Origin of the sequence: Paenibacillus agaridevorans, from assembly GCF_003112455.1 — a bacterium.
Lineage (GTDB): Bacteria > Bacillota > Bacilli > Paenibacillales > Paenibacillaceae > Pristimantibacillus > Pristimantibacillus agaridevorans.
In genome coordinates, this window is sequence record NZ_BDQX01000099.1 from 1 (window position 1) to 57,671 (window position 57,671).

The window sequence follows — 57,671 nt, forward strand, 5'->3', positions numbered from 1 at the left end:
GGGGCGGCCGGTCGCTCCTCGCCTGCCGCTTCTTGTAGGCCACGATCGACTGCTTCCCGAACGAGCCTAACGGAAGCGTGCCCGCGACTATGGCAACGACGACGGCCGCCAAGCCATACCAACCGGACAAGACGCTCCAGCCGACTGCCGCTTCCTTGCCCGGCTGGAATTGCATAAAGCCGTCCGTCCACACCATGACGCGCGCCATCCCGATCGCCAGCAGCATGCCGACCAGCCAGGCGATCGCTCCCAGCATGGCACTCTCCAGGAGGAAGATTCCATAGATCAGTCGCATCCGGGCGCCCCGGCTCCGGAGAACGGCAATGTCGTTGCGCTGCCGCTCCAGCGCCTGACCGGCGTTCATATAGATGAAATAGAAACACATGGCGAGCATCGGCACGGCCAACGCAACAAGCTGCGCCTGCAGCTTGACGTCTTCGCTCCGAAACTTCTCGATAAGCCCAAGGAAGCTTAGATCGACGCGCAGCTCGCGCAGCATTCGGAACAGATCGCTCTCCAGCCGCTTCATGCTGTTCTCGAGACGCGCCAAGTCGCCGCGATCCAAATTCGCCAATTCGTATAAGCCGTACCAATTGGCTGAGGCCACATTCCCCCCCAGTCCCCCCAGCACTCTCTCCTCCATGGCTTTCGGAGAAATCATCAGCATACCGGAGAACGAGGCCAATCCTTGGTACCAATACGGAGAACCCTCATCCTTCGGACGAAACACCCCGACAATGACGAATTCTGCCGTCTGGTTGCCGGTACGCGTTTGTACCGTGTAGGAATAGATATCTCCGACCTTCAGAAATTGGCGAGCGAGCGCCTCTTCCGTTACGATGGCTTCGATCGGGCCTTCTTTCGAAGCGTCTCCGTACATCCGACCGTCAGTCAGCTCCACCTGCTCCTCCATGCCGGTCTGAGACATTAACGTCATCTGCCTTCTGCGGTTGTCGGCCTTCCCCTCGCCGCCGGGTCGAAGCTGCGATTGCGCCAGCGAATACGCCTCGACGGATTGTTTTCTGGGATATCCGATTTGCGATGGCAGCCGGTTCGCGACATAATCGTTAACCGTCTGCAGCTCCTCTACCTTCGTATGCGTACCCCGCGCGGCCTGATAACGAAGCAGCAGCGACCCCGGCGGCGACGAGCCTGCGTCCTCCGTCAGCGACGAAACCATCAATTTCTTTAACGCATGCTCCGTATAGACCGGTATGCAGGCGGTAAACGCTACGGCAATCAACAACCCCAGCATCGTGCTGGCCGTCAATATCCGGTTATTCCACATTTTTCGCCGGACGAACCGGAGCATCCCCTTCATCGCCCAACCACCTTCTGTCCGGGCTCAAGCCCTTTCAAGATCTCCACCTCGGTCGAGGTCGACAGGCCTACCTCCACATCCACCTCGCGTTTGTTGCCCTCCGCATCGACCACCTGCACGTAATTTCTGCCCGAGCCCGTGCGCAGCGCGGCGGGAGGAATGAGCACGGCATCCTTCTTCCTCTCCGTAACGACGGCTGCGCTTAGCGGGGTGCCGGACTTCGCGTCCTTGGGAAAATCATCGAGTTCGATAAGCACGAACGCGTCGAGCGCTCCTCCCTTCCCGCCCGAAGCGGAAGCAATGGGCATCCGCGACACCTTCCCCTTGAAGCTGCCCAGCGTATTGATCTGCACCTGCGCTTCCATGCCGATGGCTATCTTCTCCTGGTCGGAAGCGGAGAACCCCGCCGCCACGACAAGCTTCGTCCAATCCGCAAGCTCGCCGATTGTCTCGTACGCGTTTGCCATATCGCCGACTTCCTTCGCAAAGGATACGATCGTTCCGTCGAAAGGGGCCGTTAGCTCCGACGCGTCCAGCTTTGCCTGCAGCTCATCCCTCTCGCTTACAAGCAGCTCGAAATTCAGCTCGTCAAGCTCTTTCTGCATTGGCGTGCGGCTGTCGTCCCTGAGCTTCTCGATCATGGCAAGCTCCGCTTGCCGAACCTCGATATTTTTGCGCTTTAACTGCGTCTCCAGCGTACCGGTCGCAAGCTTCGCGATGGTCTGACCCTTTTTCACCGTGTCGCCCGCTTTGACCATGAGCTCCGAAATCTGTCCGCTTTCGCCCCCGAATTTCAGTTCTTCTTGCCGGGCGGACATCAGCTTGCCCGTAGCGCTTACCTTCGTCTCTATGTCCGCCCTGGCCACGGTAAATTCCGGTTTTTTCGAGAGCTTGGGAGGCTCGATCAATTGGATCAGCTCCGCATCCGACGCTTCGGGGGACAGACTGCAGCCCGATGCTGTCATCCATATCGACGTGAGCGCTAACGCCAGCATGAACCTCCATTTCTTACTTCCCCAGCCTGCCATCGGCCATTTCATAAACATTATCCGCTACCTCCAGCATCGTTTGATCATGTGTCGTCATGCAGATCGTCATGCCATCGCCCTGCAGCTGCCGGAAAAGAGCCAATATCCGCTTCGACATTCCCGTATCCAGCTCGGCAGTAGGTTCGTCCGCCAGCAGCAGCTTCGGAGAAGGAGCGACCGCTTTCGCGATCGCCACCCTCTGTTGCTCTCCGCCGGACAGCTCGTATGGGCGGTGCAGCGGCCGCTTGGCCATGCCGACAAGCTCCAGGCAAAGATTAATTCTCTCCTCCCATAAGCCGGACGGCGTGCCTGCCATGCGCAGGCCCAGCTCCACGTTCTCCTTTACAGACAGCAGCGGATGCAACGCGTAGGATTGGAACACGAATCCAATTTGTCTTTGCCGCAGCTTCGTCCGGCCTTTATCGCCAAGAGCCTTAAGCGGTTGTCCATCCACGACTGCCGATCCCTCCGAGGGCAGATCCAGTCCCCCCATAATGTTCAGCAATGTCGTCTTCCCCGAGCCTGACCGTCCTCTAAGCATAACCAGGCTGCCGGCCGTCAGGGTCAAGTCGATTCCCTTCAGCACTTCAACGCGCGCAGCTCCTGCTCCGAATGACTTTTCTACTCCGCTAAGCTGAACGATCGGCGATTCCACTATGCTCCCCGTCTCCATGACTTACCCGCCAATGAAGATGGAAGTGGCCATACCTCCGAATCCGCCGTCGCCGCGTTCCTTCTCGCCGCTCAAATTTGCTTCGGCCAGCGCGTCCACGGCCTTGTCCATCAAATCTTTAAACGCCTCGTCCGGGCTTTTGCTGCCGCTCGCCGCTGCTCCGATCTCCTCTCCCGCTATCTTCGCAAAGCTGTTGCGGAACCCTTTGGGGTACCAATTCGTCGACTCCTTGGGCAACGGCTTCAATTGATAGAAAGGCGACAAATCGGCTCCGCTCGCGCTGGTCTCGTATCCCTTTCTCGACTCCAGTCCCATCGACGTTTTGGCCCGAATCTTTGCCGCTTCTTCGCTGTGCACGTATTGGACAAACGTCCATGCTTGGTCGCTTTGCGCGGAAGCCGCGTTAATCGCGTAAATTTGGGAGATTTCGTATTCGCTGGTCTGATCCGGCGCGCTGGCGTCCACCGGCGCCGTCACGACGCCCATGTTGATCGGCTCGGGAGACTTGACTTCTTGTACGGCTTCGTCCGACCCGGACGCAGCTCGGAACGAAACGGCACCGCCCGCCATGCCTCCTTCGCTCATATTCATCAGCATGGGATTGTCGACTGTCATGGCCGCCCGGCCTTGTTGGAACAACATACCGTCCAGCGAGAAGCCCTGCTCGGAGTTTTGCGGCATGAACACCGTTTTCCCCGCATAACCGCCTACTACGGCTTCGAAGATTTCCTTCCATTCCGGATCCGATAACGTCAGCTCCGTCGCGTCCGCGTTCAAGTAATTCAACCCCTTGGCAGCGGCCATATCCTGAATAAGCTTAAAGGCATTCTGATCGAACATGGAGGGCGCAAATCCGTAGATGCGGCTCTCGTCGTCTCCGTCCGCAGGGAAACGGGCCGCGAGCTGAAGCACCTCTTCCCACGTCATGCCGTCGCTTGGTTCCGGCACCCCGTATTTCGCGAACAGGTCCTTGTTGTAGTAGAGCGCCTTCGTATTAAAGGATGGAGACAGACCGTACAGCTTGCCTCCTCCGGAATCCCGCAGCAATTGAACGACACCTTCCACGATATTCTCGATATCGAAGCCGGATTGCTGAACCATCGCGTCGAGATCGTACAGCTTCCCGTCCGCCGCCAGCGTCTCGTATTGCTCCATCGTCAGAAGCACCACATCCGGCTGCTCGGCGTCAATGAGATCGGACATGGCCTGTACGGGATCCTTTTGCATGGAGACGTCCATCGTCGGAATGATCTCGAACTCTACGTTCGGATATTTGGCGTTAAACACGTTGCCGTAACTTTGATAAAAAGATTGCTCGTTGAAATAAGCTACTTTGAGCGTAACGGGTTCTCCCGGATCCGGCACCTTGTCCTTGCTTTCCCCTCCCGATGAGCAGCCAGCCAGCATCGCCGCAATTAAAGGAACAGCAACTACACTTCCGGCACTCCACTTCCCGTTCCAAATCTTCATACAATCGTTCTCCCCTCTTGGCTTCAAATTAAAGTTGTTCACTCCAGCCATTATGAGGCCCTACTCTTTGAATTGAATTTGATTAGCTTAAATGAAGCTTAAATTAGGTTTGCTCCTCAACCGGTATATCAATATCGTACAAAACGGGCTTGCTCGCTGCCGTCATATTGCCGTTTCCCGGCGAATCCTCTTGCTCAAGAGGCGTATCTATTGCAAAGACTTCCCGCCTCCCCGGATGTACACTTTACTGGAATCAAGGGCATGGATACCAGGTTGAATGGTACCTTTAAGTCGGTGGAGACGCCAAAAAACAACGTTCGTTACACGATTAACGTGAAAATGAACGTTGTTTTTAAGAGGACTGCCATGGTCTATCCTTTGACCCCGCCTAACGTTGCTCCTTCAATAATTTTACGCTGGAATAACATATACACGATAATTGTAGGAATGACCGTAATGACAAGACCGGCAAGAAGAGTAACCCAGTCCGACTTGTATTCCATCATCGCATTCGCCGCATACATATTAACACTGACCGTATACTTGTCCGGATCACTCAGCAGAATGAACGGGCCCAGGAAGTCATTATATAATGCGACAAACTTGAATATACCAATTGTGACGAGCCCAGGCATAGCAAGCGGAACTATAATTTTTCTAACGACCTGGAATATTGTTGCCCCATCGATGAACGCACTCTCCTCTAGTTCCTTAGGCAGGGAACGCATAAAGCTTCCAAGCAACAGCAATTCAAAAGCGCCCAGCGGCAAGCTGGCAAGAAGTACAAGGCCATTCAAGCTGTTTGTCAGATCAAGCGCTCTCATGAGCGTATACTGTGGAACCAGGATGTTGATGCCCGGCAAGAACAGCGACAGCATAATGAGACTCCATACGATGTTGCGAAGCTTCCACTCCATTTTCGTAAAGGCATAGGCGTTCACAACTGCCAATGTTAAACTAATGAACAAGCTTAAGCCGACATAGTACACGGTATTCAGCATCGATTGTCCTACACCGAGGTTCGTCCATGCCTTGCTATAATTGGACCATTGAAACGTGCTTGGCAATGACCAAATATCGGCAAAAAATTGTTGATTTGTTTTAAATGATTGATAGACAATCCAGATGATCGGAAGAATGACACTTAAAGCCCATAGCAACAATATGATACGCCATACGAGAGATCCCATCCTTCTTGTCATGAAAACCCGCCCTTCAAAATTCTACGCTATCTTTCGAGAATACTTTATCGATGACAACCTTGAGCAGCACCAACAGGACGAAAATGAGCATCCCGATCGTAGACGCATATCCGTAAAAGTGCTGACTTAAACTTTCCGTGCCAAAGGCCAGGTTAAACATGTAAAGCGAGATAACTTCCGTTGCGCCGCCAGGGCCGCCTTTCGTCATAATAAACATATATTCAAATCCCTTAATGACATTCAGCATTAAGAAAATCATTCCCACACGAATGATACCTGACATTAAAGGCAAAGTAATCTTCGTAAATCGTTGAAAACTCGTAATGCCATCAAGCGTGGCAGATTCATAGATCGTCTTCGGAATCGCGCTCATTGCATTCATAAAAATAACGACATAGAAACCAACGTAACACCAGACGTATAACGGAATCGTTGATGCCAGCGCAGTCTTTGGACTACCCAGCCAGTTGTGATCCCCTCCTATGCCTAATACCCGCAGCACACTATTTAATAATCCGAATGTACCGTCATAGATAAAGCTCCAGATCAGTGCGATTACGACGAGTGACAAGACGTTCGGGAAGAAGAATAACACCTTATAAAATTTGTTTTCCTTATATTGGCGGTTCACAAGCAGGTCAGCCAGTACCAACGAAATGATTAGTGTAATGGGAATGACAGTGGCGACGAGAATAAGATTATGCTTAAGCGCGTTCAAGACGACTGGATCTTGAAATAATCGGATGTAGTTATCCAGGCCAATATATTTTTTCTCCCCGATTCCGTTCCAGTCCAGGAACGAATAATAGATGGAAAGTACATTTGGATATAGAGTAAACAACACATACGCAGCAAAGGGCGGCAATACCGCCAGCAATAAAAACACTGTTTTTTGAATATGAATATTCGTCCGGGTTAATGTCTTCAAAGCGATCTCTCTCCTGTCCAAGTCGCCGCACAGACCGTTGACTTATTGATCAACGGTCTGCTTGGCTCGATTAGTTGCTGGTTAGCGATACGGAGATTGTATTACTTCCCGGCTTCCTGTACAGCCTTCTGAAGCAAGCGCTCTCCCTCTTCGAGAATCGGCAACGGCTCCTTCTGACCTGTCAAGATAAGCGCGGTATTATCTTGAACGTGCTTATTAGCCGCGACAAAGTCAGGCGAGTTTAGTACGACCTTACGACTTTTCAATTCGAGTACCACATTGTTCTCGCTCATATAGGTAGCGATCGACTTCTGCAACGGCTTCATATTAGCCGCTCGCGCGGAATCATCCATGAAGTCGGATCTCAGAGGGAACGCGCCGCCTTTATCAACCAAGATCTGCTGCACCTCATTCGTCAGCAACGATACCAAAAATTGTTTTGCCCACTGCTTCGTCAGATCAGGTTTGTTCGCCCAAATTTGAAAAGCATAGCTGAGACCATTATTGATGTGGATCGGTGTTTCGGGGTTATTGGAAAACGGAACGGCCATATAACCCCACTCGAAGTCCTCCGGCGCAGATTCCTTCATCTCATTCTCGATCCAATCGCCCGAAGGCACCATGGCCGCTTTGCCTTGCAGTGCAAGCATTTGGGATTGGGTATGATTCATACCAACACTTTGTTTGCTGATATATCCCTTTTGCCCCATATCGTAAAGACGATTGTACACCTCTACACTTTCGGCTGAAGTAAACTCCGGCCCCGAATAGTTCTCGTAGTGATTTCGGAACTCCTTGTTGCCATTATCAATCGCCAACTCGAACACCTTCGTATCAAAGGAGAATATCGAGTAGTTATAAAGCCCGGAGTACACGATCGGATCGATCCCTTTGCTCATGATCGCTTCACATAATGCCAGGAACTCATCGTACGTTTTCGGTGATTTGTTCCAGCCATTGTCTTCGAACAGCTTCTGATCATAGAACATGCCGCCGATGTAGTTGGCGATAGGGAACAGCCAGTTCTCGCCTTTGTAGTATTGCTCGGGCACATTGTAGCCCGGAACGATTAGCTCGTCCAATGTTTTGCCGCCGCCGTCGGAAGGCTTCATCTGAAAGATGTCTGTAAGCGGCTCCAGCTTATTTGCATCTACAAACTCCGTATAAGCTAGTCCGTAGAGAATATCGAACATGTCTTTGTCGTCTCCTGCTGCCGCCTTCGTTGTGATCAGATCTGGAATTTTGGGTGAAGCCGTTATATCGAATGTGACGTTCGGATACCGCTCAGTAAATAAAGCAGTTGCATGATCAAACCATTCTCTTCCGTAACCAGCTTCCAGAAACCCGACCTTCAAGGTAACCTTCTCATCTTTAGGCAAACCATTGTCATACACAGCGGGCGCTTCCGCTGCCGGAGTATTGCCATTTGTCGGATTTGCACTTTCTGTTGCAGGGTTATTGCCGTTATTGCCTGAGCATGCAGCGAGCAGCACAGTCAAGGCTGAAAAAACGAGCAACGATGATTTTTTTACTTTTGATTTCATCTTTGTTGACCCTCCTAATATAATTGATTTACTGCTAACTTGAGTATACCTTGTAGAGCCCGAAACGTATTTGCATCAGATAATGTTCTTTGTTCTCATGCACAACGATAAAGCTTGCCAATGACGCCTTGTTCCGAAACCGTTTGCAAATAATTGAACTTATCGACCGATATCGACTTGAAGTCGCAGGCACAAAGCTCATTTCCTGTGTGGATACAGTTCGGTGCACCTTCATCAATTCTCAACTGTCTGCATTTACAATCCGATTGAGGCATACTACAATAGGTCTACCACAAGTCATATTCCTTAGGAGAATCGTTATGCGTATTCGCACCTTTAAGTATGTCGATCACTATTCCCCATCGGATTACAAGACCGGTGGTATTCACCCTTCTTTCGAGATCTTGTATTTGGCAGAAGGAAGCTATCAAATGCAGTGGTTAGGCGAAACCTATCATATTAAACCAAACTCACTATTTTTTATTACTCCGAACACTCCTCATGACGTCATCATCCTTTCGAGCAAAGCAACATTCTGGTATATCGAGCTGGACGAGGCATTTACCACCTCTTTATTCCCGAGTCTGGAGAATATTCTGGTCTGGAACCGCTTGCAATGTGAATCCGATATATCAAGCCACATGCCCGACGTCATGACTCATACCATCATGGGAATTAATGATCTATTGAGGCATGACATAAAAAACATGACGTGCGGCTCCGATCTTTTAATGCTTGATATTTCGAAGCTGTTCATCATTGTAAACGAACTCCTCCAATCCCATAAACAGGGTGTTGGCTTTCAAGATATTTTAAAGCAACCCCTGAGCCAAACACCCACACAAGACATTATCAAAACATTAATGATCAATATGGAGTCAACATTTAGAGATGACATCACCTTGGGTTATTTGTCCTCATTATCTCATTTCCAAAACTCCTATCTGATCAAAAAGTTTAAAGAATACAGTGGATTTACGCCGATGAGTTACCTCAATGAGCTTCGAATGCGCGCTGCCGCCAACTACTTGACCACAACGACGCTAAAAATCAATCAGATAGCAGAAGAATGTGGTTATCCAAACATTCATCATTTTAGCAGCGCTTTCAAAAAACACACCGGAAAAAGTCCAACCGACTGGCGCAACCAATTCTCCACTGTGAAATCCGAAGCTCATGCATTGACAAGTAAAGAAAAATGAAGGAGCACAAGAAGATAATCCCCTCTATCCCGGGATTATCTCTCTGTGCTCATTTCCTTACGAAAGTAACAGTCTGCTAGATGTTATATGCTATTTTAATGCCCGAAGAATCAATACGACCGCTTCAGCTCTTGTTGTTGAAGCATTAGGAGCAAGAAGATTGCCATTTTTACCGGTCAGGAGACCACTGTTTATTAAAGCATGAATCCCCGTTTTCGCCCATACCGGGATATCTTGATCATCGGCAAATGAGGTCGCACCACTAGCAATGCTTGGAGCTAGTCCCAGCGCCCTTGCCACAATCACGGCCATCTCGGCCCGGCTAATCGTTTGGTTTGGACGGAAGGTGTTGTCCTCATACCCCTGAATCCAGTCCAATTGTACTGCTGCAGCAATCGCCTCCTTCGCCCATGCCCCTATTTGATCTTGATCAGTAAACGTTAACGCTCTATTTCCAGTAGTCTCCAGTTGCAAAGCCCCTGCAAGCAACTTCACAAATTCTGCCCGTGTCACCTTACCATCTGGACGGAACGTACCGTCCGGATACCCGGACACGAAGCCAGATTTGCTCGCTTGCGCGATGGATTGCTCCGCCCAGTGTCCTTGCAGGTCGGTAAATATAGCAGGAATAGTTGAATCAGCTACTGCAAACACCGCAAACTTCGTGAAATGATTCACTGTCGCTTCTACTATATTGCCTTCAACAACGGTACCGCCAACTTCAAGCCATGTCTTGGCAACCTCATCATAGTAGAATATTACTGGCTTATTGTTACCAACAACATTAGGATCATAAACCATACGTACGCTGACAGGTTTTTTAAAGTTGCCGTTTACCGTCTTCAATACCTCGTATATGCGACTAGCCAGGGTATGGGATGAGTCAGCAATCAGGTCGTCTGTATCTGTTACTTCCGTAATCGTAATTGTTGCTGTTGTATCCAAAGCGCCAGCCGGAATATACATCTGAATCAGTTGCTTCAGATGGACTTGACCTGCTTGACCTGCCTGTATGGTAACTGTACCTTCCTTCGTCGGAACGGTATTAGGATTTGTTGGCCATTCGGTTGGCGGAGTCTCCAGCTCCGGTTCAATTGGATTAGCCATCTTCAGAGCCAAGCGCTTCAACTCATCGCCTGTTAGTTTGCGTTCGAATATACGCAAATCATCGATATATCCGTGTAAGTTCAAGCTGGCATCCTCTAGCGAAGCGCCTACGATTAACTCTCCACTCGCTTCAGTTAAAGGCCCTACAGCAATTGATGTCGCAACCTGTTCGCCATCGATATAGAGTTCCATGGCATCCGCTTGGTCGTATACAACTGCAACATGGCGCCAGCCCAATGTGTTAACCTCAGGACCTGCTAACGTATACCATTCTCCGCCGTCCGCCTGCACACTTGCCTGCAGGTGTCCATCTGCTATTTCTACTACTAGTTGCTCGCTCGTCATGATGATCTGATTTCTAAACTCCTGCGGATTCATCCATAATGACCAGGTGAATGTGTCGTTATTCAAGCTAAAATCGTTCTGAGTCTGTATATAATTGACAACACCATCGAAAAAAAGACCGCTTGAACCAAATTTGGCGCCTGAATCAAAGGCTATAGCCCATGGGACAAATTCTGTCATTTCCCCATTAACATATCGGATAATATCACCTGTATGTCCATTGCCTGACCAATCATAGACTTGGGTACCCCTGCTTTCATCGAAGGACCAGTGCAGTGCGAGCCCGTCGCTAACCTGGGCTGCGCCTGTAGCTACAAAGCTTACATCATCAATCCATACGATCCCGGGCACCATTCGCGCATCCAGATACAAGGAAACATTGCTTGACGTAACAACGGATGGGGTTGTAAATTTCACATTTACCCGGGTCCAATCCTTCGTTCCATAGATAGGCTGCGTTATATTGTTATAAGCAGCCGGCCCTGTTACTACCGTACGAAGCAGTGCTCCGGAGCCTCTCACATCATCTGTTTTGATCCATGCGCTTAGTTCATATTCCCTATTAGGCTGTAAGGTCACATCTTGCCGTAGAACGACCTCATCAACTACGCCAGACAACTTCAACGAGGTGCCTCCTGTACGGTATACATTCTGATCCAGGGTCGCCGTAATTTCTGAACCCATATTCCAGCTTGTTGGACTATTACTGTTCCATGCTTCAAAGGATGCATTCCGAATCATATTATCTTGGCCATTGACCATGATTTCAATAGGTGCCGAAGTGGTTTCCAGCCCTTTTGTTGTAGTCGCTACTGCCGTAATCGAATAGCTTCCCGAACGGTTTACGGTCCAATTAGCGATATATGGAACAGCTGTCGATGAACCTACTTCATCTCCATTAGCGTAGTAGGTTACTTTGGAAATCCCTTCCGGCGCAGCAGCCTCTGATCCCAACCCAAGCTGAGCACCTACATTTAAAGTAAGTCCGGAATTCAAAGTCGTAATCTCTACTGTAGGCTCATTGTAGGATTGTGATGGAATCACTTCGAATATTCTCCCGTCTCCAGGACGCACTTCGATCTCCGAGACTCCTATTGTAAATAGCTCATCTGTTTCCAAGTCCTTCAATTGTCCTTTAAATTGCTTGGAATCAATAGTCAACAACTGATCGGACAGCACGTCCGTATTGACGGCAACAACATAATGCTTATCCCCATTCTTCTCTACTAATGTACTGACATAAGGCTTGGCAGAACCTGTAGCAGTCGCCGTAAAACGATCTTTATCCTTTTTTGTACCCAGGAATGTCTCGCGTAGCGGATTCAATCTTCCGGTCAGATCCTCTACCTCGGCAAACAACACTTCATTGTCACTCAAACCAGTCCAACCTGAATCCAGTTGTGTGCCATATACAAACCAGAATATACCTGTAGCCCCTTCTCCAATGGCTAACCACTGCTGCTCGCGAACCTCAGCCGGGAGCGGCTCACGTAAAGAGAAACGACCTGCATTATAGGCATGGGTCTGTAAAATCATCCAAAGCGGTGTATCCTCTGATCTTTCCTTAATAATTTCACGTGTATAGCTGATAAAATCCCAGCCGCCGTATCCATAGGCATTCATCGTAAAGTCGCCCAATGGATTAATCTGGGCTGCCGGATAAACGTCTACAATATAAACATCCTGATCAAGCGCGGCAGCCATCGGACCCGCACGATCAAAACCAATAATAGGTGTAGAAACTTTAATATCAGGGGCAAGTTCATGAATAATATCCGCTGCATTCACATGCTTCTCCAGCGTGTACAGCTCTGGCTCATCCGAAATGTTAATCCCTTTCACGCTAGGATGATCCTTGAGCAAGTCTACGACTGGCGTAACAATTTCTCTTGCGGCATCCAGATCGCCTGACACTGCAGTATCATGCAGCCATGGATAAAAATCAACGTGTGCGCCAAAGTAAACATCAAGTCCATATTTATCGGACACTTCCATCATTTCTGCATCGCGTTCAGCGTTGCCGTTGGATAACATAATCGCATTAAGGCCTCTTGACTGAAGATCATTAACGATATCCTTGAATAGCCCTTTCTTACCGCGTATTAGATTGGCATCTTCAAATACCCCGATCGGGAAGTCGCTTGGATCAGGCTTTACAATGTCTTCCGGATAAAATGGAGGGACATCCTCTGATTCACCCTTGACTGTAAAATTTTTGACCTTCTGCCCGTATGCCGTTGGCGACGTCATCATAAAACCGGCGGTTTGAATATTTAAAGGCTCATCGCCCACATTCAGCGAGTTCACATAGCGCACGTCATCGATCCATAACGATACGGTTTGAGTATTCGCATTATACTCCAACTTTACGTTGGTATAACTATCGACATCAATTTCTGCCGTTCCAGAGGCCAATACCTTGTCTGCGCCCTCTGTGTAAATCACATAATTCCCTGATGCGCCAAGCAATGCCCATACCTGGCCTGTAAACCACAAATAATTCAAATCACTGGCATATCCTAATGCAACCCATCCAGAAGGCATATCGCCTATTTGAATGTCATAGGAAATACTAGTCACCGGATCTATTGGAGTATAGGCTACTTGCGCCAGCGGATAATGATTATTCCCGCCATCCTTACTCGTAATATAGCTATCGGACGGATCTCCTGCAAATACAAATTCAGGAGAAGCTTCCCACCAACGTCCATCTACCAAAGTTTCCAAATAATTTAGTTTTTTTCCTTTCGTGCGGTTAGTGTCGTTCATCGCCAGATCATCAAATACCTCCAGCGCCAACTCTGGCGTCCTTGCTTCTCCACGTACAGCAAAATTAGAGAAGTTTTGTTCGCCATTACTTGCGGTACAAATCATAAAGCCCGCGTACAGAATCTCGCCATCCAAATCACCTATTTCTACATTATCCACGTACTTCACCCCATTAACCCACAGGGATATCGTATCTGCTGCAAGATTGTAAGCTAGCTTCACATGAGTTGGATTACCCTCGGCAGATACAGCAGCATCTCCGCCTGCTATCATTTCCATCCCATTCTTATAGACCCGATAAGTACCATTTTTATTAATATGAGCCCATAGCGCGCCCACGCCAGAAGTCCACAATTCGCCTGTATCAGATGCATAACCAATCGCCGACCAATCCTCTGAACCTAATACGATATCGGCTTCAATACTTGTCGCATCAGCTGCTGGATGATAAGGTACGAATGCCGTAGGATATCCCCCCGCATTACTGGTCACATATTGTTTGCCCTCTGTTTCAGCGAATACAAGCTGGGGACTAGCCGTCCATTTCTCGGCAGCCACTGGAGTAATTTGTCCATTTAAGGAGCTACCCAAAGAACGATTGGGGGCATTAGCGGCCAAATCATCTGCTATAGCAAGTGATTGTTGCTCTTCGCCACGAATGACTACATTTTTAATTCGTTGTTCGGAGGCAGTAGGATAAGCGATCATAAAGCCAGCGTAGTTGATCTCTCCTATGCCGCCTACCTGAAGGCTTGCCACAACCTCTGTTCCGTTAATCCATAAAGACGCCATATCCGTCGCTTTATTATATTGCAGCTTTACATTTGTATAGTCCGTGCCGCTGGATACAGCTGCATGCCCAGTAACGATGGCATTAGAACCATTTTTTAAAATTTGATAGGTACCCGATGGAGAAACGTATGCCCATAGTTGGCCCGTTGTCCACAAATAATTATTATCGTTGCTATAGCCAATCGCTACCCAGCTCGAGTTCTGCAGAACAATATCCGCTTCTATATTGGTCTCAACAGTCGGATTATATGGAACATATGCATAGGGGTGATCTACGCCATCGCTTGTAATGTAGCTATCCAAGCTATTGATTTCATCTTGAGCAAAACTAAACCCGTTAACTGAACGCCACGCTTTATCGCCGGTAGACGTCGTCTTGCTATTTAAAGCGCTCCCTGCTGTTCGATTGCTGTCATTAATCGCGAGCGTATCTGAAACTGCAACAGGAGTGATCTCTACAGGCGCAACAGGCTCAGCTGCTGCATAAAGCGGCAACACGGAAAATACCATTAATAACGCAAGGGATAGCTTTAAAATTTTTTTGGTAAACAAATTGACTCCTCCTTCTTGATGTTCATCCTTATTTTGTTTCCGTTACTGTGTATTGCGCACCTAACAACCAATTATAATGCGCTTACATAAAACGATTTCAAAAATCCGTCCATTCATCCCCCCTCTTTAAGTGCAGTTATTTGACTCCAGTAAAGTGTACATCCGGAGAAGCGGGAAGTCTTTACAATAGATACGCCTCTCGAGCAAGAGGATTCGCCGGGAAACGGCAAAATGACAGCAGTGAGCAAGCCCGTTTTGTACGATATTGTCATTCCTGTAGTTAAGGGGCACATGAAAAGCCACCTTCAAAGATAAAACGAAGGTGGCCTTCCAAAATGTCTAACGACGTTCCAGCTGATCTATGTGGTTACTATGTCGGAAACGTCATCACGATCGTCGTACCCTTATGAAGCACGCTGTCCGCTTCGATCTTGCCGCCATGACGGGTTACGATCCATTGCGCGATCGAAAGTCCGAGCCCCGTGCCGCCTTCCGTCCGGTTTCTCGTCTTGTCTCCACGGTAAAAGCGCTCGAATATAAACGGTAGCTCTTCTCTCGGAATGCCCGGCCCTGTATCCTGGATCTTAAGCACGACGCCTGACGCCGTCTTCTTGCAAGACGCCCGAACCTTGCCTCCGTGAAGCGTATATTTGATCGCGTTATCGAGCAGGATCATGAGCAGTTGCTGCAGCCGCTCTTCATCGCCGGATATCGTCAATTCTTCGGGAAGATACACCGATAACAGGATGTTCTTCATGGCGGCCAGCGGCAGAAATTGCTTGGCGGCTCCCCTTGTCAAATCGTCGAGCCTGACCGGCCGCATCTGAAGCTCAAGTCCTTCGGAATCGCTTTGCGCCAACGTCAGGAGCCCATTTACAAGTTTGTTCATCCGTTTGATCTCCTTCAGCATCGTCGATATCTCCATGCTCTCCTCTTCAATCGTGTGACCCGGATGGCGAAGCAACAGCTCCGTATGCGTCTGAAGAACCGCAAGCGGAGTCCGCAGCTCATGCGAAGCGTCCGCCATGAACTGCTGCTGCTTCTCCCAGGAGGAACGGATAGGCACTAGCGCTCGCTTGGCCAAATACAAGCCGGCGAATATCGATATGCCTCCTCCGAATATGATGCCTACGATGATAAGGGTCATAATCGTGTTAAGCATGCTGATCTCCGAGCTGATGTCGCTCACGTATTGAAAATAATCCACTTCGGGATCGCCGTCGTCAGCCCGTATATTAAGCAGTCTATATTCGGCTCCCTTATGACTAATGGAATAGAGACCTTCCTTTTGCAGCGAGCGCTGCAGCACGTCCATCAGATTGGGCGGATAAGAATAGGCAATATTCATATTGAGCAGTTGTCCCTCATCGTTCCATAATAAAATGTCAACATTGCGCGCGAAAACGCTGCTGGCCGAGCTGATAGTAGCGAGGGAAAGCTTCGTTTCCTGCGCCATGACAAACGACAAGCCCTGCGTCGGCATAGTCGAAATCGTCGTCACGGGTCTCCACATGACAGAACGTTCCTCCAGCGCCTTGTCGATGCCGCCGATAATCGTCGTCCTCATATACAAATACAAGCTCGTCCCCAGTACGGTCAATATGAGGAACAATACGGTGGCATTGAGCAGCGTCAGCCTAATTTTCGTCTTTTGGAACATGCGCTTTCTCCTTCATCATATAGCCAATGCCCCGCACGGTATGAATCAGCTCCGGACAACCTGCTGCAGTCAGCTTCTTGCGCAAATAATGGACATACAGCTCGACGATGCCTATGCCCGTGTCTGATTCGAACCCCCATACGCGATCGAGAATTTGCTCGCGGGTCAGAATCTGATTGCGGTTAATGACTAAAAATTCGAGCAGCTCGAATTCCTTCGCCGAAAGCTTAAGCGGTACCTGGTTATAGTAACCTTCCTGAAGGCGCGGCCGTACCGTTAATGGACCTATGACGATATCGCCGTTCTCGGACAACGTGCCGTGCCTGCGCAATATCGCTCTCGCCCGCGCCAGCAGCTCCTGAAAGGCGACCGGCTTCACGACGTAATCGTCTGCTCCGGCGTCGAGCCCCTCGACCCTACGTTCCACCGCATCGAGCGCCGTAAGCAACAGGATCGGGGTATCGATCCCCCTTGCGCGCAAATAATGGATGATCGCGATGCCCGTCATGCCGGGCAGCATTAAATCCAAAATGATGAGATCGTAAATATTTTGCTCCGCCATGAAAGCCCCGTCATCCCCGCGCAACGCGACATGCACCTGGAAGCCTTCCTCCCGAAGCACGCTGGATATGGCATGACTCAGCGACACGTCATCCTCTACAACCAACACCTGCATCTTCGCCCCAACCTTCCCGTCTATCAACTGGTGGTACTAGTATAAAGGACGAAGCTTAAAAGAAGATTAGACCGTCGTTCGTGCATAGCTGCCACCAGAGGCAACGTTAGACGAGTCCCTATCTCCGTCCGACACTAGACGATTACACTTCCGACGATCGCCGTCCTTTCATATAGTAATCATATCCCCTAATTCATAGAGACGAGAGGTGAGCGTATGCCAGATAACGGATATCTGAACGTGAACGGTCAAAATTTCCTCGTATATGATGATAGAGAGCTGCAAGAGAAAATGAACACGATCTACGATTCCGCTACGGGAAAAATCAGAACATCGGCGTTGCCGAGCGGCTACGGAGCGACTGGAGCTACGGGTCCTACCGGGGCGACGGGCGCAACGGGCCCGGTAGGCCCGACAGGTGCGGTCGGGCCCGCAGGCACTGCCGGGGCTATTGGCCCGCAAGGGCCTGCAGGTCCTGTTGGTGCTGCCGGCGCCAAAGGAGCCACTGGTGCGACGGGGGCTACCGGCAACACTGGTGCTACTGGGGCTGCAGGCCCTCAGGGTCTTGTTGGCGCTGCTGGCGCTGTCGGACCCGCTGGCCCTCAGGGACCTGTTGGTGCTGATGGCGCTAAAGGCGCCACCGGGTCAACCGGAGCTACCGGCGCCACTGGCGCTGCAGGGCCGCAAGGTCTGCAAGGACCGAAGGGGGATGTCGGTCCGCAAGGACCCGTCGGCCCGCAAGGACCGCCGGGAACAAGCTCCGGATCGGGAAGCCCAATAAGCTACACATTGGAGTTGGCCCGCTGGGGCATCATGGCAGGCCTTCCTGCCAAACCTTATACGGATGCCAACTACCTTCAAGCCGACAAAAACGTTCAAGGCTTCAACAATGCCCTGCAATGGGCTTACGAGAACGGTTACAGAATGGTAATCGTACCGACGGGCAGCTATGCGATCTGTTACCCGCGCACCATAATGGTCACGCAGAGCAATATGACGTTCGACTTCGGAGGCTCCACGCTAAAAGTCATCTACGATTCGACGCGCAAGTCTCCCTTCGATACGAGAACCGGCGTAACCGACTTCTACAACTTTCCTGGACGCGATTCCAGTGGCAACGACGGAGTCAGCATCAAGCTTCAAAGCGTTACCGACTCCCATATCCGCAATCTGATCCTGATCGGAGACAAGGCGGATCGGAGTTTCACGAACTCGGCCGAAGCCGCCATTGAATGGACTTACGGGATTCAAATCGTTCGCGGTTCGTCCTATTGCTCCGTCCGCAATTGCACCATAAGCAGCTACATGGGCGACGGCATATCGCTTGACAGTACAGGATTTTTCGATTATGCGGAATTCGCTCTCGGTCTGACGGTAAACGATATCAATCGCGCTACGGGAGCCGTCATCCCCGCCACGGGCAAGACGCTTGTGTCTCAGCTGCTGACCATCCCAACGACAGGCTACAGCAGCTTTCTGGTTGCCGGAGCTGGCTATTCGCGCCAGACGGCCATAACTAACAAGGAAGTCGACGTTGCCTATTACGCTGCGGACAACACCTATCTTGGCTACTACAGCAACAAAAAAATATATACGCCGATCTCCATTCCGCCGGAAGCGCGTAAATTCCGTTTCCTCTTCAACAACGAAACCAACACGGCCAAAAACATGCAAATGACTTTGAAATTCGGCTTGACGCCGCATCACAATACAATTGAATACAACGAAGTATACAATTTGCATCGCGGCGGCATTACGCTCGGAGGCAATTACAATATTGTACAGCACAACAGTATCCATGACGGGACCGGCGTGCTGGACCGCAAGCCGATTTTCCCCGATCCGACCCGCTACGGCATTAATCAAGAGGATTCCTATGGCGATAACTGCGTTGTTCGGAATAACCTGTTCTACAATCTGTTCCATGGCGCTCTGATCGGCTGCTGGACGATCGAAATTCATAATAATCATTTCTATAACTTAAGCAGCATCGGCATCAACTTGTATTCGCTTCATATGGCCAACGTGCGGGAGAACTACCTGTACCGTTGTCAGACCGGCATCGGCTTAATGGACGCCCATCTGCCTCACGCGCATGTCAACATCGAAGACAATACGATCGCGTACGCAAGTAATGCCGGACTCGGGGGCACGGGTTACGATGTGTACTTTTACGGCAACACGTTGATCGACACGAATTCCTTCGCCATGGCGGATGACGATACGATTATTTGCAGAGGCAACCATTTTGTCTGGACCGATCAATTCAGCGGCATCCCTACGGTTACGGCGAACCGTGTGGAGCAATGTTCGTTCGAGGGCTGGAATGCTCAGAGGGAGTTCACCTTAAAGGCATACGAGGCGTCGGATTCCGTTTTCACCAATCTCAATGTACGCATCGAGACGAGAAACGGAGCTAAAACGGCGGAGAATGTTCTTTTCCGATCATCCGCGTTTACGCGTTGCATTCTTAACAACCATCAGTTATCCACGAGACAGCGGCAAGTGCAGATTAACGGCAGCAAGCTGACGGATACCGTGGTAAAGCTCGGCAACATCAATACGCCCGAGGAGTCGCCTCTCACCACGTTGAATGAATGCGACTTGTACGCCAATACGATCACCTATATGTTCCAAGGAGAGTTTAACACAGGGGTTGGTAGAATCGAGGTCAACCGTTGTCGAATCATCATTGCGAACTCGACTTTCGCTTATCTGTTGACGAATGTATTTAACGTCGCCAGCACGATCATTTTTTCCATCAAACGCTCCACTTTGACTTATACGGGAACGGGACGATTAAACCTGCAATATTACAATCCAACCAACAAACGAGCCGTGAGGCTCTTCGCGACCAGCCGGAACATTTTGCGGAATATTAACCCTCCGGCTCCCGAAGCAGGGATTGTCATCGAATATGATCCCGATATCGAAGGTCTCGCTCCGCCGACCGACGGCGTCTGGTTCAAGGGCGATATTTACGGCAACGCCGCTCCATCCGCAGGGGGCAACGTGGGATGGGTATGCGTATCCCCGGGTCCGGCAAGCGACATTCCATGGAGAGCTTCGGCTGCTCGGATTCGGGGAGATCGCGTCTTCGCTTCCGGGCGCGTCTACGAGGCCATGAACTCCGGCACGTCGGGGACATCTTCGCCGGCATGGCCGATTGGCTCCGGCTCGACGGTCTCCGACGGGACGGTAACCTGGCAAGAAGTCGGCCCGCTTGCCTACTTCCGGGCTTACGGTACGATTTTCTAGAGATTGCCTAATGACGCGCTTGCAGGCAGAAGCAAATATGTCATAACCACCGGCTAAGTCGGTGGTTATTCAGTTGAATTTTTCACAGACTCTATATTCCATTTTTCAATACCTTGCAGCGACATGAATTTATTACGAAGTTCAATACTTTTACTCATAACGAGTTCATTAATGAGTCCAGCATCTTTTTAAATAATCAAATTATTATTGTGGAGAAACGAAATCGCTCCAATATCAAACTCTTCGAAAATCTTGTACTCAATGGTAGTTTTATCTGCATTTAATAAATATGTACCATTCTGCAGAGTATCCAAAAATAGTTCCATTCTTTCTGTTACTGTTGTCTCATAAACCATTCAACACAACCTCATTTCTCAATATAATAGAGAGTTGCTCCATCATCCCAAGTTAGTACTTATGTTGCTGAATCTACTACCTTATTCCTTTTACGCTCCAGTAAAAAAATTGGACATCCATGATTCCGTTGGATTTGTTGATGAGAAAATAGTCATAATCGCTGCTGCTCCCGTAATAGTATCCATAAATGAAACCATGTTTTTCATATTTTTCCGAGCCTGTTGCTGACTTGCAAAAAAACTTTCTTAAGCCATTGCTTGCCCCCAAATAAATTGACGAACTAGAGTTACACTTGCCCTCATGTGCCCATTTTCCATCTGCAGAAACACAATAATACCCTGTAGGGTCAACATAAATCAACGGAGTAATCTATTTTTAACGAGGTAACACCTCAAATGTTTACGAAAGTAACCCGACGAATCGGTAATAAATATCAATGCGCTGCACGCGCTTGCCGTTTATCTTCTCGGCATCATACACAACAACCTTGTCAATCAGTTCATTCAATATCGCTTTTGTTAATTCCTTCATATCCGTGTACTCGCGCACCAGTTCCAAAAATCGAGTCGTGTTCTCCTGCTTGCTCTCAGCCTGGTTAAGCTGCTCTTCCAGCAGTTTGAGCCGCTCCTTCAGTTGCGCTTGTTCTTCTGTAAAATCCCGTGACAACGTCACATACTGTTCATCAGTGATTTTCCCTAAAGCATTGTCCTCATAAAGCTTCCGCTGAATCGTTTGCAGCTCGCTTTCCCGGCTGTTCAACCTGACGCACTCTTTCATGGCAGCTCGCCATTGCTTTTTCTGCTGGTTCTGGCTCACCATGGCAAGCTTCTCCACAAAGATACTTTCCTTCTCCCTGGCCGTCTGCGCATGTCGCCGGATGTCAGCCAATATAATCTCGTAGATGTGCACATAACTGATGTAATGGAAACTGCAATATGCTTTGCCGCGCGTTCGCGACTGATTGCAGGCGAAGCTTCCGCGACCGCCCTTGCCGCCGCTCGTTTTGCTGCTTCCGCCGCGAGCGAAGGACAAGCCTTGGCCACAGGTCGAGCATTTCAGCAATCCCGCGAAAATTTGATGCTCGCCCTCTTTGGTCGGGCGCTTCTTCACCCGAATGACCTTCTGTGCCAGAGCAAAGGTCTCTTCGTCAATCAGCGGCTCATGCGTATCCCGAACCTCAATCCATTCGTCCTGAGGTACGGCGACCACCCGCTTTTTCTTGAAGGAGGGCTTGGTTGCCTTGTGGCTCACCATGTGCCCCAGATGCGCCTTGTTTTGGAGAATAGTCTTGACGGTCGTTGCTCCCCAATCATACGGATGCCGGGTATTGACGACTTTCAGGTAACGCTGATGCTGCTCCGCCAGGTAGGCGCGTGGCGTTAAAACCCGATCTCCCCTCAGCAATCTGCCGATTTTATAAGGACTGTAGCCCTCCACCGCCAATCGGAAAATGTGTTGCACAACCGAAGCCGTATTTTCATCGGGAACCAGCTTATGCTTGTTCTGCTCGTCCTTGCGATAGCCGTAGGGGGCAAAGGCTCCCGTGTAATCGCCGTTTAACGCCCGCTGGCGGTAGCCGCTCTTGACCTTGCAGCTTGTATCGCGGACGAACCATTCATTGAACAGATTCCGCAGTTCCATGAAATCATCTTCGCCCTTGGCAGTGTCAATGTTCTCGCTGACGGCAATAAAGCGTACCTGATGCTCCGGGAAAAACACCTGAATGCACAGGCTCGTTTCGATCTGAATGCGACCCAGGCGGCTCAAATCCTTCACCAGCACAATATCAATGCCGCCGTTCTCAATGTCTCGCTTCATTCGCTGAAAGTCGGGGCGATCAAAGTTGGTGCCACTCCAGCCATCGTCCGTGTACACCTCGACCACTTCAAAATCCTGCTCCTTCGCGTAACGCCGGAGCAAAATCCGCTGATTTTCAATGCTCATGCTTTCGCCACTCTGTTCATCGTCCCGACTCAAACGACAGTAAATCGCGGTTCGGGTTTGCTGTTGTTTTTTCATCCTCCGTCCTTTCCCAGCAACAAATCGGCTGATTTCAGTATACCGGATTTCTGAAGCGGCAAGTAGTGTGCCGCGGTCTATTAGAAAAGGGAACCTCGAGGATTCCCTTCCTGATTCATCGGTTCCTGGACGCTTCACCCTCCCACGTTCGCAAAACAAGCCGTTCGATTTTATCGCCTATCGTTTCATTGCCGATATAGTGACATTGCACGATATACAAACTTTTCCCCAACTCCATCTTGCGTATAGGGCTATCTTCTGTTGGGTTAGTGCTGCCATCAAGTTTCTGTTCGATCCCCTCCACTGAAACAAAGGGTTTATCTCTCATATCTGCCCCTCCCCAATCAAGGCAATCCCTAATTTCATGAGTCCCACCAAATTATCGAGAGCGGCCGGCATGAGGCTTAATGCTCGGAGCCAGTTGACGATTATATTCCGGATAGCGCAGCCGTATTGATTCAAAGAAGTAGGGAGCGGCTTCGCAATCAAACAGTTCATACGGTGTTGAAAAGCGTTCCTCTACGGTCTGGCTCCAACCATTCCAGAGATTGAACGCCAATCGACAAATGCGGATGGAACCTCCGGTTTGCCAAGAAGCAGACAGCCCTTCCGGCTTAATGCCGCCATCGGAAAAGTCGAACAATTCCTGAATATGGGTGCGGGTCTCTTTCGACAAGCCCAGTGTGTAAAACAATGCGCGATGATAGCTGTCGGTACAACGACGCTCCGCTAACATTCGGTAGTAGAAGGCTTCATGCTCGGAGTCGTGAAAAACGGGTGGCTTCATGTTATCGCTCTCCTCTCAAAATAAAACGGTTAGTCGAAGGGCATCCTGATTGGAGCCTTCTACTAACCATTTCATTTTTGAACCCAAATCGGGCACCTTTGTAGCAATCACCCTAAAGATTATAACGATCTCCGACTTGAATCCATGTGCGCCCCCGATTCTGCGGATTGATAAGCATTCAGTAGCTGATCCAATTCTCTTGATTTTTCAAGCACCGCATGACTTTGAAGGCCAAAGCGCAGCGCTTGCTCATTCAGTTCTCTGCGGACGCGTTCAATATGTTTTAGAAGTTCGTTTGCTCCTTTCATGATGCTGTGAGTGTCCTCCTTCGGATTACAGGTCATGCCGCATCGTTACGTAGCCTCTTTTTCAGATCATAGCTGGTCGAGCCAACAAGGAGCCGCACTTGGCTATTTACAGGTTTACCTATTATTTTCCTGTTCTTGCGTTAGCTTGCGTCGCAGCTCCTTGTAAAGCTCATCCACAAAAGGCTCTTCTACGCTCGCATGCTGAGCGGCCTCCATAATGTCAAGCAATTGCTGGACCGATAAATGGCCGAGCGCTCTGCGACCGCCCTTGTTCCATAGTGTTGTATTTACTTCCAGAATGACCTCCGCTTCGATTCGCTGAAAATTCGAAATGTACCGCGCAATTTCGTCGGCCAAGGCAAGCGTATTTTCATAGCTCAGCCCTAACCGTTCCCGCTTCAGATAAAGGACAGTCAGGACTGCCATTTTCGTAGAATGCGTTGCAATCATCTCCTTTGTCCTTTTCCGAAAAATCGTCACTTTGGAAGAGCCCTTAAATCCTACTGAACGGAGCAACTGATGCCCTCAAATTCTCGCAAGCGGGCGTTTTTGCTTCAGTTTACTCGTACTCCAAAAGGATTTTCCTGTATAAAAAGGGCGCATACAAGAAATTCTAGTGTATAACACACTGAAAGTAAAGAGTGGATTATCCACTGAACTATACTCATCTTGAGGTGAGTGCCTGTGGTCTATGAACGAATACGGAACATGCGTGAAGACAAGGATTTATCACAAGAGAAACTGTGCGAGCATCTGAACATCAAGCAGCGAACCTACAGCGATTACGAACGAGGGAAGTTAGATATTCCGACGGCGCTCTTAATTGCATTGGCCGATTTCCATCAAACGAGCATTGATTACTTGCTTGGCCGCACGGATCAAAAAACGCCTTATCCTCCCCGCGCCAAAAAACGCTCTTGAACGCAACTATCCGACTTCTTTGAATGGCTCCAATGCTTGATAGTACAGCGCCTGTAAAATCCATTGACAAAAAAATTCAGGAAGGGCAAGACTGGGGTGTCTCGCTCCTTCCATTTGACTCTGCTCGGTAGAGCGAGCGGTCTACTGTTCAATCCTTAGCTCCGGCTCTGTTACGGCCTTCTGAATCTGCAAAACAACGCGGCGTAATTGATCCACCTCTTGTTGAAAGACTTCTCTGTCCAGATGCCCGGTTGCATGAGCCTTCACCGCCAACTGGTTCAGGTTATTTCCAATGGCATGAAGCTCACGGATCAGCGCGTGATAGTCGAGGGGAGGTAGTGGTTTTGGAATATAGCCGATAATAAGGGATCGGACTAAAGCTTCCTGAGAAAGGCCGGACTGTTTCACCTGCCGAACCAAGTGATTTCGTTCCTTTTCATTCAAGCGAACCATGATTTTAATATTTCGTGTGCGCATAGAAACGCTCCTTTCGATGAAGCAAGACTATTTCTCGGAAATCGATTTTTTAATCGCTGTCGCTGCCATCAAGCTAATTGATGCGAGAAAACTAGGGTCTTAGGGGCGCAGCCCCTAACAAGCGAATTTGGTGGCCAGCCAAATTCAGTGCTTGCTGCAATTTCGGACAGCGTCCTACATTGCCATCCAGGCACCTGCCGGGAAAAAGAGGGGTCGTCCATATGCGGTATCTGCATCAGCGCCGAATCCCCGTTAATGGGAATCATGCGATCATGTGTCAATGGCTTCATTTATGAGAAAACGGAAGGCCGCAGCCTTCCGTTTTCCATCCATTCTTATTTAGCTGTAGACCAGTTCACGCAACGCTAATTCCTCCGCTTGTTGCTTCAGGCCGTTCATATGGCTTATCCAGTCCGAGGGATGAGCGGCTTTATCCGGGGCTGGATACCGTTCCAACAACCGCTCCATTGTCCATTCCACTTGTTCCCTCGCCGCCCGGTCAATTTCCGCCAGATGCGAGTTCAATTGCTCGGACAACATCAGGTGGGCGTAGGAGCCTTTTCGTTCGGTTTTCAGAAATGTTTTTCGCAGCATCCCGTACTTCCCGATTGGGAGGGCTTCCGGCGAAGTCAGATTCGGCAGCAGATAATCCCCGTCTGTCCGGTATGTCAGTTCCATAGGCAGTCATCCCCTTCACACGTAGTCTATTTCCATTGTGCGCGTAGGGCTCCTGTCTTGCAAGGGTGCGGAAGAGCGGAACGGAGGATCGACACATGGCAACCGCTTGTGCAGGGATTTTCACCAACGGGGATTTTTTCGACCAAGCCGCTTTCGCCGTAGGCTTGACTCAAACCTCTTGATCAGGCTTTCCAACATTATGTTCCGGAAAGTGCTACAACATCGTGATTTTGTTGGTCATTCGCGCTCCTTCAGTCGAATAGCGAGATGTAAGACGGATCAAGCCGCATTGCTCCAGACGACGTAAATGACGGCGAACCGCAGAAGTTGAGAGTCCCATCTCTATGGCAAGTCGGCGGGAAGAAAGCCACACGGTGCCGTTTCCTCCTCCCGCAACATCCAGTAGAAAGCTATACAGAAGCTTGGCCGATGATGGCAGTGCAATTCCGACCAACAGTCGATAACGGGTTGAATCGTTCATTTCGACCTCCATTTCTCACAGTCTCCGGCGCGTCCAAACAGCCTGCATACGGGCAAGTTTGGCTCGTTGTATGGGCGTGTCGCGCTTGTCAGGGGGATGTTTTCCCGGCTGGTCAACGATTGGGAAATTTATCGTTCATGCTCCCTTTTCCGCTTGCGAGACCACTCCTTCAACAATTGCACAAGCAGCTCCTCCAGTTGCTTTTCGGTAATTTCGTGCGGCAAAAAGCCTTTCACCCGCTCTCGCGGAATGACCAGTTTAGCTTGCTGTGTCGGTTTTTCTTCCTCCATGATCACGGCGATCACTTCCACGGTCAAATTGCCCGATTGGCTGAGCTTCTTCATGCGTTGCGCCTGTGCCAGAGAGGGGGTACGATCCTCGGCTTGCATCTTTTCCAGCAGAGCCGTTTGCTCCTGTTCCGGCAAATACGAGATTTCAACCGCAGGGCTGAATGCTATCTGTTTTTGATCCACCATGTCGAGAATGGCGGGGATAAGCTCGGTCAGGCGGATGTAGCGTTGAATCTGATTCCGGCTTTCTCCGACCTGATCGGCCAGAAGCTGGTCGGAGCGTTTTTGTGTCCCAAGTTGGGACACATTATCTTTGTCCGGTCTTCCTGCCTGCCGTTTCATCGCCTCCAGCTTCATTTTGTAGGCGAATGCCTTCTCGCTTGGCGATACATACTCCCGCTGTAAGTTGCTGTCTATCATAATAATGATCGCCTGATCGTGGTCTAGTTCGCGAACAAGGCAAGGAATCGACTCTTTTCCGGCCAATTCGCTTGCCCGTTTCCGCCGATGCCCGGCCACCATTTCATAGCCGCCATCCGCTTTGGGTCGCACAAGAACAGGCACCAGCACTCCGTATTCCTTGACGCTCTCAACCATCTCCAACATCGCTTCATCTGTTTTCACCTTGAACGGATGCTCCTGAAAATCGCTGATCTCCGCAAGCGGAAGCTCCAGTACCTTTTCCCGCGCTGCTTCTTGCCGACCTTCCTCCGTGACAAATAAATCATCCACGCTTGTCAGCTTGATACCCGCGCGCCGCTGTTCCTTTTCTGCCACTTTTCGCACCTCCTGGATTTGGTTTGACCTGATTCGTCAACTTGCTTCATCCGACGGACGGTGGTTGACCGTCTCCATAGGCGCATACTACACCTCCCCCAGGATCGCTGCGGACCGCCCCCATTGCGATAAGCTGTGGCTGGGCGGAAGTATCTTGAACCCTCAATGCAGGTCATCGCCGAGAATGGAACCACCATTTCGTTATGCTCCGCGGGATCGCTCGCCGTATGTCCCGCAAGTTGAAACGGACGGGGACAATACAGGTCATGGCGCACTGGCATACTGGCTTTCCTACAAGGCTGCATGGGGAATGTACCGGATGAACTTGTATCTATTCGATTGTCAATGAACGATGACGAGAGATTTTTGTCCCTCTATAAGCCGTTTCATTTTTTTGGGGAAATCGGGTAGTTTGAGGAAAAAATATTTTGGGAAGAGGTTAATTCGAGCGGCTCTTCTGTCTAAGGGCTAAAACTTATGTTAAAATTGTATCAAGCTTATGAGCGGATTCCTCACGGGTTGCATAATAAAGAGGGGATTTATATGATAGTATAGAATGGTAGAGACTGGATGGTAATAGAAATGGAATTTACTTGTATTGAAACATTTTGTGGTGCTGGCGGTCTTGGTGCAGGGCTTAAAGAGGCAGGATTTAAATTACTCTGGGCATTTGATAAAGATGAACAAGCAGTGGAAACTTATAAAAATAATGTATCAGTCAAGGTATCCGTTGAAGATGCCGCTAAGCTGAGACCTGAGACTTTGTTGGGATTAGCCGGAATGAATAAACGAGAGCTTTTTTTGCTTTCTGGAGGCCCCCCTTGCCAAGGATTTTCCAGACAAAAGCGTGGAGGGGAAAACGGGGATAAAAGAAATCGTTTAATAGTAAAATATATCAGGATGGTTCAAGGCATTGAGCCTATGTTTTTTCTATTAGAAAATGTGGATACATTCAAGAAAAAAAGAGGAAAGATATATTTAGATCTACTAGAAACAGGACTTAGGAATATGTATGAAATCCATGTAAAAGAAATAAACTGTGCGGATTATGGCGTGCCACAAGTTCGGAAAAGAACAGTGGTTGTCGGAGTTCGTAAAGATTTAGGAATCGCATACGAATTCCCCAAGCCAACTCATACAAATAATTGGATTACTGTAGGTCAAGCATTAAGAAACATTCCTACGCCTCCTGATGATGGAAGTGAGTATGCTGACCCTTGCTACCCTAATCATTCTGTTCCCAGAGTGACTAGTATTAACATCGAACGAATCAGCTATGTACCTCAAGGAAGTGGAAGGAAATGTTTACCGCGAAGATTACAATTACCTTGTCATAAAAAGAAAACAGGATGGCCCGATGTGTATGGGCGAATGGCAGCCGATAAACCTGCACCTACTATTACCGGGGGATTCGATAATTTTACACGCGGAAGATTTGCTCATCCCAATCACAATAGACCCATAACTGCTAGAGAAGCTGCTGTACTTCAAAGTTTCAATATTAACTATAAATTTTTTGGGAACAAAGGCCAGGTAAGACAACAAATCGGAAACGCAGTCCCCCCATTGCTAGCGAAATCTCTGGGGCAATCCATTATTAGCGCAATGCAATCAGCTCAGTGCCAACAGGAGGAAACATCTTCTCAAAAATCATTTATAGAAGTTGTGATTGGAGGATAATTGATGGCAAGATTTCGAACAAAAGCAAGAGCTGTAGATTTATTAGGCAAACAACAAATCAGAGATGAGATTACTGCTGTATCCGAATTACTGCGAAATTCATATGATGCAGATGCAATGGAAGGTCTGATTCAGGTAGATTCAGACAATGATTACATTATGGTTTGGGATGACGGGGAAGGGATGGACGAGAAAGATATTATTGATAGTTGGCTGACTATTGGAACTTACTCGAAAAAGACGAAGAAAATACAACCAAGTAAGAAAAAACGGATTAAAATAGGAGAAAAAGGGATAGGGAGACTCGCAATCTCTCTACTTGGCGATCAACTATTACTTTGTACTAAGAAGCGCGGATTTAAACCTTGGACTCTTCTTTACCTACACTGGGATCTATTTAGAAACGAGCGTCTTTTCTTGGAGGATATCGAATTACCTCTCAGAACCTTCGACTCCTTGGATCAAATGAAAGATTACCTTACAGAGAATATCATAGATATGAAAACAGAGTTAATAAAAAACTTATCAGATGAAGATAAGTGGGACTCTGCAACTGCTGATAAAATACGGGCTGAAGTGAATAGCTTCCAAATTAATGATACAGCATTGAATCGATTATATTTAAATGAACGACGCGGTGGAGGTACTCTTTTCTATATAAATAATTTAGAAAATGATTGGGATTGGAAAGTTTACTTGACACAGGTAGAAGATGAAAGTCGTAAAGAAAGAAGGTTAAGATTACAAAACGTATTGGTATCATTTCAGAACCTTATTGACCTATTTGACCGCCAAGAAAATGAAGATGATAATGAAAATAAATTCCTCCCTATGTTGCACATAAATGGACACAAATTAGAAAATGAATCTTGGTTTAATCCCGATGATATTCAGTTGTTTGATTACGCTTTAAAAGGAACAATAGATAATGGACAATTTACTGGGCAAGCTGTAATAAAAAATATGAAGAGTGACGAAACACATGAAATATTACATCAAAAACTGACATCTGGAATACATACAAGTAACATGATCGATATCGGACCAATCTACATAAAATGGTTTTTTATAGAAGGAAAGAAAGACCTTACCGTCCTTTCTCCAGAACAACACAATATGATGATGTCGAAGCTGATTGATTCTGGAGGAATCTATGTTTTTCGTGATGGACTACGAATATTGCCTTACGGTGAGCAAGGTAATGATTTTCTCAAAATTGAAGAACGTCGTTCCAAAGGAGCTGGCTACTATTTATTCAGCCATCGCCGAATGTATGGATATATGGAAATCAGTAAGTTAAAGAACCCTAAATTAACTGACAAATCAAGTAGAGAAGGATTTGTTGAAAATAGTGCCTTTGATTATTTTCGTTCTTTAGCCATAAATCTTTTAAAGTGGTGGGCTACAGAGTTTCTCGAAACCAAACTTAAGGAATCTGGCAAGAGAACGATTCGGAACCAGAGACTACAAAATGAAAGAGAACAAGTAGCCAGTGCTATCAAAAAACAGCGCGAAGAGGAAAAACGCGAGAAGCAATACTTCGATAATTTAGAAAATGTAATGTCAAATTTTGATGCATCTTTAGAAAAGACACTGACAGACATTATAAAACAAATTAATGAGCGAATATATACAAAAAAAACTGAAATCCTTTCTAATACACGTAATAAAAGTTCGAGTGCTGAAATGGTTGATAAACTTTCTTTCGAATTGTATCGCCATGCTGAAAATATTGATAATCTTAGAATTCATCATAATTTGAGATATTTTCATTCTCAAGAATGGACTGACAAAATTGATTCTGCTCATATTACTTTAGCAAATGCAAAAAAAAATATACATGAACATATTGAAGCGGAAATTGCATCCTTAAAACAAAAAATAGAAGACATAGATGAGCAGATAAACGATAGTTCAGATAAAAAGGATTACGATACTACGGAACTCCAAGCGAAATTTGAATATGCTCTTCAATGGATCAAGGAAGGACTCCCTTCGCTTATTGATAAATCTGCAGACCTGGAAATAAAAGAGTTCGAAAATATTGTTCAATCATTTGCCCAGGAGTCGTTAGCTGCATATCGCAAACGTACTCTTCAAAAGTATCATGACGAGTTAGCCCCCGCTCTGAATAATTTTAAGTTTAAGCTTCAAGATCTGGAAAATATCATGAATAAAATAACTTCCCTTGACTTTTTTCTTGATTCAGAGGGTATTCAATCTGAAGCTTTACTTGCAATTAGTGATTTTGACAAACATAAAGAAGCGGTTCACCAAGAAATACTAAGTATAAGTAATGATAATAGAAACAGTAACGTTACCGCGGACTCTATACAGACAATATTACGATTGAAAGACAGAATTATTCAGGGGGATACAACATTTTCTGACGACGCCTATATTGGTCTATTAAAACAAGAAGTAAATATGTACCGTGAATTGTCTGCCATCGGACTGGCTGCAGAATTAACAAGTCATGAATTCAATGCTCTATACAAAAGCATCAGAGATCAATTAGGGTTATTACAAAAATCATTAGCAAATACAAGAATCTTACCTGTAGTCGAGAAAACAGGAGCTGCATTCCGCTCTCTTGAAAGACTTCATCAAAGAATGAATCCACTTTATCGTCAAGTTAGAGCACGTAAGCAAAACATAAATATCAAAGCCTTTTTAGAAAGCGTATTAGAGTATTTTGAATCTGATTTGAAACGCTACTCTATTTCACCAGTCATAAAAGTAAGCGATCATTTTTCAATAAGAGAAACAGATTCAATTCTTTTCACACCAATTGTTAATTTAATTTCAAACTCCATTTACTGGATGCTAAATAGTGAACAAAAACAGCTTCATTTCTATACAGATAAAGAGGAGCGTCATCTTTACATCCATGATTCAGGACCTGGAGTTGAAGGGCGCGATCAGAACCATATTTTCGAACCTTACTTTACCCGAAAAACTGAAGGGAGAGGCCTTGGTCTATTCTTATCCAAAGATATCCTGGAATCTCGCGGACATCAATTGTATTTGGTAAATGCAGAAAATGAGGTGCATCCTGTTGGTGGTGCATGTTTCTGTATTGAATTTAGTGAAGAGTCAAGGAAAGAGGGTCTAGTATGAGTATCCAAGAACAAATTGTAGGAATTGTAAAAAGATATTTTGATAATGCAGTTATTGTAGACGATGATCTTAACCTTGAAGAACAATCACTTCCTGAGATAACGGATGAGGAACTGGTGAGTGTCCCTGATGATCTTGGTCTCATAGAATACGCCACACCCGCTTCTGCAAAAGCAGAACTGATTACAAGAGAACAACCTGGTCTTTTATTCCGTGAATTGGCCAAAGAAGGAATTGTTACCTATCCGTATAGATATCAAAGAACAGCAGATGAAATTCAACTTAGATGGTTGTCTTCCATATTAAGAAATGCAAAGCTTCTTTTTCTTGATTGGAATCTAGAAGAGGCCAAGCCTGAATCCAGTTCGGTTGCTGGAACTGCATCTCTAAAGATAATGGAGGAGTATTCTAAAGTCCGCTCAGGATTAAAATGTGCCGTTATTTATACTCAAGCAGATTGTATCGAGGTACTAGATGAGATCGCTCCACATTTCCAAATAATTGATAGAGAAAATTACTTCTTTCAAGAGAAGAATGCTGAAGAAGGAAACTCCTTATTTGGATTTGTTATGAACAAGGAGATACAAGCTTCTGATATTATGGATAGAATTGGATCTATTTTATTGAAGGACAAAAGTATATCTCTGCACATTTTGGACAGTGTGCATCGTTTAGAGCAAAGCATCTCCAATGTAATGCACCGTTTTAATGCACCTTTCGAAAAAATAATTTTCACTCAAATGGTTTCATCAGAGATAGACAGCAAAGACATGCCTGCATTTTTAGATGATACCTTACTTTCTGACGTACTATCTGAGCACTCGAAGATTTCCGCAACCAACTTTTTGTTTCGTCTTAAGAAACGGGAAATATCTGAGTCCCTGAAGCAACAGGCAATTAATCAACAAGAACTAGAAGCAATTCGCAATCATATCCCCTATAAAAAGAAAGAACTAATAGAGAGTAAACTATTAGATTCTACCTTCACAACACGCATAATAGAACTTTTAGAAAGTGATCAACTTGATTCTATAGACTCACTAAAATCTAGGATTTTGGAAGTTTCAGCTAATCAAATGAGTCTTGATAGTGTGCGCGATATTATTCTGATTCTAATGCTCCTGGATGAGTTCCGGAGAAACACTGTAGGTTTCAAAGAAACTTTCCAAAAACAAACTTATTATTTAACAAAATTGCTCAAATATTTCAGGACAGATCGAAATCTAATCGATACAGGAAGCATATGGAAATTTAAAAATCAGTATATGCTTTGCATAACTCCTTTTTGCGACACCTACCGTCCTGAAAAAGTGAACTTCACCTACAAATTTATTGTTGGTAACGAGATACCACCAACAGAGAAACTGCTAGATAACAAAGAAACAAACTCTGCCTTCATTAGTGTGCCCATTGAGGAATCCAAGTCCTTAATATTTGTTAAATGGGACTTTTATAATGTTGTGTCCGTGGACAAAGATTCTGTTCTGAAAGACATGCAGAAAATTACAACATTAAAAAAAGAGTATGTACAAAATATTATTAACAGGTACATTGGCTATCAAGCGCGGGCTGGTGTTAATGAATTGTTTTATAAGGAATCGTATCGTTCGCATTTTGTTGGTCTTCTATCCTGATGTCAGGTATTATTCTACTAATATTTCAATAGTAGGAACTTAAGAGAAGAGACTCAAAATTTGCTCAACATTATTCCAAAGCTCGACGACTTACACGGAAAAGGATAAGTTCTGATATATGAAGGGCCACCTTCCTTTAGATCATGAAGGTGGCCTTTCATGCCGATTTGCTACTGATTCCCATGATTTTAAGTTTACCTCGCAAAAAACAGAATACCGGATTATTTTCCACATAAAGGTTCAAACTCAACGGATTCGCAATATCCCTTTCATTCTTATCCTGAACAAGAAGAGCGCCGATACCTTGGGGTACGGCGCTTTCTCGTTCCATATGTCGTTCATGCAAGCGGTCATGATACCTATTTACTGCACTGGCAACTTGGCTATTTTCACTTTGATGACCAAGATTCCAGCAACTGATTTGCCAAGGATTCCAGCTTCTGCTTCGCTTCCTCCGTCACATGCCTCTGCATCGACCGATTATTCAAGTGCTTAAGGAAGTCTCCCAGATGTTTAGCTGCTTGTGAGTGCCGTCCACCCGACAAATGTTGTTTGACCTGATTCAGCCGGTTCGTCAATTGCTTAACAAGCGGTCCGCTCACATCGCCTGAGATGACGTACGCTTGCAACTGATTGCTCAACGTATCTACAGTGGGTGTTGGAATCGGCGAGTCGGATACTGTAATGATGCTAGTCGCCTGGTAACCGCTATCGACTGTTGTTACTGTAATTATAGCTGTACCTTGAGCAATCGCCGTAACAATCCCATTCTCATCCACCGCAGCTACATCGGGATTTGAACTGCTCCACGTCACGCTCTTGTCAGTCGCATCGGCAGGTTCCACGGTTGCGATAAGCTGGACGGTAGAGCTTTCGGAATCGGTATACAACTGCACACTGATCTTGTCCAGACTCACGCCGGTGACTTGACGCTGCGGTTGGTGGCCCGCAACTGTCAGCTCCACATGAGGACTCGCCTTATGCGTATCCGTCGCGGAGTATCGGACCCAATACGTGCCAGGCGCCAAATTCGCAATGGTATCGCCCTCTACGCGAGACCATACGCCCCCATTATCGGAAGACCATTCCATGGCGGCGTTCACGCCGGTGATCCGACCGTCATTGGCCCCTTCGGCTGTTTCAGCGACAGTCTCAAGCCCTTCAGGCGCAATCTTCGCTCCCCCGATAACCATGACTTTGAAATCGTCGAAATCAATGGAAGCGTTGGCGTAACCGTCAACGCCAAAGAGCTGTCCAGTCAGCTTATTGCCGCCTGTATGACGGAAGACGTAGTTCTCGGCTATCGGAGTAGGATCATCGTTTAAGTAGACGGTATACGTTTTGGCATCCCAGTTGGCTTCCATCCTGAACTTATACCATGTGCCATTGTAATTAAAGTCTTTGACTTTATGCTTGGTAGGTCCGGATTGCACGATAATTTTCCCCAAATCAAAGGCCGTGACCATAGAATAATTATCCGTTCCGCTGTCGTTTCTCACCATAGCGCCATTCGCGTATTGGAAGCTGCTGTTCAATCTGGCGCGATATTCGATAATGATGCGCTGATCTCCTGTAGCCGTCACCTCGTCCAGATAAGGAAGGAACAAGTTGGCTTTGCCCGGAGTAGCAGCGGTGGTCAATCGAAGGAATTTATTCCCGTCTTCCTCTAACACAGCGGCGGTAGCGCCGTTGGTCAGCTCTCTGACCATAATCCCGAAAGGAAACTTGCCCGTCTCATCGCCGGAGAAATCCCGGTAAGCGTTGTAGAACACGCCATCCTGTTTACTGTTGAGCGAACCTAACAAAGCGGCTTCCGCTTCGGCAAGTGAAGTTCGCATCTGGTTAAACTGTTCTTCCGTCAGATTGCCGTCTGCAGACAACGCCTCTGCCTGAAGCAGCGCAGCCAAGAGCGTATTGTATGCGGCAAGACTATAAGTACCGAGGCTTTCGCCCAGAGGGTATGAGAAACTGTCCAGCCTGCTGCGAATTTCATTCACAATACCATCAAGACCCCAGTCCGGAACAACTTCTATGGAAGCGCTCGCAGGCAAATCCTCGCCATTCAGAGTCAATAAGACGGGTATCTGTACGAAGCCAAGCGAGTTGAAATGAATACCTTCCAACTTCCAACTGATCCCGGCTGAGTACTCCTCCCCATTGTAGACGACGTTAACAACGCCGGGCAGTCTAGGTGTCACTCCCGAAGGGGTCTTGACTTGAGAAACGACTTGCGGAACCTGGGATGGTTCAGGCGTTACCGTCAAGTTGAATGCGGCTTCCTTGCCGCCGTATACAGCTTTAATCACCGTATCCCCCGGCTCGGTGTCATATACCTGACCGATGGTTGTAACCTTAGCCACGTCGGGGTTGCTGCTGAAGTACTCAACGCCAGCATCAGCCGTCACATCCTGTTCCTCATAGGTGTTGTAACGTGCCGTTATCTGCAGTTGTCCTGTCAGTCCGCTGGTCAGGACGTTGTTTAATCCGCTAATCGCAACGGACTGCACGGACCTTGGTTCAGCGGCAACATAAACGGCGGCCGTAGCCATTAGCCCGTTATAGGTTGCGGTTATCGTGGCACTGCCCGCCTTAATCCCCTTGATCACCGTTCCCTCAATCGTTTCTTCAACAATGGCGACCTCTGTATTGGAGGAACTGAAGGAAACTCCGCTGCCTGCAAGAGAATGGGTTGTACCTGTGATCGTATACACGGGCAAGCTGCGACTCTCCCCCAGTCCCAGCGTGTACCCCGGAGAATCGAATAATAGTTCGGAGCCTGCTTCAAGCCTGAACAGATCCAGACTGTCCATCTCGACAAGACCGCCGCCGCCCGAGAAGCGGATCGTATTGTCACCTTGTTCAAGGTAGATCTTCGCGGTAGAGACTCCCCAGCGATTCCAGCCGGAATAGACGGTGTTCAGTCTAGCTCCGGGACTGCCGTTGACCGACACGATTTGGGAAGCATCCCCCCCGCTCGATGAACCATTGGCGCTGCGAACGGACATCATATAAAATCCTGCATCCGGCACGTGGACCGTATACTGGATATGATCGCCGGCATTTTGGATATTAGCGATCTTCATCCCGCCCGATGCGCTGCTTTCCCGCCGTACGGCAGGGCCGATTGCGCTGGCGGGATCTTTCCCCAGCACGGCAGTCTCCGCCTCATAACGTTGACGTACCGGCTCTCCCGAAGGTATCGCAATCGGTATGTTCGGGTCGACGGGTTCACCCAAGTTCGGTGTTCCGTCAGCGTTCCAAGTAAATTTCTGTGCGCGAACATTGCGGGTCCACCCTGATCCCGGCCAGCGGGCGGCATGGTAGATAATCCAGTCCTCGCTGCCGTCGGGCGAGGTCACCAGACTGTGGTGACCCGGACCATAAACGCCGTTAGCGCTAGAGAAGATTGGCTCGTCATGCTTAACCCAAGACTCGGGATCCATCAGATCGGCGCCAATATGGGCCGTAATCAACCCGAGGCAATAACTGTCTGTCCAGCTTCCGTTGGCGGAATAGACCAGATTGATGATGTCGCCCTTTATCGTCACTTGCGGTCCTTCATTGATCCTGCCCGGGGACGATTCCCAATCATATTCAGGCGTCGAGAGCAACACCCGTTCCGAGCTGATCGTCCATGGATTGCTCATCTTCGAAATATATAAATTTTGAAAGCTTCCGTCCATATTCTCCCAACCTGACCAGATGAAATAGTGTTCATCATTTACAGTCAGCACAGTTCCGTCAATAGCCCAGCGGTCGCTGGAATCGGTAATTTTACCTTTGAACTCCCAAGTTCCGGTCATCGGGTTCTCATTGGCGTTCTCCAGCACGTACATGCGGTGGTTAGCATTGGTTCCGTTATCGGCCGCGAAGTAAATATACCATTTGTAAGCGCCATCGGTATCTTTGAGATAATGCATCTCCGGCGCCCAGATATTAGAGCTGTACATGGTATCCTTGACCGGCGACCAGGTCAGTCGCCTCTCGCCCGCTTCAAGGCCGCTGATGGTCTTCGCTCTGCGGATCATGACACCACTGGCGTTGACAAAGGAGTTGTAGTAATAGCCGTCCGTGTGCTTGTACACCCAAGGGTCGGCGCCTACCTGCATAATAACATTGTAGAAATTAGACACTTCCAATCCCCCTTCGGTCGATGCCGGCATCGAAACTGGCGAATCCGGCATGGATTCCTCAGCCGCAACCGCTCCAATTCCTTGCGGCAGCATCAATAACACTGCAAGGCAAAGCAAAAGATGCCTGAAACTGTTTTTGAACATTATTAATCCTCCTCGTACTATAATAGATTTGGAGTTCATATAAGAGTCACGGGTCAACCATCTGCTTGCGGTATTCTTTGGGGGAGACTCCCGCTATCCTGTTGAACATATGCGTGAAGTAATTGGAGTCGTTGAAGCCGGTAGCCTCGGCAATTTCGAATATTTTCATATCTGTGCTTTTCAATAGAAGCTTCGCCTTCTGTACGCGCAGCTTCTGAATATAGCCGATTACACCTTCCCCAGTTTCCTTTTTAAACAGTTTGCTGAAGTAGCTGGGGTTGAGATGGACATGAGCCGCCACCTCAGCCAAGCCGCATACCCCCATGTATGCTTCTTCAATAAACCGGATGGCCTGCTTGACCGAATTATCATTCTTGCTGGCAAGCCAGGTATTGTGAGACTGCAGAAATTCATCGATATATCCCTGCAGCCATGCCGTTATATCCTCCGACGTCACACATTGGTAGACAACATCCCACTCTATGGAACGCACGGTCATTTGCCATTCGGGAAACTGAACCTGCACCAGCCGGAGAATAGCGGCAACCAGCAGCAGCGCTTCAATCTTGGCGGCTTGCGGGGGCAACCGGCTGATCCGAACGGCTTGTTCCTGCAGTTCCTGGCCCAGGCGGCTGTTATCCTCCGACATCAGCCAGGTTATAATTTCCCTCTCCTTCTCGTAAAGCGCCGTCTGGTTGAGCAATGATTCACTGGCGGAACTGTGATCACGCCTCCCCTCGTTGCAATACCGTCTGTAGCCCTGGTACAATTCCTTCGTGGTAGCACATAGCCCTTGTTCGCTGAATTCAAGAGTCAGACCCAGATAATGATGAACCGAATCGGCGAGTATCTGCTGCCATGAGGGAAACATATCCGATCGGGAAGAACTCCGATCCACCAATAAGGCCCACTCCGATGCGTTCAAGGGAAACAGGCGAAAACTGCCGGGAAACCATCTAATCAAGTGCTCACCGGCAATATTGGCGAAAGCGAACTGCAACAGCGGTACATCTTGGTCGGAATAATGCTTCTCCGTTGGGAAAAAGGTAGGAATACGGAGAATGTGCAGTTCACATTGCTTCATCCGCTTCAGCAAAGCCTCCACCTCTTCGCCGTTGCAGGGCAAGCCCATAATAGCCGAGCGTAGCTCGCTGTCTTCATGCTGACTTCTCCAGCCTTCCACCGAGAGCTGGGTCTGGCTTTCTTGAATCAACTGTACATAAATCCGATCAAGTACGCTTAATATATCCGTTTCTACACAAGGCTTAGTGATAAAGTCCTGCACTCCGAACTTGACTGCGGACTGGGCATACGAGAAATCCTTGAACCCGGTTACAATTACAATCTTCGTCAGCCAGCCGCGGCTTCTGATTTCTTCTGTCAGCTGCAAACCATCTATATGGGGCATCCGAATATCGGTCAGCAAGAGATCCGGGACACTTTGCTCCATCATGAACAAGGCGTCCCGACCATTAGTCGCTTCTCCCGTCACTACCCAGTCGGCAGGTCGCTTCCCCGCCAGCTTCAGCAGTCCCTTGCGGAAGTTGGGCTGATCCTCTGCAATAAACAGTTTGCCCTTCATCTATCCCCCTCCTCATGACTCCCCGGTGTCCCGGATTTAATAGGAAGCGTCATGTGAATAACTGTTCCGTTCCCTTTACTGCTGGTAATTTCCACTCCATATGCGGAGCCGTATACCAGCTGAATGCGCCGAAGCACACTTTTGTAGCCGATCCCTAGTTTATTGCCGTCCTGCAGCACAGCCTCCGCCTCTGTCAAGGTTCTCAGGGTTTCTTTATCCATACCGCATCCGTTATCAGCCACCTCGATATGAAGCGCCTCATCTAATAGAAACGCTTTGATCCGCAGCACCCGGTCTTTATCCATATCACGGAAAGCGTGTACAAAAACATTCTCCACCACCGGCAGCAAAAGGGATCGCATCATCCTCAGATTCAGCAAGGACTCCTCAGCTTGAATAATCGTTTCAATCTCGCCGGTGAATAGTTCCGTCTGGATCTTGATGTAATTGCGGATCTGATTCAACTCTTCGCCAAGAGTCGTATCCGTCTGGACAGGTTTAAGGGAATACTTCAACATCTCCGAGATGGCGTGGATCAGAAGCGCCGTCTCCTCCTGATCGTTGCTGTACAGCTTCCAATACAGCTCATTGAACAGGTTGTGCAGATAATGAGGGTTCAGCTGTGCCTGGATGGCCTTCAGCTCCGATTCCGTCTGGCTGATCTGAGCCAAATATACCTTGTTGATCAGTTCGCTCACTTGCTCCGCCATGTTGTTGAAGCTATCTCCGATGTATCCCAGCTCGTCGCCGGAATTCACCTTGACACGAACCGTGAAATCACCGGAACGCAACATACGCAATCCCTGCATCAGATGGGCTAGAGGAGACAGAAGCGTCCGGGTCGAAATCGTAATCAGCAGTGCACTGAGCAGGATTATGCCGATTCCAGCGAATACCAATATTCGGATGATGTCTTTATTTCTCCTCTGTATCTCCTGCAAGGAAGCTCCTCCGTATAGGGTAAAGCCTGCCGGTATCAACTCGTGTCGGACAAACAGATAGGTGATGCCATCCATTTCGACATTCTCGGGATAATTTTCCTTTGCCAGTCGCAAGAGTTGCTCCGTCTCGCTCTGGTCGGTATTGGAGTAGAGCATACCGCCCATAGGTTCCAGCAGCAATAACTTGCCGCTGCCGTTCTCCATAAGATCACGCAGCACCTTGGATACCAGACTTTCCTCTATCACCATCACCATAGTGCCGTATGGGATCAGCTTCTCATTGAGCATCCGCCTGGCAGCAACCAAAACTGTTCTGCGTCCGTTCGGATCAATGGCGCTGACCGCCTCAGCCCGGCTCCAAACCATATTCCCTCTATGGGGCTCAAGCTTTTCCATCATTCTGGTCAAGTCATCCGCTCCCGGCTCTCCCGACGCACCAGTTTTGGAGAGAACCGTCAGTTCCCCCTTCTCATTGTACAGAAACACGGAACTGATGGACGGGGCATCCACCAGCAGCATATTCAACTGTTCTTCCACGTATTTGCGGTTCTTGAATTGAGTGTAGGAATCGCTTTCATAAACAATGTTCTCTTTAAGAAACCGTTCAATGGACGGATTCAGGGTAATAGATAGGGATACCCGGTTGATTTCCTGGAAGGACATCTCCAGTCTATTCAATGCCTGTTCGTTGGCGATGGAGAACTGCTTGCTGATTTCGTCCTCCATTAATTGGATATTCGATTGATAAACCATCCAACCTGCCAAGGCAAAGGAAAGTGTTACCATACACGAGAGCAGGACGATCAGCTTGATCTTGAAGCTGCCCTTTATTGTTCCGGCTATATACCCCAGACAGCTCTTCGGATGCAGTCGGCTCCCTCCTTGAGTTTCATATTATATTTATATTATTTTAAAGCCTCATACAAGGCAATAAGAGCAAGGGACTGTCCGTATGCCATCGGCATGATCGTAATGTTTTTATAATGGTCCCTATCCATTCCCATACCGGTTCCAGCCGACACATTCAGCACGGTTCCATCCTCGCTAATATTTTGACAAACCGCCTTGATGGCCTTGTTCGCAACAGCCTGATAGGAGGAATCCAGAATACCGACTTTCATGCCTTTCAGGATACCCGCGCCAATGGCAGCCGACCCGGATACCTCTTCATAGCTGGTGGGGTCGCGCAGTACGGTGTGCCAGAGACCAGAAGCTGCTTGAAGCGGAACCAACGCATTGACCTGCGCCTTGTACGTATCAATCAGAAATTCCCGGACACCCGGATTAATCGTATCCTGGCAAGTTTCCAGGTAATCGACGAGGCCGTAGGTGAACCAGGAGTTGCCGCGACACCAGAAGATGCTGCCGAAATTATCATTACGCTCGAAACTCCAACCGTGGAAGAACAGTCCGCTATGTTTGTCGAACAAGTACTTGATATGAAGCAGAATCTGATGAACGGCTTCTTGTTCCCATTCCGGTCGATTGAACTTGCGCCCGGCTTGGTTCAGAAACAGAACCGCCATAAAGAGCGTATCAATCCATAACTGCCCCTTGTGCAAGTGGACTCCATCCCGATTGCCAATGGCCGTGACTGTATGCTGGAAGCCACCTTCTTTCGTTTTGGGCAGCTCATGAATAAGCCAGTTCGCATGATCTTGGCATAACTGTTCCAGTTGGTTGGATGGCTCCAGTTGATTCAGAAGCAGAACCAAAGCCAGATAGGGAGCTGTCGTATTTATATTTTTTGACGGCAGACCAACCTCCAGATTGCGGGAATACCATCCTTGAAAAAACTCCATATAACGGCGATCACTGTAATATTCTTGCAGCTTGTACAAACCATAAAGACCGACACCCTGAGGCCAGTCCCATTCTTCTATTCCAAAATCTCGTTGGACAATCCCTATTCTTGTATCGGCTTGATCCACGATTTTATCCTTTTCATAATCGCTGCCTCCCAGATTCATAAGCCTGTCCACTACCCGCGAGATTTTTTGAAGCAGTATTTCATTTGTCACGATTCATCTACTCCTTCTCATATACAACGTTCCGAAAGCAAACCTAGCTCGATCTTTTCCGAACTAGGCTCGCATTCATCCTATATTCCAGATCCTGCACCCTTTGCTAATGCTGGGAGCGAACCAACTCCAAGATATCCTTGCCAAGGAAAGCGATCTCCTTGTTTTCTTTATACCAAGTGTTCATAAATTCCTCAATCTGCTTGCCGCCGCCTTTCTCCCAGGCAGCTTTCGCATCTGCAATCGCCTGCTCAGCTGTATATTGAGCACCGCCAATAATGCCTTTGGCATAGATGTCCTGGATTTCTTTGTCGATATTGGTATTGATCACTACCAGCTCGCTCGGCAGAGAAGGCATATGCTCATAGTGGCTTAACGCAGGATATTGAGCTTCGGGATTAAGCAGAAACTCGTCTGCTTTATTCAACATCTCCAGACCGGCCTTCTGGTCAGGATCGCTCACGTCGAACGCAGTGGTGGAAATCAGAAGCGGATTCTCCGGGATCGAGTAGAACATGGAATAGTCCATGGCCCAATCCAGTTCCTTGGCGTTCTTCTCAGGATCGATAACCTTTGGAAAACCGTCCTCGCCTTTTCTCCAATGCTCTCCCTCAATTCCTTTTTTCAGAATTAGAGCGTTCTCCGGCTTGATGATGAAATTAATATATTCCATAGCGGCCTTGGGGTCTTTGGCCGCAGCATTGATCACCGTGGTCATTTGAACCGGATTAACCACATGATGAACGAATTGCCCCATGGGAGACTTAGGCTGCTCCATCGGCGCTATCTCCGCCTCTGGAACAACCTTTCGGAGCGTTTGAATGTCCGTTACCGTATTCTCAAACCAGTTAGTGATAGCAGGGGGAAGGAACACGCCTATTTTACCGTTCAGATAATCCTGCTTGGCTTTAGCTCCATTCTTGTCCGCGAGGTAATCCTTATCGATAAGCCCTTCTTCAAATAATGTCTTCTTAAATTTAAGGGACTCCAGCGTGTTATCCCAAGTTCTAACAATCTTATCATCATCGGAGAGTTTCCACCCATACGAGCCAAACATCGAATCTATCATGCCGCCCGAGGTGTAGCTCATATTGGTTCCATAAGTATCCTTCTTCCCATTACCGTCAGGATCCTGCTCAACGAATGCTCTCAGAACATCAAGCAATTCGTCGGTCGTTCTCGGAACCTCCAGATTGAGCTTTTTCAGCCAATCCATTCGGATAAAGGCTACACTTTGCAGATGAGGCTCATTAATTTTACCGATTTCGTATAGCTTGCCGTCCGGCTTAGTGCCTACTTTGCGAAGCTGGGGGTACTTCTCCAACAACTTCTGGTATTCAGGCGCATATTGCAAATAATCGTCCAGAGGCAACAATTGCTTCTGCTGATACAGGGAATTCCGGAACCCCGTATCATAATCATTGACAATATCCGGCGCACTGCCCGATGCGAACATCACATTCAGCTTCCTAACCGCCTCTGCCCGTGCCACCGGCACAAACTTGACCGTAACAGGAGAACGCTCATTGATCCACTTGGTCCAACGGTTTTCCTCAACCGTTCCCTCCGCTGCGGGAATATTTCCCCTGTCATAGTTGGAAACGGTAATTGTAGCTTTTCTTTCGCTCTTCCCCTTTGTCCCTGTTTCCGCTTGGCTGCAACCGACTACCCCTGCTGCCATAACCGCGGACAGCCCTAGTGCCAACGCAAACTTCATTCTTGATGTGAATGTTTGTCCAAACATGTGGAATCCCCCTCATTTTATAATGAATTTCCTTGTTGCCGCTAACCCTTAATAGAGCCAAGCATAATGCCTTTGACAAAATATTTTTGCAGGAATGGGTATACCACCAGCATGGGCACGACCATAACCACAACCCCTACCGCTTTCAGTTTTTCGGATACCATTTCCTGCTGCTGCATCATATCCATGGCCGCCATGTTGAAGTTTCCCTGAATTTGCAGCATCCCCTGAACGACAACAGTTAGATTCTGCAAACTCGTCTCATTAATGTAAAGAATGACGCTCATAAACATATTCCAGTAGCCAACCCCGTAAAATAACGTCAGCGTAGCCAGCATAGGAAGAGACAAGGGTAGTATAATGCGCATGAGCAGTCGAACCTCGCCGCAGCCATCAATCTGGGCGGATTCGGCCACTTCTCCCGGAACGCTCTCAAAATAGCTTTTCATAATTAACATATTATAGGTGCTGATTAGCCCGCCAAGCCAAAGGGACCAATACGTATTGATTAAATGCAGGCTATTCATGACCAGATATGTCGGGATCATGCCTCCGCCGAAGAGCATGGTGAATAATGCAGCCATTGTGATCGGCTTGCGGGCGTAGAGGTACCGTCGGGATAAAGGATAGGCCGTCAGCACCGTGGCCAACATGCTCAAGATCGTTCCCCCCAAGGTAATGATCACACTGTTGGTAAAGGCGCGCAGGGCTGGTGTATTCTCGAAAAAGTAATTGTAAACGGTGAAATCAAGTCCCACCGGCCAGAACAAGACCTGACCCAGATCAACCGCATGCCCTGAGCTTACGGACAACGCAACCAGATGTACAAAAGGCAAGATGCAGGTGAGCGATATGAGAATCAAAATGATGTGAATAAAGGTTACAAAAAATTTACCACCTATGGATTCCCTCAAGCGCAGCCTCCTTTCTTCAGAATAATCCCTGATCGAATTTACGAGCCAATGCATTGGCCGACAACACTAGCACCAGTCCGACAAAAGACTCAAACAACCCCATGGCTGTGGTCAGACTAAATTGAGCCTGCTGCAAACCCACCTTATACACATAGGTGCTGATAACCTCCGCCTTCTCCAATACAGTAGGATTTTGTAAATTGTAAACTTGGTCGAATCCTACTTCCATCAGACGACCCACTCCTAGAATCAGCAGGAGAATAATCGTAGGGCGGATGCCCGGCAGGGTGATATGCCAAATCTGTCTTAGCTTCCCTGCTCCATCCATCCCCGCAGATTCGTACAGACTGGGGTCAATGCTGGAGAGAGCGGCGAGGTAAATAATAGCACTGAAGCCCATCTCCTTCCACATGCCGGAGCCGATAAAGATGGCGATCCATGAGTCCGCTCGGTACAGGAAAGGCACCGGCTCCCCTCCCCATTGACCCAACAGCTTGTTAACGGTACCGCCTTCGATGGAGAACAGAGTCAGGACAATGCCTGCAACGATAACCCAAGACAAAAAATGAGGCAAATAAATAACCGTTTGAATCCAGCGCTTTAGCCAAGTCTTCCGCACCTCATTCAAGGCAATGGCGATAATAATCGGCGCAGGAAACCCGAACACCAGATTCAGAACACTTAAGTTAAGGGTGTTCCAGATAATCTGCAGTGTAACGTTAGACTGAAATAAAATCTCAAAATATTTCCACCCCACCCACGGACTTGACCATATGCCATCGTGAAAATTGTAGTCCTTGAAGGCAATCACAAGACCGCCCATAGGCGCATAGCGGAAGATCAGATAATAAAGCACCCCCGGTATAAGCATGGCAAACAACGGAATATTTTGCCGAAACCGCTTTGTCTGGTAGAAAGCCTCTTTGGCTGCAGGCGCTTGATCCGTTCCTACGGCAGCAGGCGTTATTTTCATGGCTCCCCCCTCTTTCTTATTGATAGTTATAATATACTGCGGTTCGCCAGTACCAGCCTTAAATATCTTGAGGTCTTTCTGTGCGATTTTTGTTTCTCCTTAGGGCGTGTAATGATTACTCAGAGGCTGTCTGCTGATTATCGAGAGGTTGAGCTATGCCGGGAATGGCTGACAGCTGCAGGTTTTGAAAGCGCATTCAATTGTATCTCCACTGATTATATTCGGTCATTGATCTCCGCAAGCGGAAGCTCCAGCACCTTTTCCCGCGCCGCCTCCTGCCGTCCTTCCTCCGACTACAATTAAGGAGAAGGGGGGGGGCTTAAATCAATTGTATCTGCAGTAGACTATAGTTTTATTATCTTCCCTGATCGCTCCGGCGGCTTATACTTGGGAATGCAGGGAATCGAGGGCTTACTAGCCGTTAGCCAAAGCTCCTGTTAAGGAGTTCCTCTCCTACTGCGCACCTGCTGCGGAACAACTGCGCTCTTGAATACCGGGATGAATGAATTAATACTGGAATTGCAACTACTCTCTTGATGCGAAAAACCACCTTCGTTTTTCTTTTGAAGGTGGCCTTTCATGCCGATTTATTGCCGATTCCCATGTTATTAAATTCACCTCGTAAAAAACAGAATACCGGATTAGCAGATATTTTTCCATGTATATCTTCTGTTTGCTTCGTAAAATACTAAATATCTGTTTTGAGCCAAGAATGATGTCACAAATATCGCAGATGAAACGTTATACAAAGTAAATGCAAGCTCGAGGGAGGGCCAAAGTTGCTAGAACAGGAAACATTACATGCCTTTGTTAGCGGAGATGAGAGAGCACTTGAAGAAGTAATAGATACGTATAGCAAGTCGCTTCTTCGATACTGTATCTCCATTTTGTGTGATGTTGAAGAGGCAAAGGATGTTTTGCAAGATACCTTTATTAAAGCATACGAAAAAAGAAGGCAATTTCAGCTAGGTACATCGATGAATGCTTGGTTGTATCGCATTGCATATACAACGGCAATCAATGCGGTGAGAAGGCGGAAACTCAGATTTAAGCTCTGGAAAGCGAGTGAAGACATAAGCCCTGCTCAAGAAAGTTACATATCTGAGCCTCTTTATAGTATATTATCGTCTTTATCAGTGGCAGACAGAGCATTGCTTTACGGCAGAGTTTTGGATGAACGGTCATACCAAGAACTGTCACACATATTAAACGTATCAGAATCAACACTTCGAAAACGATTCGAACGGCTGAGAAGCAGACTTGCTAAAGAGGTAGAGCACAGGGCGACTTATGCAAAAGAGGAGTGGGTGTAATGAATATGGAACTGATCCGAAAACAATTGGAGGAAATTACTCCCCCAGAAATGCGTTTCAAGCAACATGTATTGCAGCAGATTCGAATTCGCAGGCAAATTCGCAAACGAAACATGCAGATTTCCGCAGCAGTCGTCCTGCTAGTTGCCATCATTGGTACTGTGCAATTTCAACAGATTACAGCTATGGCTGAGAATGTATACAGGAGCATTCAAATATTACTCCATAACGAAACTCTGGTTATCGACAACAATCTAGAAATGATACCGATTGAGGTGAATGGTCTCACATGGGTCGGCAAACAGCCGAACAGAGTCGGATATAAGTCTTATACCGATATCAATGCCGCAGAAGATGAACTTAAGATAAAGCTGTTGCACAACACAATGAGTAACGAATCTGCGGTTGACTTCGGATACTTCGAAAAACGAAATATGGCAGAGCTCTTATTGCGTTATTTTTTCATTGGAGATTTGAAAAACTTCAGTGAAACCATTTTGGAAAACGGTGATAGACAACACAGATACAGTGCAGATCATGATACCGTCTATAAGTCTCCTGTAAATATGAAGGTTTCATTTTTCACTGGAAGAGGCGCAGAATATGAGATGGACAACCTGGATACCTATAATTATGAAGAAAAATATATAAGCCCTGTGAATGGCATTACAGCTTACCTTTTAAAAGACACGTTCCAAGCCACGTCCGATGAGAGTAGTCTATTGATGTATGCAGCAGGAAGTATTACAGAGAAGCTTACCGTTTTTGTACACGACAATTTGTTGTATACCATTTACGGAAACATCCCATCCTCGGAGATGAAAAAAATTATCGATGCTTTTGTAATCGAAAAATAAGCGGTGACAGGGGCAATAAATAGGAGATAAAGAATTAACTGCGAATCAAGCAAGGCTTAGTTAATTGAACACATAGTATCTTTGAATAGATATAGAATCAATTATCAATAACAAAGACAGGCTCAAAGCCGAAACCAGTACTTGACGAAATGAATGTAGGGTGAAAATGGAAAAAATATCAGCTAATAGCCTTCCCCATGAAGAAAAGGAAGGATACCCGTGCCGATTACTAAATGCGTTCAATCCGGTATTTGCATTAGAAACCTACCATGAATTTGAAGCTGAACTAAACATGTAACGCCAAATTCAGCAGTATTAAAAGGCCACCTTCGAAAGCTAAAACGAAGGTGGCCTTTCACGCCGATTTGCTGCTGATTCCCATGTTTTTAAGTTTACCTCGTAAAAAACAGAACACCGGATTATTATGCACATAAGTATAAAGGTTCTGACTCAGCCGATTCGTGCTCTCTCCTTCATATGTATCCTCATTAATAAACCGTCCCATACTCGGATCGTACCAGCGGGGATCGAAGGTATTGCAGCTCTGTCGCACTATCCCAATATTCGCCTTCTGCACGACGATACAATCGCGATTGCATCAGGCCTTGACAACATTTTAATTAAACCTCATTCATGCCATACAGCTATATGATAGACAAAATAAGAGTTACCGCCTCGGCTCTTGTGACGGTAGCGCCTGGCGCAAAACGATTATCGCCGCGCCCCCTTGACGATGCCCGCTTCGACAGCCGCCGCTATATATCCTTTTGCCCAATGCGGTATCTCGGCATCGGTTACAGACCGAATAACGCCATCTTCTACTGCAATTTCAACGCACTTGCCCTCGTTCAGAAAGATTGATAACATTAACCCGTTCATCTGCTTCAATTGTTGCCAGTGTAGCAGCGAGAATATCTTCTGCATCTAGAATAGATTTTTTACCATTGATGCGATTCAAAAAATCCTCGGTAATCGTGCAGGGCGGTGCCGCCACCTCCACAATGGAAGGCGCCTCCTGATTGGTGACGTGCATATAAAGAGGCTTCCTGGAAACAAAAGGATCTCCCGTCAAACGAAGCTCGGCGCTGCCCTCAGTACCTGAAACGAAAATCCTGCAATCGCCCCATGTCCAGCTTGAAAGAGGAGTATGCCAATCTGCATAAAGCTGCGCCGTTATCCCATTTTCTAATAGCACCTGCAAACCAACCATGTCATAGAAAGTGGTGTGATCTGGCAAAATGTTTTTGGCTAGATAGCCTTCAGAGCCTACAACCTCACTTCCTGTAAGCCAACGCAAGAGATCAAAGTCATGAATGAGAAGATCTATCAAGATACCTCCCGACTGTTCTTTCAAAAAAAACCAATGCGGCCTTTCATTTGAAGAAAGGAGATGCGGCTTGCGCATCCCAATGCTAACGATCCTTCCGAACGTACCGCGTTCGATTTGTTTTTTCAACGTGTAGACCGGCGGGCTGAAGCGTTCCGTCAACAGCATGCCAATTTGGATAATTCTCCTTCTACTCAACATTTCCAGACGATGATAATCACCTCGACATGTGACAATAGGTTTGTCAACCATAATGTGCTTGCCTTTACGTTCACAGATCTCCACGATGTCTATCTTTTGATTGTTGATCGCAGCACACCCTACAATATCGATTTCAGGAGCGAGCATGTCTTCCATGCTGCTAACAAGTGAAACACCATATTTATCGGCAACCGTTTCTGCGATTCCAGCAGGATTCGGATCATAAATACCGGCGCATTCATGGCCAAGCTCCAGCATTTCCTGAATGAATCTATCAATATGGGCATGCTGGCATCCAATGATAGAGAACACATATTTTTTCACAGTAAGATCCTCTCTTTCAACTCAATATGGTTTATATCATCCTGCCCCGAGGGGCGTACGATTAAGATCAAAGCTGTTGATTATCTACAAAATGGCAGAAAAAAGACCGCTCATTTCGGTGTAGTGTTTGTACCCCTACAAACTCTACGGAAGGTGAGACGGTCTCATGAACCATCGAAACAATGCTAGCGCCTATTCTGCATTAAACAGTATCTAAATGTGCCCAAGCTCTTCGGAAAGCATTGGCGTAGAAATTTTCACTTCAGCTTTCAACTCATGTGATCGATAGATGCCATCCAGAACTGCAATGACATCTCTGGAATAATCCATTGAACATTCCGGTTCGCGTTCCCCTTCGATGCTTGCAAGCAACTCGCGGAATTGCAAGACAAAGGGGGAATCCTCTCGAGGCACTGGGATTTGTTCGTAAACACCGTTACGGCTGAGCCACACGCCTTTGCCCGGAATGACTTTCATCATAGCCTCCGTAAAAATAAGCTCAAGCTCGTTCCTCGGCACGCCTCCGTAACCCGATTGTACAATAGTGGATGGCACTCCCGACTCATTCTCAAGGAAAACAACCCCGCTGCCCTCTACATCGCCTGCCGGTCCGTAATGGCTGATTGATGCTCGAACTTTCACGATTCTCGCATTTCCGAGCCACATCATTCGATCAATAGAGTGCGATCCCAAATTAAACAAAATACCGCCACCCGCACGCTGCTTGTCGAGAAACCAGGCCGGGCGATCCGTGTTGTAGTATGCTTTGTGGCGCGTATCATTCATCATGACAAGCTGTCCTAATCGCTTTGCTTCATTTTTAATGTACTTCTTTGCAGCCATGTTTTCCGCAAGAAAATGCTGCGTATGGCCGACCATCAGTCGAACGTTGTTATGCTGTACAGCATCCATGATGTCATCGCATTGCTTCGCATTTAATGCCATTGGTTTCTCGAGCAGTATATGACAGCCTGCCTCGGCGCAAAAGATAGCTGCTTCCATGTGCAAATGATGCGGCAGCGTAATGACGACGATATCCGGCTTCTCCCTCAGCACCATTTCACGATAATCCTCATACGCAATCATACCGTACGTCTCGGATAGCTGTTCAGCCCGATCAATCCTGATATCCGCAATGGCAACAGGCTTCAATCGATCTTGCAGCTCATTCATTGCCATCAAATGACCTTCGGTTATCTGTCCGGCGCCAATAACCGCTATTCTATATCTCATAGATTCACCTTTCTTATCGTTCACTTGTTTGAAGCGGCTTGTATAAGAGTCCTGCATCCAGCGACGCCGATGCCGATTCCTGATCCAGATAAAGAGTCCACTGCGGATGGTCTTTCAAAATCGTGGAAGGAATTTCATTCATCAGCTCGTTCTCTAGCGTAAGCTTGATCGCATTCGCTTTCACCCGATGCGGCACGCACGATATGATGACGGAACTTTTCATAATTTGCCGGATACTCATTGTAATGGCTTGCTTCGGCACATCGTCGTTCAAAGCGAACCAGCCTTCGCCAACTTGCTGCTGTTTGCAGGACTCGGCAAGATCAACAACAAAATACGGCTCCTCTGTATTAAAATCAGCCGGCGGATCATTAAATGCGACATGCGCGTTTTCACCAATGCCGATCAAAGCGAGATCGATCGGCGCTTCGTTTAATCTTGCGTTTAACTCCTCGATATTGCGGCGAACGTTGCCTTCGCCGTTCACCAATTCATAACGCTCGACACCGACATGGGCTAAAAACCGTTCCTTCAAATACTTTCGGAAGCTGGCCGGATGAGTCTCCGGCAAATCTACGTACTCATCCAAATGAAACATCTCGACCTTGCTCCAATCCAAGTCCGCTTGGACGAAATGTTTCAAAAATTCGAACTGCGACGCCCCTGTGGAAAGCGTAAGCCGTGCCCTGCCGCGCGCCTTAATCGCAGCTTGCAGTATTTCAGTTGCATGAGCAGCCGCAGCTTTTCCAAGCTCATCTGCATTGTTAAGTACTTTCACTTCCATTTCAAGAAGCCTCCCTTAGTATCCTAAAGATTATTGAATGGTGTAGCAGCCATTGGATTAAATTCGATTCACTACGAAATTATCAAAGTACACATTGCCTGCCGATCGCTGGCTGTAGACGCGGAAGGCACTGATTCGGGGACTGGCTGCCGTATAAGATTCCTGAGCCATCTGTGTCAGCGTGCCGCCCTGCGGTCCCGTTAGGAACGTTACGGTATTCGTCGTAAAATCGAATTCGATGGTTACCGTATACCAGGTGTTCAAGCTATAACCGGGCAGAAGATTGCGATATGTGCTGCTCGTGCCCAGCCGGTATTTCAGACCGTTTGCCGTATCCGTCTGCAGCTCCACGAAGTTGGTCCCGGTATACAATAAAATCTTGTCGCCATTAAAATTCGCTTCTCGCATGTAGTCGAAGCTGAAGCGCGCAGTCGGCCCCTCGGCCATGAAGTTATAGACGAAGTTGCCCGTCGCTCCGTTCGCAACGCTCAAACTGCGATTCTCGCTGCTTGGCACTGCGGCAACCAGCCAAGGCGCCGGCCAGGTGGTAGGATAGGCAGAATACGGCTGACCTACTGTACCGTCATTGAAATCGACAACCAAATCTGAGGATTGGCCGCCAACGGTCACTTGCACGGGAGCCGACAAGGGCGATTCGCCCTCTGCGTTAATTGCGCTGATCTTGTAGTAATAAGTCGTATCCGATAACAGCCCTTTATTCCGGTAATAGGGATCCGTGATCGCTCCGACTTCCAGCTTACGGTACGGTCCTTCCGGGTTCTCCGACCGGTAGATCGCGTAAGTCTCGGCATCGCTTATTGCATTCCAGCTGAGTGCGGCTTCATTCCTTCTAGCTTGGACCGCGACACCGGATGGTTCGGCCGGCCCATTCCAGGACATCACATTATCGAAGTATACGTTACCGCTCGAGCGCTGATTGTAGATGCGGATAGCACTGATTTTGGAACTTGCTCCCGCATACGATTCCTGCGCCTGTATAGTCAGCGGCCCACCTTTTGGCCCGGTGCGGAACGTCACCGTATTCGCGGCAAAATCAAGATCGATCGCTATCGTATACCATTGATTCAATTGAAAGCCTGGGATCAGATTGCGGTATTCGGACGTCGTCCCTAAACGGTAACGCAATCCGTAGACCGAATCCGACACCGTCTCAAGGAAGTTCGTCCCCGTATAGATCAGAAGTTTATCCAGATCGAAGTTCGCCTCGCGCATGTAATCGAACTGGAGATGCGAAGTCGTTCCTGTCGATGTGAAGTCGTACGTGAACGTCCCTATCGCATTAGGCGCGACACTTAAGCTTTTGTCAGCGTTGCTCGGCGTAGGCGATATCGTCCAGGCTATCGGCCATTCAGCTGGCGCAAAATAAGAATCGCCATTCGTTCCATCGTTGAAATCAAAGCTAAGCGGTTGTAACGATTCTTTTGTCGTGGCCGCAGCATGCAGCGACAAGGCGGATTCTCCGCCAGACGTAACGGCTGTCACTTTATAAGCATAATGGGCCCCGGAGGTTAATCCGTTATTGATGAATGTAGAAGCAGTTAGCGCCGTGGTCGTCAGCTTTGTGTACGAGCCGTAGGGGCTGGCTGCCCGATAGACATGATACCCGCTTGCTCCTGCCAGAGGTGTCCACTTGAGTCGGATCGAATCTCTGTCCAACGTTTGTGCTTGCACATCGCCAGGCGCTCCGTTCACGATAGTCTTCGGTACCGTGGGAACGACACCTTCCGGAAATGTCCCAATCGTTAATTCGTTCAGATATTTTTCCAAATTCGTATATCCGTCGCCGGTGAAATCGCCATTCCCGTCCATCGCACTGTTCGGATCCAATCCATGCTCCAGCTCCCATACATCCGGCATCCCGTCGCCATCCGTATCCGCCGGCACTTCAGTCGTTTGCAACACCGGCCATTGCAGCGTTACTTTCTTCGCATGTTTAGCGTCAAGGGTTGCCTGATCTTCTGCCGATAAATTGTTCGCAGTATAGATAACGCTTCCCGTTCCGTTAATAACGTCGTTTACGAGTTCGAGGTCGACTTCATCGCGCTTGAGGCTTGCGCCGGCGTAATTCAGCACCTTCTCGTAAGCCACGTCCGCACTATCTTGCGGTGAAGGATTCGGCATTTCGAACGGGGTGCTGACGAACATCTGCGGGTTCTTATAGATACCGCCGAAGTTGTTCGGATCGCTGTTGGGGGACAAGCTGCCGTCCCGATGAACCATCTTGTTGCCGGTGAGCGCGATGCTTGAACTATACGGCGGATTAAGATCAACCACATCCGTTTCAGCCATTCGATCTTCGTTTTGAGTACTGATCCCGGCCTTGTAGTAATTGTTGACCATGTTGCCTTGCCCGCTCTGGCCGTACATACTCTTATAGCCCCAGTCGTAAATCACATTGTTGCGCACGTCCTGCGATTTACCGGAAAAACGTGGATTGCGGCTGTCGTTATGGGCGAGCAGGTTGTAGTAGAAGGTGGCGTTATCGCCGCCCCATATTCCGCCATAACCGTGGAATCCTTTGCCCTCCACGTTGGATTTCACGATTGTCGGGCCAATTGTACTATACTGCAGCGTGAAGTCGACGTTCTGATAGAAGGAAAATGATTCATCCGTTCCCCAGCTCGCCGAAATATGGTCGAAAATGATCTGCTTGCGATGCCGACCTGTAACGCCATCCATGTCGACGCCTGCTTCGTCGCCCGTTCGGAAGCGCAAATATCGAACAATCAGGTTATCGCCTTGGAACACAACCGAATGCTTCTTGAAAGTAATGCCGTCCCCTGGCGCGCTTTGTCCAGCAATTGTCAGATTGGAGGACGTTACGTAGAGCATCGATTCCAGCGCGATCGTCCCGGACACCTTGAACAAGATCGTTCTGTTGCTCTGGCTGACCGCGTCGCGGAACGAGCCTGGGCCGGAATCGTTCAGATTCGTGACATAGTACACGTCCTGGCCGCGTCCGCCCGTTGCGAATTTGCCGCCGCCTTCTGCCCCGGGGAAAGCGGGAATCGTTCCTGGAATTACGCTTGGCGGCAGCGAAGGCGGATCCAGCGGCGTGCCTACTGCAGGTCCGACGAGTACAGAATACATCCGACCAAAACCAATGTGCCCCGTAGCCTGGTTCCCGCCCAAAGCGACAGTTCCCGCCTTGTAGGTACGTGAATAGACGCGGTAGATGTCTGTCGTCGTGACGATGCCGTCTGCGTCTCTGACTTCGGTTTCGATCGTATCTCCAGTAAACGTCCAACCATATTGCGGGGTCAGCCAGTAATCGGAGTTGAACGGATCCGTCGAAGCGTTATCAGCATGCATGGCCACATAAATCGTGGCATCCTGGTCAATCTCGAACGTGAGGAATGGATTGGTCGGTTCGTTCTTATGATTTGTTCCTCCGCTCGTTTGAATAAATGATAAACTGGCATAAGAACCTATGTCGGAAAATGTCGTGGAAGGATCGTTGACGTACATTTCCTTTCCGGTCTGCAGATCGTCGTCTACGACGTAGGTAATAGGATCGTACCACAGGTTGTTCTGGGTAAGATTGCTGATGCCGATCGACGAAGCCATTGCCGGAAAAGATGGAAGGAGCTGCAAAGCAAGCAATAGTGCGGTTAGCAAAGCTATTGATTTTTTCCTCATTAAGATCCTCCTCCAAACGGTTTATACCTTACTGTAGAAACCCCTTTCATTACTGAAGAAACCCCGTTTCATTCCATCTTACCGCCCCCCTTTCAACTAAAGGAGTATACATAGAGTGCAAATGCATCGCATATAAACGATTAACGATTACAGTCCACTCCATTGCATCCGATCTTACTTCGGCATCCGCGTGTTCACAAGTTCCATTTGCATCGGATACCGTACAATATCTTAGAAAAGCGCTTTCATTTCACTAAATCTAATGAAAAGTACTCCGTTTATGAGATGTACCTTGTTCGTCCTTCTGATGCCATGTAAAAATTGAGATGCAACGCGAATCCCGAAACCGCTATAAAGCGCCATAAAGGACTTGCGGCCTCTAGTGCATCTAGTGCAAAGGCAAAAAATAAAACAGAAGGAGTTGAATGCATTGAATCAAGTAGCGCCTCTTACCAATTCTCCTATCAAGAGGCGGAGCCGCTGGGCATCGTCATTCAAAAAAGGGTGGGAGCGTTCAAAGTATCTTCATTTATTAGCACTGCCCGGGGTTCTGTTTTATTTGATTTTCAATTATGCGCCGATGTATGCCATTCTAATCGCGTTTCAAGATTTTCAGCCTATGAAAGGGGTGTGGGGCAGCACTTGGGTTGGTTTCGATCAATTCAAGACATTTTTTCAGCATATCTATTTTTGGCGGGTCATCCGCAATACCTTGCTACTCAGTCTTCTCGAATTATTGATCGTTTTTCCTCTGCAAATCTTGTTTGCAATCCTGCTTAACGAGATACGAAAAAACTTCTATAAGCGATTCGTACAGACGGTGAGCTACTTACCGCATTTTATCTCATTGCCAGCGATTATCGGGATGCTGTTCATGTTCCTTTCCCCTCAGGACGGCCCGTTTAATATGCTGCTCACAAAAGTGTTCCATATAGAACCGATCAACTTCATGGGGATATCGGAATGGTTCAGGCCGTTATACATCCTTTCCGAGATCTGGACGACGCTCGGATGGGGCGCAATCATCTACCTGGCCGCCTTGACGAACGTGAATCCGGATATGTATGAGTCCGCCTCGCTTGACGGGGCAAGCCGAGTAAAGATGATCTGGCACATTACTTTGCCTGCTATCCAGCCTACTGTCATGATCATGCTGCTGCTCCAGATTGGTAAAATGATGTCGCTAGGGGCGGACAAGGTGTTGCTCATGCAGTCTCCCCTCACATACGAAGTATCGGATGTGATCAGCACATTCGTGTACCGGCGCGGCCTTGAGTTCGGCGAATACAGCTTCGCTACGGCAGTTGGATTTTTTAACTCGCTTATTAATATCGCGCTGCTGCTGACCGCCAACTGGTTCGTTAAGAAAACGACAGACAACAGCCTATTCTAAACGTAAAGGGGGTGATTCAATGATCCGAGATCAATCGCTATCGTCTAAATTGTTGGACATCGTCGTTCATG

41 protein-coding genes and 1 pseudogene (1 of these 42 running past the window's edge) are annotated in these 57,671 nt (G+C 47.9%); 10 read left to right on the plus strand and 32 right to left on the minus strand.

Features of this window, described 5'->3' with window-relative positions; all coding sequences use genetic code 11:
• The 7 genes from PAT3040_RS10850 to PAT3040_RS10880 form a co-directional block, all read right to left on the minus strand.
• Positions 1-1,321: FtsX-like permease family protein (locus PAT3040_RS10850; RefSeq protein ID WP_146200399.1), on the minus strand; the 1,321-nt coding region annotated here is incomplete at its 3' end.
• A complete protein-coding gene (locus PAT3040_RS10855) occupies positions 1,318-2,367 on the minus strand; it encodes an efflux RND transporter periplasmic adaptor subunit (protein ID WP_108992659.1) in 1,050 nt (349 codons plus the stop codon). The genes PAT3040_RS10850 and PAT3040_RS10855, both read right to left, overlap by 4 nt.
• A complete protein-coding gene (locus PAT3040_RS10860) occupies positions 2,330-3,022 on the minus strand; it encodes an ABC transporter ATP-binding protein (protein ID WP_108992660.1) in 693 nt (230 codons plus the stop codon). Before PAT3040_RS10860 ends, PAT3040_RS10855 begins: the two co-directional genes overlap by 38 nt.
• A gap of 3 nt (positions 3,023-3,025) precedes the next feature.
• Positions 3,026-4,492 carry an ABC transporter substrate-binding protein gene (locus tag PAT3040_RS10865; protein WP_181376551.1) on the minus strand — a complete coding sequence of 489 codons (1,467 nt, stop codon included), beginning with the start codon at positions 4,490-4,492 and terminating at the stop codon, positions 3,026-3,028.
• Positions 4,493-4,863: 371 nt separating this feature from the next.
• Positions 4,864-5,694, minus strand: a complete 831-nt coding sequence (locus PAT3040_RS10870; RefSeq protein ID WP_108992662.1) for a carbohydrate ABC transporter permease — start codon at positions 5,692-5,694, stop codon at positions 4,864-4,866.
• 13 nt (positions 5,695-5,707) lie between these two features.
• Entirely contained in the window at positions 5,708-6,622 is a 915-nt protein-coding gene (locus tag PAT3040_RS10875; protein ID WP_108992663.1) for a carbohydrate ABC transporter permease, read from the minus strand.
• A 101-nt stretch (positions 6,623-6,723) separates the two neighbouring features.
• Positions 6,724-8,166: an extracellular solute-binding protein gene (locus PAT3040_RS10880; protein WP_108992664.1), complete on the minus strand. Its 1,443-nt coding sequence runs from the start codon at positions 8,164-8,166 to the stop codon at positions 6,724-6,726.
• Positions 8,167-8,486: 320 nt separating this feature from the next.
• Between PAT3040_RS10880 and PAT3040_RS10885 the strand changes: the two genes are divergently transcribed.
• Positions 8,487-9,368, plus strand: coding sequence for a helix-turn-helix domain-containing protein (locus PAT3040_RS10885; RefSeq protein ID WP_108992665.1), 882 nt, complete (start codon positions 8,487-8,489; stop codon positions 9,366-9,368).
• Between the two features lie 90 nt (positions 9,369-9,458).
• Here the strand turns inward: PAT3040_RS10885 and PAT3040_RS10890 are convergent, their stop codons facing one another.
• The 3 genes from PAT3040_RS10890 to PAT3040_RS10900 form a co-directional block, all read right to left on the minus strand.
• Positions 9,459-14,933, minus strand: a complete 5,475-nt coding sequence (locus tag PAT3040_RS10890; RefSeq protein WP_108992666.1) for an S-layer homology domain-containing protein — start codon at positions 14,931-14,933, stop codon at positions 9,459-9,461.
• Positions 14,934-15,303: 370 nt separating this feature from the next.
• Positions 15,304-16,593 carry a sensor histidine kinase gene (locus tag PAT3040_RS10895; RefSeq protein ID WP_108992667.1) on the minus strand — a complete coding sequence of 430 codons (1,290 nt, stop codon included), beginning with the start codon at positions 16,591-16,593 and terminating at the stop codon, positions 15,304-15,306.
• Positions 16,571-17,269: a response regulator transcription factor gene (locus PAT3040_RS10900; RefSeq protein WP_108992668.1), complete on the minus strand. Its 699-nt coding sequence runs from the start codon at positions 17,267-17,269 to the stop codon at positions 16,571-16,573. Before PAT3040_RS10900 ends, PAT3040_RS10895 begins: the two co-directional genes overlap by 23 nt.
• Positions 17,270-17,485: 216 nt before the next feature.
• Between PAT3040_RS10900 and PAT3040_RS39690 the strand changes: the two genes are divergently transcribed.
• Positions 17,486-20,527, plus strand: a complete 3,042-nt coding sequence (locus PAT3040_RS39690; protein ID WP_108992669.1) for a right-handed parallel beta-helix repeat-containing protein — start codon at positions 17,486-17,488, stop codon at positions 20,525-20,527.
• A gap of 756 nt (positions 20,528-21,283) precedes the next feature.
• On the opposite strand, the gene PAT3040_RS10915 is transcribed toward PAT3040_RS39690, so the two are convergent.
• The 5 genes from PAT3040_RS10915 to PAT3040_RS10935 all read right to left on the minus strand — a co-directional run bounded on the left by PAT3040_RS10915 (position 21,284) and on the right by PAT3040_RS10935 (position 24,448).
• Complete coding sequence (locus PAT3040_RS10915) at positions 21,284-22,903, minus strand: recombinase family protein (RefSeq protein ID WP_108992671.1); 1,620 nt, start codon at positions 22,901-22,903, stop codon at positions 21,284-21,286.
• Positions 22,904-23,018: 115 nt separating this feature from the next.
• Positions 23,019-23,231 carry a hypothetical protein gene (locus PAT3040_RS10920; protein WP_108992672.1) on the minus strand — a complete coding sequence of 71 codons (213 nt, stop codon included), beginning with the start codon at positions 23,229-23,231 and terminating at the stop codon, positions 23,019-23,021.
• 51 nt (positions 23,232-23,282) lie between these two features.
• Positions 23,283-23,690 (minus strand): DUF6075 family protein, encoded by a 408-nt coding sequence (locus tag PAT3040_RS10925; RefSeq protein WP_108992673.1) that lies wholly within the window; start codon positions 23,688-23,690, stop codon positions 23,283-23,285.
• Between the two features lie 119 nt (positions 23,691-23,809).
• A complete protein-coding gene (locus PAT3040_RS10930) occupies positions 23,810-23,998 on the minus strand; it encodes an aspartyl-phosphate phosphatase Spo0E family protein (protein ID WP_108992674.1) in 189 nt (62 codons plus the stop codon).
• A gap of 114 nt (positions 23,999-24,112) precedes the next feature.
• Positions 24,113-24,448 carry a hypothetical protein gene (locus PAT3040_RS10935; RefSeq protein WP_108992675.1) on the minus strand — a complete coding sequence of 112 codons (336 nt, stop codon included), beginning with the start codon at positions 24,446-24,448 and terminating at the stop codon, positions 24,113-24,115.
• Between the two features lie 234 nt (positions 24,449-24,682).
• On the opposite strand from PAT3040_RS10935, the gene PAT3040_RS10940 reads away from it, so the two are divergent.
• Entirely contained in the window at positions 24,683-24,919 is a 237-nt protein-coding gene (locus PAT3040_RS10940; protein ID WP_258234932.1) for a helix-turn-helix domain-containing protein, read from the plus strand.
• 141 nt (positions 24,920-25,060) lie between these two features.
• Here the strand turns inward: PAT3040_RS10940 and PAT3040_RS10945 are convergent, their stop codons facing one another.
• From PAT3040_RS10945 to PAT3040_RS10960, 4 genes are all read right to left on the minus strand, one after another.
• Complete coding sequence (locus PAT3040_RS10945) at positions 25,061-25,396, minus strand: plasmid mobilization protein (protein ID WP_108992677.1); 336 nt, start codon at positions 25,394-25,396, stop codon at positions 25,061-25,063.
• 339 nt (positions 25,397-25,735) lie between these two features.
• Entirely contained in the window at positions 25,736-26,074 is a 339-nt protein-coding gene (locus PAT3040_RS10950) for a TnpV protein (RefSeq protein ID WP_108992678.1), read from the minus strand.
• Positions 26,075-26,288: 214 nt separating this feature from the next.
• Complete coding sequence (locus PAT3040_RS10955) at positions 26,289-26,567, minus strand: helix-turn-helix domain-containing protein (RefSeq protein ID WP_108992679.1); 279 nt, start codon at positions 26,565-26,567, stop codon at positions 26,289-26,291.
• A 116-nt stretch (positions 26,568-26,683) separates the two neighbouring features.
• The gene (locus tag PAT3040_RS10960) at positions 26,684-27,622 is read right to left on the minus strand and encodes a ParB/RepB/Spo0J family partition protein (RefSeq protein WP_108992680.1); all 939 of its coding nucleotides are present in this window, start codon (positions 27,620-27,622) and stop codon (positions 26,684-26,686) included.
• A 570-nt stretch (positions 27,623-28,192) separates the two neighbouring features.
• Here PAT3040_RS10960 and PAT3040_RS10965 point away from each other — a divergent pair.
• The 3 genes from PAT3040_RS10965 to PAT3040_RS10975 are packed head-to-tail and all read left to right on the plus strand — an operon-like array spanning position 28,193 to position 34,056.
• Positions 28,193-29,302, plus strand: a complete 1,110-nt coding sequence (locus tag PAT3040_RS10965) for a DNA cytosine methyltransferase (RefSeq protein ID WP_108992681.1) — start codon at positions 28,193-28,195, stop codon at positions 29,300-29,302.
• Between the two features lie 3 nt (positions 29,303-29,305).
• Positions 29,306-32,422: an ATP-binding protein gene (locus PAT3040_RS10970; RefSeq protein WP_108992682.1), complete on the plus strand. Its 3,117-nt coding sequence runs from the start codon at positions 29,306-29,308 to the stop codon at positions 32,420-32,422.
• Positions 32,419-34,056 (plus strand): response regulator receiver domain, encoded by a 1,638-nt coding sequence (locus PAT3040_RS10975; RefSeq protein WP_108992683.1) that lies wholly within the window; start codon positions 32,419-32,421, stop codon positions 34,054-34,056. The genes PAT3040_RS10970 and PAT3040_RS10975 overlap by 4 nt, the downstream gene beginning before the upstream one ends.
• A 389-nt stretch (positions 34,057-34,445) precedes the next feature.
• Here PAT3040_RS10975 and PAT3040_RS10980 read toward each other — a convergent pair whose 3' ends face one another.
• The 7 genes from PAT3040_RS10980 to PAT3040_RS11010 all read right to left on the minus strand — a co-directional run bounded on the left by PAT3040_RS10980 (position 34,446) and on the right by PAT3040_RS11010 (position 46,508).
• Positions 34,446-38,333: a family 43 glycosylhydrolase gene (locus PAT3040_RS10980; RefSeq protein ID WP_108992684.1), complete on the minus strand. Its 3,888-nt coding sequence runs from the start codon at positions 38,331-38,333 to the stop codon at positions 34,446-34,448.
• A 46-nt stretch (positions 38,334-38,379) separates the two neighbouring features.
• On the minus strand, positions 38,380-39,915 hold the full coding sequence (locus tag PAT3040_RS10985; RefSeq protein WP_108992685.1) for a response regulator transcription factor: 1,536 nt from the start codon (positions 39,913-39,915) through the stop codon (positions 38,380-38,382).
• A complete protein-coding gene (locus PAT3040_RS10990; RefSeq protein ID WP_258234933.1) occupies positions 39,912-41,609 on the minus strand; it encodes a cache domain-containing sensor histidine kinase in 1,698 nt (565 codons plus the stop codon). Before PAT3040_RS10990 ends, PAT3040_RS10985 begins: the two co-directional genes overlap by 4 nt.
• 152 nt (positions 41,610-41,761) lie before the next feature.
• Complete coding sequence (locus tag PAT3040_RS10995) at positions 41,762-42,877, minus strand: glycoside hydrolase family 88/105 protein (protein ID WP_258234934.1); 1,116 nt, start codon at positions 42,875-42,877, stop codon at positions 41,762-41,764.
• Between the two features lie 106 nt (positions 42,878-42,983).
• Positions 42,984-44,621, minus strand: coding sequence for an extracellular solute-binding protein (locus PAT3040_RS11000; RefSeq protein ID WP_108992687.1), 1,638 nt, complete (start codon positions 44,619-44,621; stop codon positions 42,984-42,986).
• A gap of 41 nt (positions 44,622-44,662) precedes the next feature.
• A complete protein-coding gene (locus PAT3040_RS11005; protein WP_258234935.1) occupies positions 44,663-45,535 on the minus strand; it encodes a carbohydrate ABC transporter permease in 873 nt (290 codons plus the stop codon).
• Between the two features lie 16 nt (positions 45,536-45,551).
• On the minus strand, positions 45,552-46,508 hold the full coding sequence (locus tag PAT3040_RS11010; protein WP_108992688.1) for an ABC transporter permease: 957 nt from the start codon (positions 46,506-46,508) through the stop codon (positions 45,552-45,554).
• 779 nt (positions 46,509-47,287) lie between these two features.
• On the opposite strand from PAT3040_RS11010, the gene PAT3040_RS11015 reads away from it, so the two are divergent.
• Positions 47,288-47,821, plus strand: coding sequence for an RNA polymerase sigma factor (locus PAT3040_RS11015; RefSeq protein ID WP_181376553.1), 534 nt, complete (start codon positions 47,288-47,290; stop codon positions 47,819-47,821).
• Positions 47,821-48,678 carry a hypothetical protein gene (locus PAT3040_RS11020; RefSeq protein WP_108992690.1) on the plus strand — a complete coding sequence of 286 codons (858 nt, stop codon included), beginning with the start codon at positions 47,821-47,823 and terminating at the stop codon, positions 48,676-48,678. Before PAT3040_RS11015 ends, PAT3040_RS11020 begins: the two co-directional genes overlap by 1 nt.
• 412 nt (positions 48,679-49,090) lie before the next feature.
• Here the strand turns inward: PAT3040_RS11020 and PAT3040_RS39920 are convergent.
• The 6 genes and pseudogenes from PAT3040_RS39920 to PAT3040_RS11055 all read right to left on the minus strand — a co-directional run.
• Positions 49,091-49,256: pseudogene (locus PAT3040_RS39920) on the minus strand (RHS repeat-associated core domain-containing protein); the annotation flags it as partial.
• A gap of 66 nt (positions 49,257-49,322) precedes the next feature.
• Positions 49,323-49,427 carry an S-layer homology domain-containing protein gene (locus tag PAT3040_RS39925; RefSeq protein ID WP_108992711.1) on the minus strand — a complete coding sequence of 35 codons (105 nt, stop codon included), beginning with the start codon at positions 49,425-49,427 and terminating at the stop codon, positions 49,323-49,325.
• Between the two features lie 80 nt (positions 49,428-49,507).
• On the minus strand, positions 49,508-50,530 hold the full coding sequence (locus tag PAT3040_RS11040; RefSeq protein WP_258234936.1) for a Gfo/Idh/MocA family protein: 1,023 nt from the start codon (positions 50,528-50,530) through the stop codon (positions 49,508-49,510).
• A gap of 213 nt (positions 50,531-50,743) precedes the next feature.
• Positions 50,744-51,763 carry a Gfo/Idh/MocA family protein gene (locus tag PAT3040_RS11045; protein ID WP_108992693.1) on the minus strand — a complete coding sequence of 340 codons (1,020 nt, stop codon included), beginning with the start codon at positions 51,761-51,763 and terminating at the stop codon, positions 50,744-50,746.
• 13 nt (positions 51,764-51,776) lie between these two features.
• Positions 51,777-52,547, minus strand: a complete 771-nt coding sequence (locus tag PAT3040_RS11050) for a glucosamine-6-phosphate deaminase (protein ID WP_108992694.1) — start codon at positions 52,545-52,547, stop codon at positions 51,777-51,779.
• 57 nt (positions 52,548-52,604) lie between these two features.
• Positions 52,605-56,207 carry a fibronectin type III domain-containing protein gene (locus tag PAT3040_RS11055; RefSeq protein WP_108992695.1) on the minus strand — a complete coding sequence of 1,201 codons (3,603 nt, stop codon included), beginning with the start codon at positions 56,205-56,207 and terminating at the stop codon, positions 52,605-52,607.
• 430 nt (positions 56,208-56,637) lie between these two features.
• Between PAT3040_RS11055 and PAT3040_RS11060 the strand changes: the two genes are divergently transcribed.
• Together PAT3040_RS11060 and PAT3040_RS11065 are read left to right on the plus strand one after the other, a co-directional pair.
• On the plus strand, positions 56,638-57,600 hold the full coding sequence (locus PAT3040_RS11060) for an ABC transporter permease (RefSeq protein WP_258234937.1): 963 nt from the start codon (positions 56,638-56,640) through the stop codon (positions 57,598-57,600).
• Positions 57,601-57,619: 19 nt separating this feature from the next.
• Positions 57,620-57,671: the beginning of a carbohydrate ABC transporter permease gene (locus tag PAT3040_RS11065; protein WP_087566680.1), read on the plus strand. It continues 839 nt past the right edge of the window; only the first 52 of its 891 coding nucleotides appear in the window; the start codon lies at positions 57,620-57,622; its stop codon lies beyond the right edge, outside the window.

What these genes read in the sequence shown, in the direction of transcription:
- PAT3040_RS10855 (WP_108992659.1), bottom strand. Translation starts at nt 2,367, where the DNA reads ATGTTTATGAAATGGCCGATGGCAGGCTGGGGAAGTAAGAAATGGAGG.
- PAT3040_RS10860 (WP_108992660.1), bottom strand. Translation starts at nt 3,022, where the DNA reads ATGGAGACGGGGAGCATAGTGGAATCGCCGATCGTTCAGCTTAGCGGA.
- PAT3040_RS10865 (WP_181376551.1), bottom strand. Translation starts at nt 4,492, where the DNA reads ATGAAGATTTGGAACGGGAAGTGGAGTGCCGGAAGTGTAGTTGCTGTT.
- PAT3040_RS10870 (WP_108992662.1), bottom strand. Translation starts at nt 5,694, where the DNA reads ATGACAAGAAGGATGGGATCTCTCGTATGGCGTATCATATTGTTGCTA.
- PAT3040_RS10880 (WP_108992664.1), bottom strand. Translation starts at nt 8,166, where the DNA reads ATGAAATCAAAAGTAAAAAAATCATCGTTGCTCGTTTTTTCAGCCTTG.
- PAT3040_RS10885 (WP_108992665.1), top strand. Translation starts at nt 8,487, where the DNA reads ATGCGTATTCGCACCTTTAAGTATGTCGATCACTATTCCCCATCGGAT.
- PAT3040_RS10895 (WP_108992667.1), bottom strand. Translation starts at nt 16,593, where the DNA reads ATGTTCCAAAAGACGAAAATTAGGCTGACGCTGCTCAATGCCACCGTA.
- PAT3040_RS10900 (WP_108992668.1), bottom strand. Translation starts at nt 17,269, where the DNA reads ATGCAGGTGTTGGTTGTAGAGGATGACGTGTCGCTGAGTCATGCCATA.
- PAT3040_RS39690 (WP_108992669.1), top strand. Translation starts at nt 17,486, where the DNA reads ATGCCAGATAACGGATATCTGAACGTGAACGGTCAAAATTTCCTCGTA.
- PAT3040_RS10915 (WP_108992671.1), bottom strand. Translation starts at nt 22,903, where the DNA reads ATGAAAAAACAACAGCAAACCCGAACCGCGATTTACTGTCGTTTGAGT.
- PAT3040_RS10920 (WP_108992672.1), bottom strand. Translation starts at nt 23,231, where the DNA reads ATGAGAGATAAACCCTTTGTTTCAGTGGAGGGGATCGAACAGAAACTT.
- PAT3040_RS10925 (WP_108992673.1), bottom strand. Translation starts at nt 23,690, where the DNA reads ATGAAGCCACCCGTTTTTCACGACTCCGAGCATGAAGCCTTCTACTAC.
- PAT3040_RS10930 (WP_108992674.1), bottom strand. Translation starts at nt 23,998, where the DNA reads ATGAAAGGAGCAAACGAACTTCTAAAACATATTGAACGCGTCCGCAGA.
- PAT3040_RS10935 (WP_108992675.1), bottom strand. Translation starts at nt 24,448, where the DNA reads ATGATTGCAACGCATTCTACGAAAATGGCAGTCCTGACTGTCCTTTAT.
- PAT3040_RS10945 (WP_108992677.1), bottom strand. Translation starts at nt 25,396, where the DNA reads ATGCGCACACGAAATATTAAAATCATGGTTCGCTTGAATGAAAAGGAA.
- PAT3040_RS10950 (WP_108992678.1), bottom strand. Translation starts at nt 26,074, where the DNA reads ATGGAACTGACATACCGGACAGACGGGGATTATCTGCTGCCGAATCTG.
- PAT3040_RS10955 (WP_108992679.1), bottom strand. Translation starts at nt 26,567, where the DNA reads ATGGAGGTCGAAATGAACGATTCAACCCGTTATCGACTGTTGGTCGGA.
- PAT3040_RS10965 (WP_108992681.1), top strand. Translation starts at nt 28,193, where the DNA reads ATGGTAATAGAAATGGAATTTACTTGTATTGAAACATTTTGTGGTGCT.
- PAT3040_RS10970 (WP_108992682.1), top strand. Translation starts at nt 29,306, where the DNA reads ATGGCAAGATTTCGAACAAAAGCAAGAGCTGTAGATTTATTAGGCAAA.
- PAT3040_RS10975 (WP_108992683.1), top strand. Translation starts at nt 32,419, where the DNA reads ATGAGTATCCAAGAACAAATTGTAGGAATTGTAAAAAGATATTTTGAT.
- PAT3040_RS10980 (WP_108992684.1), bottom strand. Translation starts at nt 38,333, where the DNA reads ATGTTCAAAAACAGTTTCAGGCATCTTTTGCTTTGCCTTGCAGTGTTA.
- PAT3040_RS10985 (WP_108992685.1), bottom strand. Translation starts at nt 39,915, where the DNA reads ATGAAGGGCAAACTGTTTATTGCAGAGGATCAGCCCAACTTCCGCAAG.
- PAT3040_RS10990 (WP_258234933.1), bottom strand. Translation starts at nt 41,609, where the DNA reads ATGGTTTATCAATCGAATATCCAATTAATGGAGGACGAAATCAGCAAG.
- PAT3040_RS11000 (WP_108992687.1), bottom strand. Translation starts at nt 44,621, where the DNA reads ATGTTTGGACAAACATTCACATCAAGAATGAAGTTTGCGTTGGCACTA.
- PAT3040_RS11010 (WP_108992688.1), bottom strand. Translation starts at nt 46,508, where the DNA reads ATGAAAATAACGCCTGCTGCCGTAGGAACGGATCAAGCGCCTGCAGCC.
- PAT3040_RS11020 (WP_108992690.1), top strand. Translation starts at nt 47,821, where the DNA reads ATGAATATGGAACTGATCCGAAAACAATTGGAGGAAATTACTCCCCCA.
- PAT3040_RS11045 (WP_108992693.1), bottom strand. Translation starts at nt 51,763, where the DNA reads ATGAGATATAGAATAGCGGTTATTGGCGCCGGACAGATAACCGAAGGT.
- PAT3040_RS11050 (WP_108992694.1), bottom strand. Translation starts at nt 52,547, where the DNA reads ATGGAAGTGAAAGTACTTAACAATGCAGATGAGCTTGGAAAAGCTGCG.
- PAT3040_RS11055 (WP_108992695.1), bottom strand. Translation starts at nt 56,207, where the DNA reads ATGAGGAAAAAATCAATAGCTTTGCTAACCGCACTATTGCTTGCTTTG.